General features: G+C 34.9%; 53 protein-coding genes, 1 pseudogene, 1 riboswitch and 2 other annotated features (1 of these 57 only partly in view). Of the genes and pseudogenes, 38 read left to right on the top strand and 16 right to left on the bottom strand.

The window, feature by feature from the left end; translation table 11 throughout:
• A complete protein-coding gene (locus F9279_RS11785) occupies window positions 1-510 on the top strand; it encodes a GNAT family N-acetyltransferase (RefSeq protein WP_152113230.1) in 510 nt (169 codons plus the stop codon).
• 93 nt (window positions 511-603) lie between these two features.
• Here F9279_RS11785 and F9279_RS11780 read toward each other — a convergent pair whose 3' ends face one another.
• A complete protein-coding gene (locus F9279_RS11780; protein ID WP_152113228.1) occupies window positions 604-1,065 on the bottom strand; it encodes a GNAT family N-acetyltransferase in 462 nt (153 codons plus the stop codon).
• A gap of 190 nt (window positions 1,066-1,255) precedes the next feature.
• On the opposite strand from F9279_RS11780, the gene F9279_RS11775 reads away from it, so the two are divergent.
• The 5 genes from F9279_RS11775 (at window position 1,256) to F9279_RS11755 (ending at window position 4,410) form a co-directional block, all read left to right on the top strand.
• A complete protein-coding gene (locus F9279_RS11775) occupies window positions 1,256-1,897 on the top strand; it encodes an FMN-dependent NADH-azoreductase (protein WP_152113227.1) in 642 nt (213 codons plus the stop codon).
• A gap of 166 nt (window positions 1,898-2,063) precedes the next feature.
• Complete coding sequence (locus tag F9279_RS11770; protein ID WP_152113385.1) at window positions 2,064-2,489, top strand: DMT family transporter; 426 nt, start codon at window positions 2,064-2,066, stop codon at window positions 2,487-2,489.
• 15 nt (window positions 2,490-2,504) lie between these two features.
• Entirely contained in the window at window positions 2,505-3,203 is a 699-nt protein-coding gene (locus tag F9279_RS11765; RefSeq protein ID WP_152113225.1) for a Crp/Fnr family transcriptional regulator, read from the top strand.
• A gap of 17 nt (window positions 3,204-3,220) precedes the next feature.
• On the top strand, window positions 3,221-3,697 hold the full coding sequence (locus tag F9279_RS11760) for a DMT family transporter (protein WP_152113223.1): 477 nt from the start codon (window positions 3,221-3,223) through the stop codon (window positions 3,695-3,697).
• An 11-nt stretch (window positions 3,698-3,708) separates the two neighbouring features.
• Entirely contained in the window at window positions 3,709-4,410 is a 702-nt protein-coding gene (locus F9279_RS11755) for a YjjG family noncanonical pyrimidine nucleotidase (RefSeq protein ID WP_152113221.1), read from the top strand.
• A gap of 89 nt (window positions 4,411-4,499) precedes the next feature.
• On the opposite strand, the gene F9279_RS11750 is transcribed toward F9279_RS11755, so the two are convergent.
• Window positions 4,500-5,489: a LacI family DNA-binding transcriptional regulator gene (locus tag F9279_RS11750; RefSeq protein ID WP_152113219.1), complete on the bottom strand. Its 990-nt coding sequence runs from the start codon at window positions 5,487-5,489 to the stop codon at window positions 4,500-4,502.
• Between the two features lie 271 nt (window positions 5,490-5,760).
• Between F9279_RS11750 and F9279_RS11745 the strand changes: the two genes are divergently transcribed.
• From F9279_RS11745 to F9279_RS11725, 5 genes are all read left to right on the top strand, one after another.
• Complete coding sequence (locus F9279_RS11745) at window positions 5,761-7,029, top strand: extracellular solute-binding protein (protein ID WP_152113217.1); 1,269 nt, start codon at window positions 5,761-5,763, stop codon at window positions 7,027-7,029.
• 70 nt (window positions 7,030-7,099) lie between these two features.
• Window positions 7,100-8,389: a carbohydrate ABC transporter permease gene (locus F9279_RS11740; protein ID WP_152113215.1), complete on the top strand. Its 1,290-nt coding sequence runs from the start codon at window positions 7,100-7,102 to the stop codon at window positions 8,387-8,389.
• Window positions 8,390-8,437: 48 nt separating this feature from the next.
• Entirely contained in the window at window positions 8,438-9,253 is an 816-nt protein-coding gene (locus F9279_RS11735; RefSeq protein ID WP_413463209.1) for a sugar ABC transporter permease, read from the top strand.
• 16 nt (window positions 9,254-9,269) lie between these two features.
• Window positions 9,270-11,315, top strand: a complete 2,046-nt coding sequence (locus tag F9279_RS11730; RefSeq protein WP_152113211.1) for a beta-galactosidase — start codon at window positions 9,270-9,272, stop codon at window positions 11,313-11,315.
• Window positions 11,316-11,457: 142 nt separating this feature from the next.
• Complete coding sequence (locus F9279_RS11725; protein ID WP_152113209.1) at window positions 11,458-12,111, top strand: SDR family oxidoreductase; 654 nt, start codon at window positions 11,458-11,460, stop codon at window positions 12,109-12,111.
• 55 nt (window positions 12,112-12,166) lie between these two features.
• On the opposite strand, the pseudogene F9279_RS11720 reads toward F9279_RS11725, so the two are convergent.
• From F9279_RS11720 to F9279_RS11710, 3 genes and pseudogenes are all read right to left on the bottom strand, one after another.
• Window positions 12,167-12,270 (bottom strand): annotated as a pseudogene (locus tag F9279_RS11720) (NAD(P)-dependent oxidoreductase); the annotation flags it as partial.
• Window positions 12,271-12,410: 140 nt separating this feature from the next.
• Window positions 12,411-14,135, bottom strand: a complete 1,725-nt coding sequence (gene cysI, locus F9279_RS11715; RefSeq protein WP_152113207.1) for an assimilatory sulfite reductase (NADPH) hemoprotein subunit — start codon at window positions 14,133-14,135, stop codon at window positions 12,411-12,413.
• Window positions 14,136-14,161: 26 nt separating this feature from the next.
• Window positions 14,162-15,967 carry an assimilatory sulfite reductase (NADPH) flavoprotein subunit gene (locus tag F9279_RS11710; RefSeq protein ID WP_152113205.1) on the bottom strand — a complete coding sequence of 602 codons (1,806 nt, stop codon included), beginning with the start codon at window positions 15,965-15,967 and terminating at the stop codon, window positions 14,162-14,164.
• Window positions 15,968-16,234: 267 nt separating this feature from the next.
• Between F9279_RS11710 and F9279_RS11705 the strand changes: the two genes are divergently transcribed.
• The 12 genes from F9279_RS11705 to F9279_RS11650 all read left to right on the top strand — a co-directional run bounded on the left by F9279_RS11705 (window position 16,235) and on the right by F9279_RS11650 (window position 29,325).
• Window positions 16,235-17,122, top strand: a complete 888-nt coding sequence (locus tag F9279_RS11705; protein ID WP_152113203.1) for a LysR family transcriptional regulator — start codon at window positions 16,235-16,237, stop codon at window positions 17,120-17,122.
• A 164-nt stretch (window positions 17,123-17,286) separates the two neighbouring features.
• Complete coding sequence (locus tag F9279_RS11700) at window positions 17,287-17,874, top strand: ECF transporter S component (RefSeq protein WP_152113201.1); 588 nt, start codon at window positions 17,287-17,289, stop codon at window positions 17,872-17,874.
• A gap of 177 nt (window positions 17,875-18,051) precedes the next feature.
• A riboswitch (SAM riboswitch) is annotated at window positions 18,052-18,160 on the top strand.
• Window positions 18,161-18,266: 106 nt separating this feature from the next.
• Entirely contained in the window at window positions 18,267-18,395 is a 129-nt protein-coding gene (locus F9279_RS11695) for a YezD family protein (protein WP_413463208.1), read from the top strand.
• A gap of 118 nt (window positions 18,396-18,513) precedes the next feature.
• Complete coding sequence (locus F9279_RS11690; protein ID WP_413463207.1) at window positions 18,514-19,230, top strand: phosphoadenylyl-sulfate reductase; 717 nt, start codon at window positions 18,514-18,516, stop codon at window positions 19,228-19,230.
• A 20-nt stretch (window positions 19,231-19,250) separates the two neighbouring features.
• Entirely contained in the window at window positions 19,251-20,327 is a 1,077-nt protein-coding gene (locus F9279_RS11685) for an inorganic phosphate transporter (RefSeq protein WP_319020760.1), read from the top strand.
• A 27-nt stretch (window positions 20,328-20,354) separates the two neighbouring features.
• A complete protein-coding gene (sat, locus tag F9279_RS11680; protein ID WP_152113195.1) occupies window positions 20,355-21,503 on the top strand; it encodes a sulfate adenylyltransferase in 1,149 nt (382 codons plus the stop codon).
• Window positions 21,504-21,517: 14 nt separating this feature from the next.
• Complete coding sequence (cysC, locus tag F9279_RS11675) at window positions 21,518-22,123, top strand: adenylyl-sulfate kinase (RefSeq protein ID WP_152113193.1); 606 nt, start codon at window positions 21,518-21,520, stop codon at window positions 22,121-22,123.
• Window positions 22,124-22,247: 124 nt separating this feature from the next.
• Window positions 22,248-23,021, top strand: coding sequence for a uroporphyrinogen-III C-methyltransferase (gene cobA / locus F9279_RS11670; protein ID WP_152113191.1), 774 nt, complete (start codon window positions 22,248-22,250; stop codon window positions 23,019-23,021).
• Window positions 23,021-23,788 carry a sirohydrochlorin chelatase gene (locus F9279_RS11665; RefSeq protein WP_152113189.1) on the top strand — a complete coding sequence of 256 codons (768 nt, stop codon included), beginning with the start codon at window positions 23,021-23,023 and terminating at the stop codon, window positions 23,786-23,788. The genes cobA and F9279_RS11665 overlap by 1 nt, the downstream gene beginning before the upstream one ends.
• Window positions 23,781-24,380: a bifunctional precorrin-2 dehydrogenase/sirohydrochlorin ferrochelatase gene (locus F9279_RS11660; RefSeq protein ID WP_193224548.1), complete on the top strand. Its 600-nt coding sequence runs from the start codon at window positions 23,781-23,783 to the stop codon at window positions 24,378-24,380. The genes F9279_RS11665 and F9279_RS11660 overlap by 8 nt, the downstream gene beginning before the upstream one ends.
• Before the next feature lie 177 nt (window positions 24,381-24,557).
• Window positions 24,558-27,230, top strand: coding sequence for an ATP-binding protein (locus tag F9279_RS11655; RefSeq protein ID WP_152113185.1), 2,673 nt, complete (start codon window positions 24,558-24,560; stop codon window positions 27,228-27,230).
• 37 nt (window positions 27,231-27,267) lie between these two features.
• The gene (locus F9279_RS11650; protein ID WP_152113183.1) at window positions 27,268-29,325 is read left to right on the top strand and encodes a PAS domain S-box protein; all 2,058 of its coding nucleotides are present in this window, start codon (window positions 27,268-27,270) and stop codon (window positions 29,323-29,325) included.
• A gap of 25 nt (window positions 29,326-29,350) precedes the next feature.
• Here F9279_RS11650 and F9279_RS11645 read toward each other — a convergent pair whose 3' ends face one another.
• Entirely contained in the window at window positions 29,351-30,529 is a 1,179-nt protein-coding gene (locus tag F9279_RS11645) for a DHH family phosphoesterase (protein ID WP_152113181.1), read from the bottom strand.
• A gap of 163 nt (window positions 30,530-30,692) precedes the next feature.
• Entirely contained in the window at window positions 30,693-33,779 is a 3,087-nt protein-coding gene (ileS, locus tag F9279_RS11640; protein ID WP_152113179.1) for an isoleucine--tRNA ligase, read from the bottom strand.
• Between the two features lie 100 nt (window positions 33,780-33,879).
• Window positions 33,880-34,124 (bottom strand) — a binding site (T-box leader).
• A 172-nt stretch (window positions 34,125-34,296) separates the two neighbouring features.
• Here ileS and F9279_RS11635 point away from each other — a divergent pair.
• Window positions 34,297-34,725 (top strand): DUF2871 domain-containing protein, encoded by a 429-nt coding sequence (locus tag F9279_RS11635; protein ID WP_152113177.1) that lies wholly within the window; start codon window positions 34,297-34,299, stop codon window positions 34,723-34,725.
• A gap of 26 nt (window positions 34,726-34,751) precedes the next feature.
• Here F9279_RS11635 and shc read toward each other — a convergent pair whose 3' ends face one another.
• Window positions 34,752-36,641: a squalene--hopene cyclase gene (shc, locus tag F9279_RS11630; protein WP_152113175.1), complete on the bottom strand. Its 1,890-nt coding sequence runs from the start codon at window positions 36,639-36,641 to the stop codon at window positions 34,752-34,754.
• 193 nt (window positions 36,642-36,834) lie between these two features.
• Window positions 36,835-37,049 (top strand) — a binding site (T-box leader).
• A 116-nt stretch (window positions 37,050-37,165) separates the two neighbouring features.
• Here shc and aspS point away from each other — a divergent pair.
• The 3 genes from aspS to F9279_RS11615 all read left to right on the top strand — a co-directional run bounded on the left by aspS (window position 37,166) and on the right by F9279_RS11615 (window position 40,057).
• Window positions 37,166-38,464, top strand: a complete 1,299-nt coding sequence (gene aspS / locus F9279_RS11625; RefSeq protein WP_152113173.1) for an aspartate--tRNA(Asn) ligase — start codon at window positions 37,166-37,168, stop codon at window positions 38,462-38,464.
• A gap of 117 nt (window positions 38,465-38,581) precedes the next feature.
• Window positions 38,582-39,052 carry a flavodoxin gene (locus F9279_RS11620; protein ID WP_193224556.1) on the top strand — a complete coding sequence of 157 codons (471 nt, stop codon included), beginning with the start codon at window positions 38,582-38,584 and terminating at the stop codon, window positions 39,050-39,052.
• A gap of 120 nt (window positions 39,053-39,172) precedes the next feature.
• Window positions 39,173-40,057: an SMP-30/gluconolactonase/LRE family protein gene (locus F9279_RS11615; RefSeq protein WP_152113169.1), complete on the top strand. Its 885-nt coding sequence runs from the start codon at window positions 39,173-39,175 to the stop codon at window positions 40,055-40,057.
• A gap of 168 nt (window positions 40,058-40,225) precedes the next feature.
• Here F9279_RS11615 and F9279_RS11610 read toward each other — a convergent pair whose 3' ends face one another.
• Together F9279_RS11610 and F9279_RS11605 are read right to left on the bottom strand one after the other, a co-directional pair.
• Window positions 40,226-40,639 carry a universal stress protein gene (locus F9279_RS11610; RefSeq protein WP_152113167.1) on the bottom strand — a complete coding sequence of 138 codons (414 nt, stop codon included), beginning with the start codon at window positions 40,637-40,639 and terminating at the stop codon, window positions 40,226-40,228.
• A 20-nt stretch (window positions 40,640-40,659) separates the two neighbouring features.
• Entirely contained in the window at window positions 40,660-42,114 is a 1,455-nt protein-coding gene (locus tag F9279_RS11605) for a SulP family inorganic anion transporter (RefSeq protein ID WP_152113165.1), read from the bottom strand.
• A 145-nt stretch (window positions 42,115-42,259) separates the two neighbouring features.
• On the opposite strand from F9279_RS11605, the gene F9279_RS11600 reads away from it, so the two are divergent.
• Window positions 42,260-42,799 (top strand): recombinase family protein, encoded by a 540-nt coding sequence (locus tag F9279_RS11600; RefSeq protein ID WP_152113164.1) that lies wholly within the window; start codon window positions 42,260-42,262, stop codon window positions 42,797-42,799.
• A gap of 61 nt (window positions 42,800-42,860) precedes the next feature.
• On the opposite strand, the gene F9279_RS11595 is transcribed toward F9279_RS11600, so the two are convergent.
• Window positions 42,861-43,619, bottom strand: a complete 759-nt coding sequence (locus F9279_RS11595; RefSeq protein WP_152113162.1) for a MurR/RpiR family transcriptional regulator — start codon at window positions 43,617-43,619, stop codon at window positions 42,861-42,863.
• Between the two features lie 181 nt (window positions 43,620-43,800).
• Between F9279_RS11595 and F9279_RS11590 the strand changes: the two genes are divergently transcribed.
• The 4 genes from F9279_RS11590 to F9279_RS11575 all read left to right on the top strand — a co-directional run bounded on the left by F9279_RS11590 (window position 43,801) and on the right by F9279_RS11575 (window position 46,962).
• A complete protein-coding gene (locus tag F9279_RS11590; protein ID WP_152113160.1) occupies window positions 43,801-44,103 on the top strand; it encodes a PTS sugar transporter subunit IIB in 303 nt (100 codons plus the stop codon).
• Between the two features lie 79 nt (window positions 44,104-44,182).
• Entirely contained in the window at window positions 44,183-45,529 is a 1,347-nt protein-coding gene (locus F9279_RS11585) for a PTS sugar transporter subunit IIC (protein ID WP_152113158.1), read from the top strand.
• A 15-nt stretch (window positions 45,530-45,544) separates the two neighbouring features.
• Window positions 45,545-45,781, top strand: a complete 237-nt coding sequence (locus tag F9279_RS11580; RefSeq protein ID WP_152113156.1) for a hypothetical protein — start codon at window positions 45,545-45,547, stop codon at window positions 45,779-45,781.
• Between the two features lie 209 nt (window positions 45,782-45,990).
• Window positions 45,991-46,962 (top strand): rhodanese-related sulfurtransferase, encoded by a 972-nt coding sequence (locus tag F9279_RS11575; protein WP_152113154.1) that lies wholly within the window; start codon window positions 45,991-45,993, stop codon window positions 46,960-46,962.
• A 55-nt stretch (window positions 46,963-47,017) separates the two neighbouring features.
• On the opposite strand, the gene F9279_RS11570 is transcribed toward F9279_RS11575, so the two are convergent.
• Window positions 47,018-47,632 (bottom strand): TetR/AcrR family transcriptional regulator, encoded by a 615-nt coding sequence (locus F9279_RS11570; RefSeq protein ID WP_152113152.1) that lies wholly within the window; start codon window positions 47,630-47,632, stop codon window positions 47,018-47,020.
• 232 nt (window positions 47,633-47,864) lie between these two features.
• On the opposite strand from F9279_RS11570, the gene F9279_RS11565 reads away from it, so the two are divergent.
• Entirely contained in the window at window positions 47,865-48,623 is a 759-nt protein-coding gene (locus tag F9279_RS11565) for an SDR family oxidoreductase (RefSeq protein WP_152113150.1), read from the top strand.
• A gap of 47 nt (window positions 48,624-48,670) precedes the next feature.
• On the opposite strand, the gene F9279_RS11560 is transcribed toward F9279_RS11565, so the two are convergent.
• Both F9279_RS11560 and F9279_RS11555 read right to left on the bottom strand, forming a co-directional pair.
• Window positions 48,671-49,360, bottom strand: a complete 690-nt coding sequence (locus F9279_RS11560; RefSeq protein ID WP_152113148.1) for a metal-dependent hydrolase — start codon at window positions 49,358-49,360, stop codon at window positions 48,671-48,673.
• Between the two features lie 153 nt (window positions 49,361-49,513).
• Entirely contained in the window at window positions 49,514-50,407 is an 894-nt protein-coding gene (locus F9279_RS11555; protein ID WP_152113145.1) for a dihydrodipicolinate synthase family protein, read from the bottom strand.
• A 140-nt stretch (window positions 50,408-50,547) separates the two neighbouring features.
• On the opposite strand from F9279_RS11555, the gene F9279_RS11550 reads away from it, so the two are divergent.
• Window positions 50,548-50,994, top strand: coding sequence for a hypothetical protein (locus F9279_RS11550; RefSeq protein ID WP_152113143.1), 447 nt, complete (start codon window positions 50,548-50,550; stop codon window positions 50,992-50,994).
• A gap of 56 nt (window positions 50,995-51,050) precedes the next feature.
• Here F9279_RS11550 and F9279_RS11545 read toward each other — a convergent pair whose 3' ends face one another.
• Window positions 51,051-51,491 (bottom strand): Rrf2 family transcriptional regulator, encoded by a 441-nt coding sequence (locus tag F9279_RS11545; RefSeq protein WP_152113141.1) that lies wholly within the window; start codon window positions 51,489-51,491, stop codon window positions 51,051-51,053.
• Between the two features lie 376 nt (window positions 51,492-51,867).
• Between F9279_RS11545 and F9279_RS11540 the strand changes: the two genes are divergently transcribed.
• The 4 genes from F9279_RS11540 (at window position 51,868) to murB (ending at window position 57,255) form a co-directional block, all read left to right on the top strand.
• On the top strand, window positions 51,868-53,256 hold the full coding sequence (locus F9279_RS11540; RefSeq protein ID WP_152113139.1) for a protoporphyrinogen oxidase: 1,389 nt from the start codon (window positions 51,868-51,870) through the stop codon (window positions 53,254-53,256).
• Between the two features lie 297 nt (window positions 53,257-53,553).
• The gene (locus F9279_RS11535) at window positions 53,554-55,116 is read left to right on the top strand and encodes a histidine kinase N-terminal 7TM domain-containing protein (protein WP_152113137.1); all 1,563 of its coding nucleotides are present in this window, start codon (window positions 53,554-53,556) and stop codon (window positions 55,114-55,116) included.
• A 232-nt stretch (window positions 55,117-55,348) separates the two neighbouring features.
• Window positions 55,349-56,176 (top strand): ABC transporter ATP-binding protein, encoded by an 828-nt coding sequence (locus F9279_RS11530; RefSeq protein ID WP_152113135.1) that lies wholly within the window; start codon window positions 55,349-55,351, stop codon window positions 56,174-56,176.
• A 167-nt stretch (window positions 56,177-56,343) separates the two neighbouring features.
• On the top strand, window positions 56,344-57,255 hold the full coding sequence (gene murB, locus F9279_RS11525) for a UDP-N-acetylmuramate dehydrogenase (RefSeq protein WP_152113134.1): 912 nt from the start codon (window positions 56,344-56,346) through the stop codon (window positions 57,253-57,255).
• 48 nt (window positions 57,256-57,303) lie between these two features.
• Here the strand turns inward: murB and F9279_RS11520 are convergent, their stop codons facing one another.
• Window positions 57,304-57,671, bottom strand: partial view of a VanZ family protein gene (locus tag F9279_RS11520; protein WP_152113132.1) — the end only. 379 nt of this gene lie beyond the right edge of the window; only the last 368 of its 747 coding nucleotides appear in the window; its start codon lies beyond the right edge, outside the window; it ends in the stop codon at window positions 57,304-57,306.

Genomic DNA, 57,671 nt, shown 5'->3' with positions numbered 1-57,671 from the left:
ATGACAACATTACATAAAGCTACCTTAGATATGCTACCTATCATTAACGACATCTATGTAAATAGTCAAAGACGACTATTAGAGCAAGGTATCCTACAGTGGGATGGAAATTATCCAAATATAGACTATTTTACAGCTTGTATCAAGAAGCAACAATTATTTGTCTTTATTCGAAATGAAAGAATAACGGGACATGTGGTACTCAATGAATGGGAATCAGAAGAGTGGGATTCAATCCAATGGCAAGGCAATAAACCAATTATTATTCATTCTCTTATGATAGACCCACGGTTTCAAGGAAAAGGGCTAGCTCGTAAAATGATTGCTGCATGTGAAAATTTTGCGAAAGTGAAGGGATACGGAAGTGTAAGATTAGATGCTTTTTCAGGTAATGAGCAGGCAATGAAGTTATATAGCAAACTAGAGTATGAGAAACGGGGAAGCATCTTTTATAGCTCGAAGCCTAAAGGATATGAGGAGTATGTTTGTATGGAAAAATTATTAGTGTAGATTGTAAACGTGTAAATGGCGAATTTAGGGGCTGGTTTCGCGAACAATTGTATTAAAATCGCTAATTCATGCCCCAAGATCGCGAATACTATGTTACCTCACAACTTTATAAGTCATAAATACACTATTAGGGTCCTCTATATAATCAGCAAATGGCCCACAATAAACAAAACCTAGGCTTTCATACAATTTTTTAGCTGGTAAAAAAGCATCCATTGATCCCGTTTCTAAACTTAACTGCTCGTATCCTCGTTTTTTTGCTTCCTCTAAAATATGTATAAGCAATTTTCGTGCCACACCTTTTCGTAGGTGATCAGGAGATGTTTTCATTGATTTTATTTCCGCATGCTTAGAATCTAATTCCTTTATTGCTCCACATCCAAGCAAATCTTCTCCCTCCCAAGCAGTCCAAAAGGTAATCTCAGGTTTTCTTAACTTCTCTAAATCAAGGGCATGAATACTTTCAGGAGGGGAATGAAGGGTCATACTATGTAAGTGATCCTCTAAAAGACCAATGACTTTAGGAGAAGTAACATCATCTATTCTAATTTCCATTAATATCTTCCTTTCTATTTCATTTACTATTATTCTACCTGTTTATTTAGTATAAATATATTTAAAAAATTTAAAATATTTATACGCAAGAATATTTTTGATTAAAATAGTTTGCGTTCGAGATATTTTTCCTATATGATAGAAACATAGAGTTACAAATATTAGGTAAACGAAAGGAAAATGAGAATAAATGAACGTATTAGTTGTAAAAGCAAATAACCGCCCAGCTACTGAGGCTATTTCAAGTAAAATGTATGAAACTTTTATGGAGTCTATTAAAGGTGCAGAAAACCTTAATATAAACGTATACGATGTATTTGAAGAAGATACTCCATACTTTGGACAAGATCTTTTCAATGCATTCGGTAAATTACAAAATGGTGAGGAACTAACAGATTTAGAAGGTCGTTTACTTGCTGCTAAACAAAAAGCAATGGATGCTGTAACTGCTGCTGATGTAGTAGTATTCGCATTCCCACTTTGGAACTTAACTATTCCAGCTAAATTACAAACTTTCATTGATTATGTTTATGCTGCTGGTTTTGCTTTCAAATATGATGAGCAAGGTAACATGGTTCAATTAATGACAGACAAAAAAGCAATCCTTTTAAATGCTCGTGGTGGAGTTTACTCTACTCCAGAAGCTGCTCCAATGGAAATGGCTGTTAACTACATGCGTGCAGTATTCGGTGGCGTATTCGGAATGGAAATCATTGACGAAGTAATCATCGAAGGTCACAATGCAATGCCTGCTAAAGCTGCTTCAATTATTGAAGAAGGTTTACAAAAAGTTACTGCTGCTGGAAACAAATTAGTAGCTCAAACTGTTTAATTTATAAAGTGGAGAAAGACTCTGTTCAGGAAATTCTGAATGGAGTCTTTTTTTATGGGCAAAATATATTCTTAAAAAACAAATCATTTGGGACATATGTCCTTTTCTTGCTTAGATAATTCCTATATCTTTAAATAAGATAAAAAGATAACAAAGGGGTCACATGATGAAAGGGATAGTTTTTGCGTTTTTAGGAGGAGCATTTATTACACTTCAAGGTGTTGCCAATGCGACCATAAGTCAAGATATTGGTACATGGCAGGCAGCAACGATCACACAGTTTACAGGGTTTGTACTAGCATTTCTTATCTTATTGATAGTTAGGGAAAAGGCATTTGCGCATTATAAAGAAGTAAAGCCATTATATTTAGCAGGAGGATCATTTGCTTCTATCGTTATATTCTGTTCTATTACTGCTATTCATTTAGTTGGAGCAACTCTAACAACTTCTACTGTGCTCATTGCTCAGTTATTCATAACCTTCTTAATAGATAGCAATGGCTGGTTTGGTTTGGAAAAGCAAAAGATGAAAGCTCCACAATTTATAGGAATCGCTTTGATGATTGCAGGAGTCCTTTTATTAAAAATGTAGGAGAGAAAAAGGTAGATGAGAGAGATTCAAAACCAAGGTGAATTGGATAATTATATGGAAAACTTTCAACTAGATCAAGTTTTTCCTAGCCAATTAAAAGCCCATTTCCATTTATATGCTTTTGAACAAGGAGAATCCATCTGTAGACAAGGCGAAAAGGCAGATTATCTTTATGTACTAGTAGAAGGTAAAATTAAAATTTATACGACATCTGCTGAAGGAAAAACGCTCATTCTTTCTTTTAAAACACCCCTAGAAATGATAGGGGATATTGAGTTTGTAAGAGAAACTGAAATACTGAATACGGTCGAGGCTATTACAGATGTTGTTATGATAGGGGTGCATAAAAGCTTTTTACACCAATATGCAGATAAATATCCTCCATTCTTGCAATTTCTATTACAGGTGATCACAAAGAAATTTTATATAAAAAACGCTTCAATGAGCTTTAATCTCTTATATCCAGTGGAAGTGCGTTTAGCTAGTTATCTATTATCGATTTCTTTCGATGAGAAAGATCCCCTATATAATGGAGATAGTAAAACAATGAACTTAAAAGATACAGCGAACTTAATTGGTACCAGTTATCGCCACTTAAATCGAGTAATCCAACAGTTTAGCCTAGATGGTTTGATAGAGCGGCGAAAAGGAGCTATTGTAGTGAAAAATCGGGAGGGTTTAACTAATTTAGCCAGTAGAAATATTTATGAATAAGGGGTTGTGGTTAGATAATGATAACAGGGTTAATCGTTGCTTTTATTAGTGGAAGTCTTGTAGGGATACAGAATATCTTTAATAACCGAGTAAATCAAAAAGCAGGTCTTTGGGCAACAACTACCTTAGTACTCGCATTAGGGTTTGTGGCATCCTTTATTCTGGGTGTTATTACAGAAGGAACAGCTCTCTTCCATTTAGAAAATATGCACACAGGGTATTGGTTTAGTGGAATAATTGGCGTTGGGGTAGTGGTTTGTATGACAACAGGGATTAAAGCATTAGGAGCAACATATGCAGTCTCGATTTCTCTATCAGCGCAATTGATTTTTGCTTTATTATTTGATTCTATTGGATTATTAGGGTTAGAAAAGGTGCCATTTTCTCCAAAGCAATTAATTGGAGTGGTAGTAATTATTGGTGGAATACTAGTGTTTAAAATGGGAGGAAAACAAGAGCAAGCACAACCGATAAAAGAGTTGGCAAGAAAGTAGGAGATTGGAATTTGAAGACTTATCAAACATTACTTTTTGAAGTAGATGATACTTTACTAGATTTTGCTGCGGCAGAAGATGCTGCTTTTCGTAAACTTTTATTAGAGCAGGGTTTTACCTATAATGATGCATGGAAAAAGGACTACCGCTTGATGAACCAAGAGTTATGGAGCGCATATGAACGAGGTAAAATGAGCCGTGATGAGGTAGTAAATACCCGCTTCTCTAAGTTTTTTCAAAAACTTGGGAAAGAAGTAGATGGACGTCTTTTAGAAAATAGCTATCGACTTTATTTAGAAGATGGAAATCAATTATTAGATGGGGCCTTAGCGTTAGTCAAGGAATTATCTCATCACTATGAGATGTATATTGTAACGAATGGATTCTCAAAAACACAGGATAAACGACTAAAAGCTTCCGGATTATTTCCTTTCTTTAAAGGGGTATTTGTGTCAGAGGATACTGGTTTTCAGAAGCCGATGAGGGAATTTTTTGACTGTTGTTTTGCTAGTATTCCGAACCTAGATGTACAGACTGCATTAATTATTGGGGATTCTTTAAGTGCGGATATCCAAGGTGGTATTAATGTTGGAATGGATACTTGCTGGATTAATCCTTCTAGAAAAGAGAATGTATCAGCTATTCAACCTACTTATGAGATCCATCATTTGAATGGATTACTAGAACTACTAAAAATCAATAGCCAGTCTTGATGGAGGAATTATTTCAAAAAAGCATCGTAGTTGTGAACTGCACCCTCCATTGTTAGACACTGTCTAACAATGGAGGGTGCAGTTTCTTTTTAAGTGCTTTTTCTTATTATTAATTCTGAATTAAGAAGTACAGTCTTTGTAATTTTTCGCTGGCCAATAATTTGTTCTAGTAATAAATGGACTCCCGTTTTACATAGCTCAGGGATGTCTATATGAAATGTTGTAAGCGGTGGAGACACGTATTTTGTTACGCTAATATTATTGACACTTATAATGCTTACTCTGTTTGGAATAGAAATATTATTCTCATTAAATGCTTGTAGACTGCCTACTGCAATAGGGTCTGATGCAATGAAAAAAGCCGTTGGAAGGTCATCTTTTAAGGTTGAAATGGCCTTTTTTGCTACTGTATAGCCATCATTAACAGAGAAATGTCTCTCTCCGAATACATATTTCTCCTCTAATATCCCAACCTCTTTCATGTAAGAACGGAAGGTAGTTTCACGAATATCCATTTCGTCTTTATTTGTATCTGGATTATGATAAGTACCACCAATAAAGCCTATTTTCTTATGCCCTTGGTTTATAAAATAATCAATAGCTTTCTTAGTAATTCTTACGGTATCAGGTAAGACAGCATCATATAGCTCGGGAACAGGGTTTGTATCGATAAAAACGCCACGCTTTGTTTTATTACGTAACCTTGATATCTCATCTGATGTAAAAGCCCCTACAGCAATAAAACCCGAGATATCATTTGGGATATTTTTAATTCCATCCTCATGCTTGTATAAATGAAGTTCCATATTTTGATCTAAGGCATTTTTTTCAAGCTCTAGTCGCATTTGCTTAAAATAAACATCTTCTAACTCTTCTTTATCGGTAATCCAATAGAGTAATGCTACCTTCTCAATCAAGGGTTGTATATTTTTCCTTTCATAACCTAACCCAATAGCTGTATCTAAAATCTTCTTCTTTGTATCTGGTGAAACAGAAAGTGTAGTGTCGTTATTTAGTAATCTGGAAACGGTTGAGGCAGAAAAACCAGATTTCTCGGCAATTTCTTTAATGGTGACCATGTAATCCTCCTGAAAAACTGTTTTACTATCTTATTATAAGCGAAATACAATCAAAACAGTAATTTTTTTTAGTAAATTATTTTCCTATGTAGTTGAGAAGGTTAGAAGGATAATCTAACTTTATAGGATTTTTATAAAATAATTCGGTGTTGAATAACACTATATAGATAAATTTTAATACTAAATATATTTACAAAATGAAAACGTTGTAGTATTCTTTATTTTAGAAAACGTTTTCAGTATATTACAAAAAGCAAAGGGTGGAAAAAAGATGAAAAAGAAGCTTACAGCAATACTTTTGAGTAGTTCTTTAGCTTTAGCATTGACAGGATGTGGACCGTCTGATGAGACAACAAATGAAACTTCATCTAAGCAAAATAAAAATGGTTATGATTTATTAGTTTGGGAGGACCAAAGCAAATCAGATGGTATTGCAGAAGCAATCAAGAAATTTGAAGAAGAAAAGAATGTAAAGATTAAAGTAGAAGAAAAAGCATACGCTGACCAATTAGAAGATTTAAGACTAGATGGACCAGCTGGAACTGGCGCAGATGTTATTACGATACCCGCTGATCAAATCGGGACAGCCGTTACAGAGGGAATATTGAAAGAAATAACAATTGATGATGCTGTGAAAAACATGTATACAGAGGCTGCAATAGATTCCCAAATGGTAGAAGGGAAAGTATATGGTCTTCCAAAAGCAGTTGAAACTACTGTCCTATACTATAACAAAGACCTAGTGTCGGAAGAGGAATTACCTAAGACGATAGAGGAGTGGTACGACTTTTCTAAAGAAGTTACAAAGGACGATAATTATGGATTGTTAGCACTATGGGATCAAATTTATTATGCTAACGGTATCTTAAGTGGATATGGTGGCTATGTATTCGGTAAGGATAGTAAAGGCGCCTATAATGCAAAAGATATTGGTTTAGATAATACTGGTGCGATTGAAGGAGCAGAATATATTTCTACCTTCTATAAAGATGGCTTATTCCCATCAGGTATCATCGGAGAACAGGGAATCAATGTGTTGGATTCCTTATTTACAGAAGGTAAAGCAGCAGCAGTAATCTCTGGACCATGGAATTTAGAACCATATGCAGAAGCAGGTATTAATTATGGAGTAATGGAGCTTCCTTTATTGGCAAATGGAGAACATATGGGTTCATTTATTGGTGTAAAGAGCTATAACGTGAGCACTTATAGTAAAAATGCAGAACTTGCAGAAGAATTAGTGGAATTTCTAGCAAATGAAGAGAATTCTAAAGCACGCTATGAAATTACAAAAGAAGTCCCAGCAGTAAAGGCTTTGGCAGAAGACCCGGCAGTGACAGAAAGTGAAAGTGCAACAGCAGTAGCAAATCAATCTCAATACTCTCAGCTTACTCCAGGCATTACAGCAATGGATGCCGTTTGGCAGCCAATTGACTCTGCATTGCAAACTATCGCGACAGGTAAAGCGAATCCAAAAGATGCATTGTCTACTGCAGTAGAAACCATTGAAGGAACTATTGCAGCAAATAGTGGGAATTAAGAGATAAAAGAAGGAGGGGCAGTATAAATATACTTGTCCCTTTTGAAACGAAAGAGGTGTAGTTACATTTATGAGCTTTACAACTAATACAGTTCAAAAGGATACTAATTATGCGAAGAAGGCAGCAATACTTTCTATTATCCCAGGTATCGGACAATTTTATAATAAGCAGCGAGTGAAAGGAGCACTTTTCCTTCTTTTTTCTATCGCATTTATTATTGTTTTTAAGGATTTATTTAATATGGGATTATGGGGAATTGTCACACTTGGAGAGCAAGTTCCAAGAGATAACTCGATCTTTTTGCTTGCAGAAGGAATCATTTCATTAATTGTGATAGCTTTCGGTCTATTATTCTATTATTTAAATATTAAAGATGCTTTTCATAATGGGAAAAAGAGAGATGAAGGGTTTGAAATTGCTTCTATTAGAGAGCAATACCAAGTGCTATTGCAAGAAGGCTATCCGTATCTCATTACCAGCCCAGCCTTTATTCTACTGGTATTCTCTGTGATCTTCCCCATCTTATTCTGTTTTGCTCTTGCTTTTACTAATTATGATTTATATCATTCTGCTCCAGCTAATTTAGTGGATTGGGTCGGATTGGAGACATTCAAGAAGATATTCACTGTAGATATTTGGCGTTCTACTTTCTTTGATGTACTAGGATGGACACTTATCTGGACACTGATAGCATCCACTCTGCAAGTAAGTATAGGTATATTTCTAGCAGTAGTTGTTCACCAAAAAGAATTGCGTTTCAAAAAGTTTTTCCGAACCATTCTTGTATTACCATGGGCAGTACCTGGATTCGTAACGATTCTTGTATTTGCAGGAATGTTTAACGATAGCTTTGGTGCTATTAATAATTCTATTCTTGCATTTTTAGGAATAGATGCTATCCCCTGGTTAACCAATGCCAATTGGACTCGTATAGCACTATTACTTATTCAAGGTTGGTTGGGATTTCCTTATATCTTTATTGTTACAACAGGTGTTTTGCAATCTATATCGGAAGATCTTTATGAAGCAGCAACGATTGATGGAGCATCAGCTCTTCAAAAGTTTAAAAATATTACATTGCCATTGATCTTGTATTCTATGGCACCAATCATTATTACTCAATATACTTTCAACTTTAATAACTTTAATATTATCTATCTTTTTAATGCAGGTGGGCCAGCTGTACCTAGCTCTACTGCAGGTGGTACAGATATCCTTGTTTCATGGATTTATAAATTAACCATGCAGAACAGTCAATATGCCTTAGCAGCAGCTCTTACAATATTATTGAGTATATTTGTTATTACCATTGCGCTTTGGCAGTTTAGAAGAACAAACTCATTTAAGGAGGTAAAGTAAAGCATGGCGAAAAAAACAGTCGGCATAAAAAGACAGCGCACGATACGAATGACGCTTTCTTACCTTCTCTTATTGTTTGTTTGTGTAGCGATCGTTTACCCATTAGTTTGGACAATTGGAGCTAGTTTTAATCCAGGAAATAGCCTTGTCAGTACAAGTATAATTCCTGAAAGTCCAACTATCAGTCACTACAGTGATTTATTTGAACAAGGAGGTACACTTTTCTATGGGAAATGGTATATGAATTCCATGAAAATTAGTATCTTAACAATGGTTTTATCCATGATCTGTGTATCATTCACAGCATACGCCTTTTCTAGATTCCGCTTTAAAGGCAGAAAGAATGGGCTCTTATTATTCTTATTATTACAGATGATTCCCCAGTTCTCGGCTTTGATTGCTATCTTCGTCTTAGCACAAATGCTTGGATTAATTAATAGTCATTGGTTGCTAATCTTGATTTATGTTGGTGGGCAAATTCCAATGAATACGTATTTGATGAAGGGGTATATCGACTCTATTCCACTAGATTTAGATGAAAGTGCAAAGATTGATGGAGCAAGTAATACCCGCATTTTCTGGCAAATACTAATGCCATTATCAAGACCAATGCTTGCAGTAGTTGCAATGAATGGTTTTACGGCACCACTAGGTGATTTTGCCATTTCTTCTGTTATCTTGCGAAATCCAGAGTATTTTACATTACCAATAGGCTTATATAAGTTAGTAAGTGACAAAATGGGAGCAAGCTATACGATGTTTGCTGCAGGGGCTATTCTGATCAGTATTCCTATAGCAATCGTATTTATCGCTCTTCAAAAGCACTTCGTATCTGGATTAACAGCGGGTGGAACAAAAGGATAAAATTGGAGGTATGACAATGACTAAAAAGAAAATGACAGAATCGCGTTTACTGCATGGAGGAGATTATAATCCAGACCAATGGCTTAATTATCCTCATATTTTACAAGATGACTTGCGATTAATGGAATTATCTAAAACAAATACGTTTACACTAGGTGTTTTTGCATGGAGCGCACTAGAACCTAAAGAAGGAGAATTTCATTTTGAATGGCTAGATGAAAGAATGGATGCTATTCATAAAATGGGTGGAAGAGTAATCTTAGCAACCCCTAGTGGAGCAAGACCTGCATGGATGTCAGAAAAGTATCCAGAAGTCTTAAGAACAGCAGAAAATCGAATGAAATTATTGCATGGTGGCAGACACAACCATTGTTTTTCCTCTCCAATTTATAGAGAAAAAGTAGCTATTATTAATAGGAAGCTAGCAGAACGTTATGGAAATCACCCTGCTTTATTAATGTGGCATATTTCTAATGAGTACGGTGGAGATTGTCATTGTAATCTCTGTCAGGCGAACTTTAGAGCATGGTTAAAAGAAAAGTATGAGACACTAAATCATTTAAACCATTCTTGGTGGGGACCATTTTGGAGTCATACTATTACGGAATGGTCACAAATTGAATCACCATCTTCTCTTGGAGAAAATATGGTGCATGGGTTAACACTTGATTGGAAACGTTTCGTGACAGATCAGACCATTAATTTCTATGAGCACGAAATTATTCCATTACGAGAGATGACACCTGATATTCCTATAACAACGAACTTTATGGCAGATACACATGATTTAATTCCATTTCAAAGCTTAAATTATAGCAAGTTTGCTAAACACGTAGATATTCTAAGCTGGGATTGTTATCCTGCTTGGCATAATGATTGGGAAGAAACCAAGGATTTAGCAACAAAGGTTGGTTTCATTAATGATTTATATCGTTCTTTAAAACAACAGCCTTTTTTAATTATGGAATGCACGCCAAGCGGTGTAAATTGGCATGATGTAAATAAGACAAAAAGACCAGGCATGCATTTATTATCTTCTTTACAATTCATTGCACATGGCTCAGATAGTGTGTTGTATTTCCAATGGAGAAAATCAAGAGGATCATCAGAAAAGTTCCATGGAGCTGTTGTAGACCATGATAACAGTGAAAATAACCGAGTATTTAAAGAGGTATCAGCAGTCGGTGATGCATTAGAGAAAATGAAAGAAATTAAAGATACAAATAAAAATGCCAAAATTGCTATTTTGTATGATTGGGAAAGTAATTGGGCAATAAATGATACACAAGGGTTTGCAAAAGCAACAAAGCAATATCCACAAACTTTGCAAAAGCATTACAGTAGTTTTTGGAGTAAGGATGTTAGTGTAGATATTATTACACCAGGCCAAAACCTAGATAAATATGAATTAGTTATTGCTCCTATGCTATATCTAATGTCAGAAGAGACAATAGATAAGTTAGAATTGTATGTTAGTAATGGTGGAACACTAGTTTCTTCGTATATAACAGGATTAGTAAACGAAACAGATTTAGCATACTTATCAGGCTGGCATACTAAACTTCAGAATATATTTGGTATAGATATAAAAGAGACAGATACACTTTATCCTCTTGATCGTAATAGACTTAAATATAATGATAAAGAATATGAAATTATTGATTATTGTACAATAATAGATAATAAAAGTGCTCAAGTGCTAGGGACTTATGGAGATGATTTCTATCAAGGTTGCCCTGCAGTTGTGGTAAATAGTTACGGAAATGGTAAAGCTTATTATCTAGGTGCTAGAACTGAGCAGGCATTTCTAGATGACTTCTATCATGAATTGATTGAGAGCTTAGATCTTCCGCGTAGCAAGGTGATTGTTCATGAGCAAGGGGTTTCCGTACAGTTGAGGGAATCAGAAACGCACCAATATTATTTTGTCATGAATTTTACTGAAAAATTGCAAACCATTGAGGTTAAGGAATCAATGTATGATTTACTATCACAACAAAACGTAAGTGGAATGATAGAGATACCAGTATATGGGGCGATGGTTTTTAAAAGGGAAGTATAAGAAATATAAAAGAAAAGATGATAGTCACTTAAAATTGGCTATCATCTTTTCTTTTATATAATAGGAATATTTTTTAAAAAGGTAATTGTTTGAAACGAACTTTTTATAATGAGAAAATAGATGATAGAAGGGGTGAAGAAACATGAAAGTATTTGTTATTGGGGCAAATGGACAAATTGGTAAACAACTAACTACTTTGCTACATGAAAGTAAGGAACATGCTATTAAGGCAATGGTTCGTACAACAGAACAAGCTTCGTCTCTAGAAGAAAAGGGGATAGAAACAGCACTTATTAGTTTAGAAGAAAGTGTACAAAAGTTAGCAGAAGCCATAGAGGGATGTGATGCTCTTGTATTTGCTGCAGGATCAGGTGGAAGTACTGGGGCAGACAAGACTTTATTAATTGATCTTGATGGTGCTGTTAAAGCGATAGAGGCAGCAGAGAAAGCAAATGTCAGCAGGTTTATTATGGTAAGTGCAATTCAAGCTCATAATCGAGACAATTGGAGTGATGTCATTAGGCCTTATTATGTAGCCAAACATTATGCTGATAGACTGTTAGAACATAGCTCTTTGAATTATACTATTATTCGCCCTGGGGGATTAACGAATGAAGCTGGTACTGGTAAAATTCATGCAGCAGAAAATATAACAAGTGGGAATCGAATGATACCAAGGGAAGATGTGGCAAAGACTATCATGGCTTCTTTAGAAGCGGAGAAAGTATATAGGAAAGCTTTTGATCTTGTATCAGGAGAACATAGCATCCAAGAGGTTTTACAGAATATTATTTAAGGGAAGGGTGCTGTCTAATTAATATGGACAGTACCTTTCTCATTAGGAAGATACACTAGCATCCACCATTAACATGAATGACTTGCGAATATATGAACCATCATCTGATGCCAGTAAAACATAGGCAGGTGTAATTTCGTACGGCTGACCAGCTCTTTTCTGGCCAAGTAAGTTATTGCTGCTCATCTCAAATGAAACAAAGTTTTCCAAGTTTCCACAATGAAGAGCAACTATCAGAAATTACGGAGTATATAATCTTTATAAATGCTAAAAAGCAGCCTGCAGGCTGCTTTTTATGATCAATCATGAAAATTGGTACCGTCTGTTACTGCTTTAATAACGCCAATGCGAACGACAAAGTCGCCAAAATGTTCGCCTTCTAAACGCTCTTTTGCATAACGCGGAAGTAAGTCACCAAGCTCTGCGAGGATTTCTGCTTCGCCCACATTTTCTCTATATAGCTTACTTAAGCGGCTACCATCAAAGGCTGCACCTAGATACATATTGTATTTTCCTGGACCTTTACCGATAAAAGCAATTTCTCCTAGCGCATGTCTAGCACAACCATTAGGACATCCAGTCATACGAATGGTAATTTCTTCATCACGTAATCCATTTTCATCGACAATTTCTTCAATCTTATCGATTAAAACAGGTAAATAGCGCTCAGCTTCTGCCATTGCTAATCCACAGGTTGGAAGAGATACGCAGGCTAGGGAATTTCTACGAAGTGCTGAGAAACGCTTGCCATCCATTAATCCATACTGCTCAATTAGCTCGCTAATCTTTTTCTTATTGCGACTGGAAATGTTAGCAATAATTAAATTTTGGTTGGCAGTTAAGCGGAAGTCACCTGTATGGATTTTTGCAATTTCTCTTAAGCCTGTCATTAATGAGTAGTTTTGGAAATCTTTAATCCGTCCGCCTTCTACAAATAAAGTGAAATGCCATTTTCCTTTTACTCCTTTTTCCCAGCCATAACGATCTCCGTTATGATCAAAGTGAAAGGATTTAGCTTCTTGTAAGTTCCATCCTAAGCGCTTCTCTATTTCTGCCTTCACATTCTGCAATCCCAGTCGATCAACTGTATACTTAAAACGAGCATTTTTCCGAACGGAGCGGTTGCCATAATCACGTTGAATGGTAATTATTTTTTCTGCTACTTCCAATATTTGTTCTGGAGCACAGGAGCCAATCACCTTGGCAAGCTGAGGATAGGTTTCTTTGTCACCATGTGACATTCCCATACCGCCACCTATGGCAATATTAAATCCAACTAGCTTCTCATCCTCCATAATGGCGATAAAGCCAAGATCTTGGGAATAGATGTCCACATCATTAGAAGGAGGAACAGCAATACCTATTTTAAATTTTCTAGGTAAATAAAGTCTCCCATACATAGGCTCCACTTCTTCTTCATCTACTGTTGGAGAAAAGGCCACTTTTTCCTCATCTAACCAAAGTTCATGATAAGCACGTGTACGAGGTAACAAGTAGTCACTTAGTTTTTTCGACCATTCAAATACTTCGCTATGAATAGCTGATTGATATGGATTTGGATTACACATAACATTACGGTTTACATCTCCACAAGCAGCAATGGTATCAAGCAAGGAGTGATGAATATCCTGAATGGTCTGTTTCATGTTCCATTTGAGGATACCGTGCATTTGGAATGCTTGACGTGTTGTTAATTTTAATGTCTTATTTCCATAATTCTGTGCTAACTCATCCATTGTTAGCCATTGTTCAGGTGTTGCTACACCACCTGGAGTGCGAACACGAAGCATAAATTGGTAAGCTGGCTCTAATTTCTGCTTTGCACGTTCATTACGGATATCTCGGTCATCCTGCAGATAGCTACCGTGGAATTTCATTAAGCGGTTATCATCTTCTGAAATACCTGAGCTTAACTCCTCAATCATGGATTCCTTTAAAGTTCCGCGTAAAAAATTGCTTTCATCCTTGATACGCTCCACATCACTAGGTGGGCCTTCTGGTGCCTTCAGGATTTCTTTTGCCATTAAAAAGACTCCTTTCTGTCCTATTATTAGTAAACATCACGCTGGTAGCGTTTATTTTGCAGCATTTCACCTACATACGCCTCAGCACTATCTAATGACCGATTTCCTTCCTTCTGTATAATAGTAAGAAGCGTTTGATGTACATCATGAGCCATATGTTTCTCATCTCCACATACGTAAAAAACCGCACCATCTTCTAGCCATTCATATAATTCTTTGCTGTGCTCAAGCATACGGTGTTGTACATATACTTTTTCTGACGAATCACGAGAGAAGGCGATATTCATTTTTGTGAGAATTCCATCCTTTAGCCAGTTTTGCCATTCTGTTTGATATAGGAAGTCTGTAACAAAGTGTTGATCGCCAAAGAATAACCATGATTTTCCGCTATCTCCTCTTTCTTCTCTTTCTTGCATAAAGGATCGGAATGGAGCTACACCCGTTCCAGGGCCAACCATAATAATCGGTGTTTCAGGATTTTCCGGAAGTTTAAAGTTTTGGTTGTTCTGAATATAGATTGGTAGTTTATCTCCTGGTTGGATTCGTTCTGCTATTTGAATCGAGCAAACTCCTTTTCTCTCTCTAGCATTAGATTCATAACGAACCGCACCGATGGTTAAATGAGCTTCATCAGGGTTTGCTGTGTAGCTGCTAGCAATGGAATAAAGTCGAGCAGGCAACTTACGAAGCAAAGAAACAAAGGTTTGGGCATCTAGTTTAACAGATGGGAAATCTGTTACTAAATCTAATAAGTCGCGCCCTTCGATATAATCCTTTATCTTCTCGTCAGATAATAATTGATTTAATTCCATACTTTCTGCAAAGGAAGCATATTTTTCTACAAAAGGTTTCGTTAAAACCGTAATTTCAAATTGAGCTAATAAAGCTTCACGTAATTCAAGTGTTTCTCCCTGTTTGTTAATTGTAATGTTTTCTTCAGGAGAAAAACCTAGCTGATTAATTAGTTCATCTACTAATTTTGGATCATTAGTTGGATAAATTCCTAAACTATCTCCTGGTTGATAAGAAATTCCTGAATTCTCAAGTGAAAGCTCTACATGGAATGTTTGTTTATTAGAGCCACGCCCGTTTAGATTAATTACATCTAATACCTCTGCATAAAAAGGATTTGTACGGGAATAGGTAGTTTCTTCAACAAAAGTAGAAGTTGCCAGAGTAGTAGTAGCTTTTGTATGAGCATTTAATTGTGGACTAGCCAATACACCTTCCAACCACTCATTTGCTGGTTCATCATAATCTAAATCGCAATCTATACGTGGATATAGCCTTGTTCCACCTAATTCTTCCAATCGTTTATCAAATTCTTTACCAGTTTGACAGAAGAATTCATAAGAACTATCCCCAAGAGAAAGGACAGAATACTGGAAATTCTCTAGCTTTGGAGCTCTTTTTCCATGGAGGAATTCGTGAAAAGCAAGAGCTGTATCTGGTGGCTCCCCTTCACCATGTGTGCTGACAATAATTAATAGATTAGTAATCTTTTTTAAGTTATTTGGCTTAAAGTCACTCATGGATTGAACAATTGTTTCAAACCCACTTTCTTTTAATCGCTTACCAAATGTTTTAGCTAGACTATGAGCATTTCCTGTTTGAGATCCATAAAGAATAGTTATTTCCTTTACGGTTTCTATCAATGTTTGTTCTAGTAAACTAGTTTGTGTTGATGGAGTTTCAGATACATTAGAAGGTGTAATAGCAGATAAATAGCCACTTAACCAAATTTTCTGCGATTCTGTTAAAGTTGGTACAAGCCGGTTTAATAAGTCTGTTTGTTCTTGATTAAAAGGACTGTTGTTCACTTGAAGCTGCAACACGTTCACCTCACAAAGATAATAACTGCATAATTCCATTAGATTGATTTTTCTTAAAATTCATTTTATAACGGAGACGGGTACTTGTCACTTAAATTTATTATACCTATAAGATAAATCGGATTTCAAAGTGAAGTATAACCCAATTATTCTACCGTTCCCATTTATACCTATACTAAAATTACTTTACTGGAATCATATGAATTAGTAAAATACATATAAATTATGGTAGCTATTAGAATTTTTAATAATAGGGAGGAGTTAATCATGCAATATGATGCTCTCAAAACATTTGTTACCTTGGTTGAGGTGAAAAATTTTACGAAGACGGCAGAGCTACTGCTTATGTCGCAGCCTAGTGTTAGTTTACATATAAAAAATCTAGAAAAAGAATTTCAAACGAAATTAGTGGAAAGGTCCCCTAAATATCTGAAAATTACTCCAACAGGAGAAATGCTCTATGATTGTGCTGTCCAAATGATCAGCTTGTATGAGCAAGCAAGGCAAGCAATTGTGGAACACCATCATGCTGTTAAGGGGGAGCTAAAGATTGGAGCCAGTTTTACTATTGGGGAGTATATTCTTCCAAGCTTACTGCTAGACTTACAGAAAGAACACCCAGAATTGCAGATTCAGGTAACAATTGGGAACACAGAGGAAATTGTACAAGCTGTCCGACTGTTTCAAGTAGAAATCGGATTTATTGAAGGACAAACAAATGAAAAAGATATTATAGTAGTCCCATTTTTAGAAGATGAACTATATTTTGTTGCTTCTTCTTCACACCCTTTAACTAGCAAGCAGGTGATAGTTCTTTCGGATTTGCAAAATCAAGATTGGATAACGAGGGAGGTAGGTTCTGGAACAAGAGAATATTTGAATCATGTTATTCGTTCAAATGGATTAAAAGCAAGATCCTTTATCACTATCAGTAGTAATCAAGGAATTAAGGAAACACTAATAAACGGAAATGGGATATCCCTTTTGTCTAGGAGTGTAGTAGAAAGAGAGGTACAGTATGGTGATTTGCATATGATCCCAGTTGCTAAAACCAGTTTTACTCGGATGCTGTCCTATATCTATTCCCCTGTTATGAAAGAAAAGCAAGTAGTGAAAACATTTATAGATACATTAAAAAAGCACACCTCTTTATAAAGGTTGGAATAACTTATGGTGATAAGCATCAATCTAAACAAGAAAAGTTTCTAGATGAATAAATTTACTATCTCGATTTTCTTCTCTTTTTTTAGTATGATAACTATGATTTTGATTATAAGGAAGGGTAGACCTTTCAACCATATAAGGAGAACACTTTGATTATGCAAAAACAGAATAAAACCTATCGTTTAGCCCTATTAGGGATGCTGACCGCCATTATTATTATTCAAACTTTTATCCCATTTTTAGGATATATACCAATTGGACTACTTAGTATTACGATTATACAAATTACCGTTATTATTGCAGCCATTGTTTTAGGACCACGAGATGGTGCAATTATAGGGGGAGTTTGGGGAATGATTACATTTATTAGAGCATTTACATTCCCAACTAGTGCACTCGCACCAATTATATTTACAAATCCACTTATATCTGTCTTTCCAAGAGTGATGATTGGAATTGTCGCAGGGTTGCTTTTCTACAAAGTGCTGCGAAATAAAGTAAGTGATACAGTAGCAATGAGTATATCTGGTGTGTTAGGTTCCCTAACAAACACGATACTTGTACTTGGATTCGTTTACTTATTTGTACGTGAGCCCTACGCAAATTTTATTAATATCAATGTAGAAGAATTGTTGCCAGCATTATTAGCAATAGTTGGAACAAACGGAGTACCAGAAGCCATCCTTTCCGGTATCATTACCCCAATCATAGCAAAGCCTTTAATGAAAATAAGAAAAAGATAATGGTTATAGAACTGGTTAGTAGAAAACTAACCAGTTTTTTCTATAAACAACAAAAAAGTAGGAACAAATAGGAAATAAACACTGTAATATATAGAAAGTATGACTCACTATAATTCCGACTAAACAACTAGAAAAACTTATTGACAATAATAACAATTATGATAAAATTTAGAAAAATACTTATCAAGAGTGACTGAGGGATCTGGCCCGAAGAAGTCCAGCAACCTGCTAAAGAAAGCAAGGTGCTAAATCCTACAAAGTGGATGGCCATTTTGAAAGATAAGGTAACATAATTGCCTTGTATCTTTCCAGAATGGGAAGATTTTTTAATAGTTAGAGTCAAAGCTTGACCTTTTTATAAGGAGGGATTTGTGGTGGGGGAAGCAAATCAGCTGGACAAAGTAAAGAAACAACTAGAGGAAATTCTACAAACGATGAAATTTGGTTCTGTTACATTAGTGATACAGGATGGGAAAATTATTCAAATTGAACGAAACGAAAAAATACGCTTAAGTAAATAATTAGCTGACTAGATAAACTAGAGGCACTTTAACGAAGAAACATTGGTTAAAGGTGCCTCTTTTTGTATGGCTTGGAAACTTAAGCTTATATGACTGAAAAAGAATGGGGGATTTATTGGTGAGCTTAGCTTTAACCTATGAAAACATAGACACAAACCCGCCTGTTAATTTTTCTAGTGACACAGATACAAAGGGTGCTTTAGAAGTTCTAACATGGGCCTATGATATGTACAAAGAAGAAATAGTCTATGCATGTAGCTTTGGAATTGAGGGAATAGTCCTCATTGATTTAATCTCAAAAGTGAAACCAGATGCCAAAATAGTCTTTTTAGATACAGATGTTCACTTTAAAGAAACATATGAATTAATAGAAAAAGTGAAAAAAAGATATCCAGACTTACGAATAGAAATGAAAAAGCCCAAGCTGACTTTAGAAGAACAAGCAAAGGAATATGGAGAAGAGCTTTGGTTAACAAAGCCAAACAAGTGTTGTGAAATCCGTAAGGTCATTCCATTACATGAAGTTCTGACAAATCCAACTGCTTGGATATCAGGCTTAAGAAGGGAGCAGTCGGAAACTAGAAAGCATACTCAATATCTAAATAAGGATAATAAGTTTAAATCCATAAAGGTTTGTCCATTAATTCATTGGACATGGAAAGATGTCTGGAGGTATGCACATAAGAATTCATTGGATTATAACATTCTACATGACCAAGGCTATCCAAGTATTGGTTGCAAGACCTGTACGCAACCAGCAATAAATATGGATGACTTACGTTCTGGAAGATGGTCAGGTAAAGGAAAAACAGAATGTGGGCTTCACTTACAATAACAAGTTAGAGGTATAAATGGATGATTGTTATTTTAGCAGGTATTATGTCTTTGTTTTTCGCCATGAATATTGGCGCAAGTGGAGCAGCAGCAAGTCTTGGAGTGGCTTATGGCTCTGGAGCCATCCCTAAAAAAAGAAATGCCTTACTAATTTGTGCAGTTGCGATTTTTTTAGGTGCTTTTGTTGGGGGAAGTGAAGTAGTTAAAACAATAGGAGAAGATATCATTCCAAGTGCTTTACTTGATGCCAAAATTGTACTTATTATCCTATCATCTGCAGCTCTATCCCTCTTTTTAGCAAATGTTATGGGAATTCCACTTTCGACAAGTGAGATTACTGTTGGAAGTGTAGTAGGAGTAGGAGTTGCATTTAAGAGCTTATTTATTAGTAATATTTTGTGGATTGTTTTCTTTTGGTTGCTTGTTCCTTTTATCGCTTTTTTAATAGCAGTGCTAGCAGGGAACTATATAAAGAAAGTGGAAAAACAAAGTAAGTGGTTACAAAATCCAGCAAACGAAAAGTATTTATCTCTGTTTGTCATTATAGTTGGTTGCTTTGAAGCTTTCTCAGCAGGAATGAATAATGTGGCAAACTCTATTGGACCATTAGTTGGTGCTGGTTTAATTTCTATGAATGTAGGAACAATAATTGGTGGTCTTTTTATTGCTTTAGGTGCTTTTCTTCTAGGTGGAAGGGTACTACAGACAAATGGAAAGAAAATTGTTCGATTTTCTAAGCTTGAAGGCGGGCTTATTTCAGGAACAGGGGCAACCCTTGTCACAATAGCCTCAATATTCGGTTTACCAGTCCCTCTTACACAAGTAACTAGCTCAGCTATTATTGGGATAGGTGTAGCCAAAAATGGTTATGGCATTCTAAAGAAAAAGATGGTAACAAGGATTTTAAAAGTATGGATTGTATCCCCAATACTATCACTTGTTCTTTCATACAGTCTCGTTCAATTATTTATAAAATTTGATTATTATATGGTACTTATTATATTGAGTGTTTGTATAGCAACATTAGGGATTATTAATATGTTGAAAACAATTAGAGAAGATAACAACACCATCTATGAAGATGGTGGAGGAATATAAAATGGAAAAGGGAAAGGTGTGCCTAATATGTCATTAAGTCAACCACATGGTGGTAATCTAATTAATTTATATGAACCAGATTTTAATATAGCTGCTTTAACAAAAGAGATAGAAATCGATACCATTGCACTTAGTGATTTAGAGTTAATTGGAAACGGAGCATACAGCCCGTTAACTGGATTCCTAAAACAAAGAGATTATGAATCAGTTGTAGAAAATATGCACCTTTCAACTGGAGAAGTTTGGAGTATTCCTATTACATTACCTATTACAGAAGAACAAGCGAGAACGGTTGAATTGAATGACTCTGTCAAGCTAGTGTATCAAGGGGAAGTATATGGAGTATTAACAGTCGAAGATATATATATTCCTAATAAACAGGTGGAGGCTTCATCTGTTTATCGCACAGAAGATTTAGCTCATCCTGGTGTAAAGAAAATGCTTGATAGAGGAAATGTATATATTGGTGGAGCTATTAAATTACTAAAAAAGTTAAAAAGAACAGATTTTAGCAGTTTTTACTTAGAACCTTCTGAAACAAGAGCAGTTTTTGCAGGAAAAGGTTGGAAATCAGTTGTTGGATTCCAAACTAGAAATCCTGTTCACCGTGCACACGAATATATTCAAAAGGCTGCACTAGAAATTGTAGATGGTCTATTCTTAAATCCATTAGTGGGAGAAACAAAATCAGACGATATTCCAGCAGATGTTCGAATGGAAAGCTATCAAGTGCTATTGAAGAATTATTATCCTGAAGATCGAGTGTTTCTAGCCGTTTTTCCAGCAGCAATGCGTTATGCTGGTCCAAGAGAAGCAGTGTTTCATGCAATGGTAAGAAAGAATTATGGTTGTACCCATTTTATCGTTGGTCGAGATCATGCAGGGGTTGGTAATTACTATGGAACGTATGACGCTCAGAAAATTTTTAGTGCATTTACAGAAGAGGAGCTTGGGATAAATCTATTATTTTTTGAGCATAGTTTCTATTGTAAGAAATGTGAGAATATGGCTTCGACAAAAACATGCCCACATGGAAGTGAACATCATGAGATTCTTTCAGGTACAAAGGTTCGCGAACTTTTAAGAAATGGAGAAATCCCTCCAAGTACATTCAGTCGCAAAGAAGTTGTAGAAGTACTAATAAGAGGATTACAGAAGCAAGAAATCCAAGCTTAAAGGAGAGAGAACCCTTGAATCAAAGTACAAATATAACATGGCATGACCAAACTGTAACAAAACAGAATCGAAGAGAAAATAATAAGCATCACAGCTATGTATTATGGTTTACTGGTCTATCTGGTTCAGGTAAATCTACCGTAGCAAATGCTGTAGCAAAAAGGCTATTTAAGGACCAGACAAACACATATGTTTTAGATGGAGACAACATACGCTTTGGCATTAATAATGACTTAGGGTTCTCTGATGAAGATCGTAAAGAAAATATTAGAAGAATTGGTGAAGTAAGCAAGCTTTTTGTAGATAGTGGTCAAGTGGTTATCACAGCATTTATTTCCCCTTTTCGTGAAGACAGAGATAGGGTAAGAGAAATCCTAGAAGAAGATGAATTTATAGAAGTATATATCAAGTGTTCCTTAGAAGCTTGTGAATCTCGTGATCCGAAAGGCTTATATGAGAAAGCAAGAAAAGGAATTATTAAGGAATTCACTGGTATTAGCTCCCCATATGAGGAACCTGTTCAACCTGAAATAATGGTTGACACGGAGAATCAATCAGTGGAAGAATGTGTAGAACAGATAGTTCAATTCTTAAAACAAAAAAACTATTATATAGCTTAAAAAATGCTAGAATTATAGAGTCTAATAGGAATTATATGCCTTTCGTGAGAGTGAATGGAAGGGCGTATAATTCCTTTATCTACATGAATCATTAATGAGACTGCTGGGGAGAAGGGTGAAAGCAATGGGGAAGGTTTTTTTAGTAGGTGCAGGGCCAGGTGACCCAGATTTAATTACAGTCAAAGGATTAAAATCCATACAAATGGCAGATGTTATTTTATATGATCGTTTAGTAAATCCAGAATTGCTGCAATTTGCTAAGCACAAGGCAGAACTCATTTATTGTGGGAAGCTCCCTCATCATCATGCGATGAAACAGGAACTTATTAACCAAACCTTAGTAAAGCATGCCAAGAAGGGAAAAGTAGTTACCCGATTAAAGGGAGGAGACCCTTTTGTGTTTGGAAGAGGAGGAGAGGAAGCGGAGGAATTAGCGAAAAATCAAATCCCTTTTGAAATTGTGCCTGGTATTACAGCGGGAATAGCAGCTCCAAGCTATGCTGGTATACCTGTTACACATCGTGATTATGGATCTTCCTTTGCTTTTGTAACAGGACATATGAAAAATGGGACTGAAGACCATATTAAATGGGAGGCTCTGTGTCATATAGACACATTAGCTATTTATATGGGTGTAAAGAACTTGCCGAGCATTCAATCTAAGCTGTTATCTTATGGGAAAAATCGTGCTACACCAGTTGCCTTGATTAATTGGGGTACAACAGAGAAGCAAAAAACCATCGTAACAGATTTAGAGCATGTCCTATTAGATGCCGAAAATGGTGGTATGGAAAATCCTTGTATGATTGTGATTGGGGAAGTAGTTAGAATGAGGGAGAAAATCCAATGGTTTGAGAGTAACTTTACCGAAACAAATTCTAAGGAAGTGGTTTCGTAATGGAAGCGATTCTTTATGTTTGTCATGGTAGTAGAATAGTTGAAGCTAGTAATCAAGCTATTGCCTTTATAAAAAAATTAATGCAAATCAATGAATTTGAAGGTATTCAAGAATACTCCTTTCTAGAATTATCCGAACCTTCCATAGAAGAAGGATTTCGTAAATGTGTGGAGCAAGGGGCAACTACTATTCATGTATTACCTGTCTTGCTTCTAACAGCTGCTCATGCTAAAAAGGATATTCCCGAAGTGTTAGCGCGACTCCAATTAGAATACCCTTCTATTTCTTTAAATTATGGAAAACCGATTGGTGTTCATCCCAAAATGATAGAGATACTAGCAGAAAAAATGAAAGAGGCAGAATTGTATCAAAATCTTGAGAAAGAAACGCTTGTACTTCTTGTGGGAAGAGGAAGTAGTGACCCGGACGTCAAGGATGATTTAGGTAAAATAGCTTTCTTAATGGAAGAATATGTACCAAACGTGAAGGTTTGGGATTGTTATTTAACAGCTGCTCAACCGAGCTTTGAAGAGGCACTTTTCCTTGCTAATGAATCCTCTTATCAAAAGATAGTAGTCATTCCCTATCTATTATTCACAGGCATACTAATGAAATCGATGGAAAAGACAATAAAGGAATGGCAATCAGATGATAAAAAGTTTGAGTTGTTACCTTATCTAGGATATCATCCGAATATAGCAGAAATTCTAAAAGAAAGAATACAAGAAATGCGGATGGGTGATATAAATGCTGTCCTTAATGGTTGATTTAAAAGGGAAACAATGTGTAGTTATGGGAGCAGGCTCTATAGCTTTAAGGAAGATCAAGGAACTTTTAAAAGAAAAAGCAATAGTAACCGTTATTAGTCCTTCGGCATGTCAGGAAATAGTAGAGCTTTATACAAACAACAAGATTACCTATATCCAAAGAAAAGCAGCAATTGGCGATGGAAGTGGAGCTTTTTTGGTTGTTATTGCAACAAACGATTTCACGGAGAATCAAGAATTAGCAAGACACCTAAGGTCGACAATCTTGGTGAATGTTGCATCAGATGCAGTAGCAGGAAACTTCCATATTCCGTCCACTTATAAAAAAGGCAAATTACAATTAAGTGTGTCTACCAATGGTGCAAGCCCAAAGCTAGCAAAAAAGATAAAGGAAGAATGGCAAAGTCAATTTGATGATTCCTATATCGAATATGTAGATTTCTTATATCAAGTTAGAAGTATCGTAAAGCAGTTTAACATGTCAGTAACAGAGAAGAACGCAATATTAGAAGAAATATTGGATAACCAGTATAGAGAATCTGCAAACACAAGAGAGATATATTATGAAGAACTCCTGAAGAAGCTAACATAGTTGTGATTCAGGAGTTTTTGATCTGTTTCTATTTGTAGAATTATTCCAATAGTATATTGTGTCATTTCCAAATTTAAACTATAATTTCTATAAATACTAAGTTGTTAAAAATATTTTTACTGAATCTAAAAAGTAATCGTTTTCAAAAAAGTATTGGTAGATTAGTAGGGGGATTTCATGAGATTTAGTACAAAGCTTTATAGCGGATTAGGAATCATTTTCGTTCTAGTAAGTATACTAATCATTTTATTAATGAGTATGCTAAAACAACAAAATAATAACATGCATATATTAGTTCATGATTTAACCCAAAGAATGGATGCTTCCTATACGATAAAAAATGAAATCAATGAGATGAGTAATAACCTAAAAGGCTTATCAACGCCATTATCTGCTACACTATTGGAAATGAGTAAAGAAGAGATGGAAGCTTCTAGAGAAAGTATTAATGCTGCATATACATTGATAGAAGAAGGAAATGAAAAGGAAGAAATTAAAGGCTTATTAATTGAATTTTCAACTCTATATGATACCTATGAGGATCAAGGTCAAAGGTTGTATGAGGAAGGAAATAGTAATATAAACGCTAACTTCTGGATAAGTGAGAATGAGCAAAAAGATCGTTTATTACAAATAGCTGATTCTATGTATGTTATTCATAAACAAGAAATAGAAAAGGATCTAAATCAAACAAAAAATACATATAGTATGGTTGTTAAGATGACCTATGTTTATATTTTAATGGCTGTTATTGCCAGTATCATTGTTGCCATTTACTTAATAAGGAATTTAACAAAAAACTTAAATAAAATAGTAACGGTAATGTCTAGTGTATCCTATAAGAAAGGAATTAAAATACCTCGATTAACCATTACTACAAAGGATGAAATGGGGGAAATTTCCACCGCCTTTAATGAAATGGTCAGTGCTTTAGAAAGTTATTCTCATAAAGAGCTAGAAACATTAGGGAAATTAGAAGAACAGGCATGGTTAGATTCTAAACTTGCAGAAATAACAGGCTGTATCTCTTTAGTAGAGAATATTAGATCTTTAGCTGATTTTTGTGTTTCCCAGCTTACATCTATAGTTGGTGGCCAATATAGTGCTTTCTATATTTTAAAGCAAGAGAATGACACTGTATTTTTAGAAGAAGTATCTAGTTATGCCTACTATGATAAAGAAAAAAAGAAAATTCCTTTAGGTCATGGTCTTGTTGGACAAGTAGCAAAAGAGAATAAGAGCATAATTATTAGTGAGATACCTAGCGGATATCTTAAAATCCACTCCTCAATTGGAGCAGTAGAGCCAAAAGAAATAATAATCCAGCCAATTGCATTTGAAGGAAAGGTTTTGGCAGTTATGGAGCTTGCTTCCCTACAGTATTTTAGATTTATTGAACAAAAGCTATTAAGCAAAGTAGCTCAACAAATTGGCATATCTATACATAGCCTAAATAATCGGTTAGAGGTTAAGCGACTACTAGAGGATGAGCAACGTTTGACAGAGGAGCTACAAAGTCAATCAGAGGAATTACAAGCGCAGCAACAAGAACTTTTGGCTATAAATGAAGAACTTCAATCACAGTATAGAGTTTCGGAACAAAAAAATGCAGAACTTAAACATATTGGGAAACAATTAGAAGAAAAGGCGAAGCAACTAGAAAGTAGTTCTCAATACAAATCAGAGTTTCTTGCTAATATGTCTCACGAGCTAAGAACCCCATTAAACAGTATGTTAATCTTGTCTCAAGTGCTCGTCGAGAAAGAAAATGAACAGCTGACCCCAAAGCAAATACAATACTTACAGACCATTTATTACTCAGGAAATGATTTATTGCGACTTATTAACGAAATATTAGACTTAGAAAAAATTGAAACAGGAAAAATGGAAATTATAAAGACAGAAGTGATACTTGAAAATATTCAAAGAAGTCTTCTACATCAGTTCACACCTATAGCTAACCAGAAAAAACTAGATTTCTTTATTACTATTGCTAAAGATGTTCCGGAAAGTATAGATACAGATGAATATCGTTTAAATCAAATACTGAAGAATTTATTATCAAATGCTTTTAAATTTACGGATAAAGGAAGAGTGGACTTATCCATAGAAGTATCTTTGGAATCTTTTATCGTGTTTACAGTAAAGGATTCAGGTATTGGCATTCCAGAAGATAAAGTAGAAATTATCTTTGAACCATTTCAACAAGCAGATGGCACAATTAGTAGAAAATACGGAGGAACTGGATTAGGATTATCGATTTGTAAGGAAATTACGCAGCTACTTGATGGTCAATTACATCTTTCTAGTATAGAAGGAATAGGAAGTTCCTTTGTACTTTCCATCCCGTTTAATAAGAGGAAAAGAAAAGAGATGAACAATAAGGAAGCACTGTTCCAGTTAGAGACTAGCAATCAACAAGCAGCAGCTAGCGTAGAGGAGGGATTAGGCCATGATCCTAAAGAATTCACTTTCGCTGGGAAGAAAATCCTTATCATAGATGATGATATTCGTAATATCTTCTCTCTTTCTGCAGCTTTAGAGGAATATCAAATGGAGGTTTTATTTTCAGAGAATGGAAAAGATGGCATAAAAACCTTGGAGGATACTCCAGATATTGATCTAGTTCTTATGGATATTATGATGCCAGGAATGGATGGTTTTGAAGCCATTTCCCTTATAAGAAAGAATAGTCGTTTTAAGTCACTGCCCATTATTGCACTAACTGCAAAAGCAATGAAGCATAATCGGGAACAATGTTTAGCTGCAGGAGCATCTGATTATATTAGCAAGCCAGTAAATTTAGATCAATTATTTTCACTCATCCAAGTTTGGCTTTATAAAGAGTAGCGTAAGTGGCTAAGTAGAGAGGAGGCGCTAGTATATTATGCAGCATTTGACTAATTCAGTAGAAAGAAAGATAGAAATAACAGATGTAGTTATTCATCCCATTCCAATCCTAATGGTAGATGATTTACAAGAGAATCTTCTAGCGTTAGAAGCAGTGTTAAGCTCAAAGAAATATCATTTAATTACTGCTAAGTCTGGAGAAGAGGCGCTAAAGTATATTTTGAAATATGATTTTGCCGTGATATTATTGGATGTCCAAATGCCAGGTATGAATGGTTTTGAGACAGCAAAGCTAATTAAAGAAAGAAAACGTTCAAGACATATTCCCATTATTTTTATTACAGCAATTAGTCAAGATATGCAGCATATACTACAGGGGTATAAAGTAGGAGCAATTGATTATATTGTGAAGCCTTTTAATCCAGAAGCCTTAAAAAGTAAAGTGGAGCAATTTGTTTACATTCATGAAGCCCATCGCCATCATTTAACGGAAATAAACAATAAGACAACTACAGAAATCCAAAAAATGAATAAAGAGTTAGCTATAGCAAAAATGGATGTCATGAAAAAGGAAGTATTTTCTTCCCTTTTACAGGAGACTTTACAGGATACAATTATTACTTTGGATGAATCAGGCATTATTTTAAGTGCGAACCAAAGTATAAAAGTAATGTTTGGATACATAGAGGACGAAGTAATTGGTCAGTCTATTGAATTACTTCTATATTCTATGGAAACAGAACCAAGTACGGAGACTCCTTTAACCTTTGAACTGCTTAATCAACAGTATATAGGAAGAATTATAGAAGCAAAGGCTAAAAGGAAAAACGGTGATTATTTCCCTATTGAAATTTATATAGGGTTGGCACTGTTAGATGAGCATAAGCTTTTCATATGTAGCATACGTAATATATCAGAACGTAAAGAGGTAGAGCTTTTAAGAAGAAAACAAGTAGATCAGCTAGAGCATGCAGTGGAAGAAAGGACCTTAGAGCTATTGGCTATGAATCAGCAGCTCAACAGAGAAAGAGAAGAACGATATAAAGTAACAGATGACCTTATGTTATCAGAGGGTCGATTCAGACAAATTTTTGAGGCGAGTCCTAGTTTAATGGCTATCTATTCCTTGCAGAATCCATTATTTATTGCCATTAATGATAATTGGAGAAACAATACTGGCTACACGGTAGAAGATTTAAATAATCCTGCATATCACTGGGAGTTGTTTAAAGATGTAAATGGTCAAGAGGAACGAATAGATGAAAGAGAATGGGAGAATCCCTTTCATAATCAGAAGGTCTTTTACCAAACAAAAGAAGGCAAACAAAGGCAAGGCTTATTATCTACAGAAATTATTAGGATTAATCATAATAATTGTGTGTTAATTTCCTTAAATGATGTTACGGAACAGATGGTGCTAGAAAAAGAAATGGCTAGATTAGACCAATTGAATCTTGTAGGTGAAATGGCGGCTGGAATTGCCCATGAAATAAGAAATCCAATGACGACAGTTCATGGTTTTCTTCAAATTGGGAAGTCAGACCCTGCTTCTTTATCTACAGAACATATGGAATTAATGATTGATGAATTAGATAGAGCCAATAAAATAATAAAAGAATTTCTGAGTTTAGCTAAAAATAAAACGAGTGATAAAAGACAAAGGTCACTTAATGAAATTATTGATATTATTTATCCTTTAATAAATGCAGAAGCTCTCTTAACTGGTAAGAAGGTAAATCTTCAGTTAGGAAAGTGTCCACTTTTAAATTTAGATGAGAAAGAAATACGGCAGTTGTTGCTCAATTTAGCATTAAATGGTTTAGAAGCAATGGATGAAGAAGGAATCTTGACTATAAAGACATACTGTGTTGGAGATTATCTGGTATTGGATATAAGTGATAATGGTATTGGGATGGATGAAGAAACGGTAAATAGATTAGGAACTCCATTTTTCACAACAAAAGAAAACGGAACAGGGCTAGGGCTTGCTGTGTGTTATCGAATAGCGGATCGTCATCATGCGAGAATTAAGGTTACGACAAGTGAAAAAGGGACAACCTTTTCCGTGTATTTTAGCCTAACAAATGAATATTGAAAAAAAGCAGTCAAAAGACTGCTTTTTATTTATGATGCTTTACATAATCCATTACATATCGAACATATTTATCATCTCTTGCTAACCAAACACCATGGTTTCTTCGTAGGAAAATTTCTCCTTGTAAGAAGGTAGAGAAGGTTTGAGATAATTTTGTTTTTCTTTGGTTAATGGCCCACTGATTTCTACTTACTTGATATAGGAAGAAGATTTCATCCTGTTTATTCTCGTAAAGTGTACCTAGTGGGGATTCTTTTTTATTATATTCATTTTTCCTTGGATCTTCTCGTAAAGGCTCTAGATTAAAGGTATCTAAGCAGTAATTTTGATAGGCCTCTTGTGTTAAATTACAACCTGATGCTTTTACGTGGCCACCACCACCATAAGTACCAGCGACTTTAGATACATCCACATGATCATGTATCGTTCTAAAACCTAGTTTTTTTCCACCAATATTAACAATAGCTATGTAATCTAGATGAGGATATTCTTTCCCTAGTTCATTTCCTAGCTCAGAGTGGTATTGTTCTGCATAAACAACTCCAGCCATTAATCCATCTATCTCTTTCTGTACCAATTCTCTTCGCTTACGGCGAATATAACGCTCAATTTTCTTTTCTTCCATGTCTAGAATTTGAGCTTCTAATTCATCAAAGTAAAAGTTCTCACTAGTTTGAAGTCGTAGTACCATTTTTTCTACAAACTCATCAAAAGAAATAAGGTAGAAAAGGGAATTTAATCTCTGTGCTTCGAAATTATTATTTTTTTCCCAATCCCACGTATCATATTGTCTTACAAGTTCCACAAATTGAGCTATGGAATTAGAAGGAGTTAAGTAATGATGCTTCACAAGGTAGTCATATAGAAGAGAAGTGGCGCATGTTAAGGTACCTTCTTCTTCAACAGATACATAACCCCATTCAAAGTCATTTAAATGTAGGGCTGTTTTATGGTGGTCAATTAACTGCACCTTGCCCCCTTTTTTATAATAGTCATCTAAACGTATCGTATTCTCTTCATTAACAGATAGGTCTGTTATGAATAGAAAGGTGTTTTCTATCTTTTGGTCAAGGAACTTTTCAACTTCTTGGTTAAGGAAAGAAACAGAATTATATCGAACTTCAACAGCATCTCCGAAAGCAAGCTTAGCAATAATTCCGCATCCTACTCCATCTAAATCATTATGTGATAATAGTTTGTACATTTTTTTCACCCCTGCCCAATAGTATAATCTAATATGGAAAAAATAGAACCAGTTATGCACTATTTTCTCCATAAAAGAAGAGTTAATAACAGAAGAACACAATAGAAAAAGAAACTGTCTCAAGAAAGACATAGTGCCTAAAATCCTGAGACAGCAAATAATGTTATTCTTTTAATCCAATATATATATCATTCCCATTAATTTGAACATGTTGCATATTTTCTATTTCCTCAAAATGAAGCTTGCGGAGAAGAACCCCTTTTTCCAGTAAAAACATATATTCCTTCACAGCATCTAAGAAGAAAGAAGATCCGTGTATATATAAATCAATACGAGCTTCAACAGGCAATTTTTTTTGTTTTCGCCAATCTTGGATCGTACGAATAAAGTCTCGTACCATACCTTCTTGTTTTAGTGCTTCTGTTAGGGAGATATCAAGCAATACGGTGAAGTTCTTGCTCGTAGCCTCACTAAACCCTGGAATCGTCGTTTCCTTTTGAAGCATAATATCAGCCTCTGTCAAAGTAACACTCTCTTTATCTTCTAGTAAAAGAGTTAAATATCCTTTATTTAAGTAAGAGTTTATTTCATCCTGACTTACAGCCTGTATTTTCTTATTTACTTCATTAACATGTTTTCCGAGTTTTGGTCCAGCATTCTTAAAATGAAGCTTTAAGGAATGTTGGACAAATTCATTGGAGGAATTTGCCCACGTAATCTCTTTTACATTTAACTCGTCTTTTATGACGGAATCAAAGCTGTTTAAGTCTACAGGAAGGTTAGAAACAATAATCATCTTAGAGAGAGGTTGCTTAGTCTTCCGTTGATGCGTGTGGCGAATGCTTCTTCCTAACTCTACCACTTCTCTTACCATTTTCATTTTATCTTCCAGTTTTTGATCTATCATTTGCTTATTAGTTTTTGGCAAATCGGATAAGTGAACACTCTTTCCTGTTAACGTTAAATAGATATCCTCAGAAGTATATGGGATAAAAGATGCAAACATTTTTGCTAAGTCAATTAATAGCTCGTAAAGTGTTTGAAAGGCAGAGATTTTATCTTCAGACATGCCTTCACTCCAAAAGCGTTCGCGGTTTCGTCTAATATACCAATTGCTAACCTCTTCTAGTAACTCCCCTAGATGTCTTGCAGCATTTGTTAGCTGATATTTTTCCATCTCTAACTTACTTTTTTCGATGGTAGAATGAAGTCTAGAAAGAATCCATTGATCCATTATGTGTAAGCTCTTGCTGTTGTGATCATTAGGCTTGAATCCATCAATTTCAGCATACATGGTATAAAAGTTAAATAAACTATTTAACGTATCCACTATTTTGGATTTTGCTTCCTGTACATTCTTAGCGGAAAATCTTTTTTGGTTCCATGGAGCACTATCTGCTATGAGAGCCCATCTAAGAGAATCAGCTCCATATATTTGAATTAGCTCTACAGGATCTAAGGCATTGCCTTTACTTTTAGACATCTTTTGGCCATGCTCATCTAATACATGTCCTGTAGCTAATACGTTTTTATAGGGTGCTTTGCCTGTATAAAGAATGGAAACAGCAAGTAGGGAATAAAACCAACCACGAGTTTGGTCAATACCCTCAACAACTACATCTGCAGGGAACTGTTGTTTAAACATCTCCTCATTTTCAAAAGGGGTATGATATTGAGCAAATGGCATAGAACCACTGTCAAACCATACATCAATAACTTCTGGTGTACGATGCATTTTGCCATTGCATGATGGGCAATCAAACGTTAATTCATCTACATATGGCTTATGAAGTTCTATTTCTTCCAAGCTTGAATTCGCATATTGCTTTAATTCTGCCATGCTTTTTGGTACCAATTCTTTCTTACAAGATGTACATTGCCAAACATTAAGTGGAGTTCCCCAGTAGCGATTACGGCTAATATTCCAATCTACTAATCCCTCTAAGAAGTTTCCAAAACGACCATTTTTAATATGATCTGGATACCAATTTACTTCTTGATTACGCGCTATAAAATCATCTTTTGCAGCTGTTGTTTTAATAAACCAGCTTTCTGTAGCATAGTAAAGGAGTGGAGTATCGCAACGCCAACAATGTGGATAGGAATGTTCGTATTTTTCCTTATGAAATAACAAACCTTTTTGGTGTAGCATTTTAATAATCTGTACATCCACATCACTATCTTTTACAAATTGTCCTGCTAAAGGGGTAACTGTTTCTTTATAACGCCCGCCTTCATCAACTACATGTACAAAAGAAAAACCATTATCCTGAATTAAGCGATAATCATCTTCTCCATAAGCAGGGGCAATATGAACAATTCCTGTTCCGCTGTCATTTGTTACAAATTCACCATGAAGAATACTATGTCCTTTCTCCACCTCAACAAAAGAGAAAGGAGGTTGGTAGGAAAGACCAACTAAAGCCGATCCTTTTACTGTTTCTATTACTTCATAGTCTCCTTTAATTACTTCATGCAGTAGTTCTTTCGCCACAATATATGTTTCCAATCCTACTTTTACGCGAGCATAATCAAGATCTTGATGAACAGCTAATGCTACATTTGCTGGTAATGTCCATGGAGTTGTTGTCCAGCCGAGTACATATTCATTTTCTTTATCTGTTAGCTTAAATTTTACGGTAGCACTTAAATCCTTCACATCTTTATAGCCTTGTGCCACTTCGTGTGAGCTTAAACTTGTTTGACAGCTAGGGCAATAGGGAGAAACACGGTGCCCTTTATATAGCCATCCTTTATCATGTATAGTGCCAAGGATATTCCAGACGGATTCTATATAATCATTGCTCATCGTCATATATGGATGGTCCATATCTACCCAGTAGCCTAGCTCTTTCGTGAATTCACGCCATTGTTTTTCATAGGAAAAGACGCTTTCTTTACATTTTTCAATAAAGGGTACAACACCATATTCTTCAATTTCTTGTTTTCCTGAAATTCCAAGTGCTTTTTCTACACCTAATTCAACAGGAAGTCCATGAGTATCCCATCCAGCCTTTCTAATAACTTGCTTCCCATTCATCGTCTGAAAGCGAGCAATAACGTCTTTTATTGTTCTTCCAAGTGCATGCCCTACATGGGGAAGGCCATTAGCAGTTGGGGGACCTTCGTAGAAAACAAATGACTCCCGATTTTTTCTCTGTTCTACTGACTTTTGAAAAACTCTTTCTTTTTCCCAATACTGGAGAATCTTTGTTTCTTTTTCTCTATGTGTTTCTTTTTGTTTTTCCATCTTTTCATACCTCCATAAAGTTAGGGTACATTCCTTTATAAACAGATGGAGTATGACAGTAGTAACAGTTTAAGGAAAACAAAAAACACCCGTCCCTATATAAAGGGACGAGTGTATATTCATAACCCGCGTTACCACCCAAATTCTGCAAGATAGACTTACAGCGCTTAGTCAACGTACCATCATACGTGTTCCAATTAACGGTGGACATCCGTCAAGACTTACTGCCTTTTCAGTCTTGCATCTCAGAGATGATGTTTCCGAAAAGCTTTCCTTACTGGCTTCCACCGTACCCAGCTCGCTAAAAGGGAATCAAGTCGTACTTATTCTCTTCATTGATTTCTATTTTGCTATTGGAATGTTTTGTATACTATAACATCTTATTTCCAGAAGTTCAAGTGACATGCACCTATATCAGTGTATGAAAAGAAAGGGAAATACATAAATCAGACATAGTAGGAGGTATGCTGTTTTGATAGAATAATAGTAAATAGTTCGGTTGAAAGGGTGGATAAGCATGAAGAAAGTACTTAATATAGCATTCTTCTATGCACTGCTTGGGTTAGTAAGTGGTGTTTATTATCGTGAGTTTACAAAAATGCAGCATTTCACTGGAGAAACGCAATTATCTGTCGTACATACTCACTCATTTGCTTTAGGAATGATTATTATGCTCATTGTGTATCTATACTGTTACACAATGAAGATACACACGGTGGGGAATTTTAATGCTTTTTTCTATTTCTATAATAGCGGTGTTATTTCAACTATCTGCCTAATGTTAACAAGAGGTACCCTACAGGTATTAGAATACGATTTATCAAGTGGGTTGGATTCTATGATTTCAGGTATTGCTGGTCTTGGGCATATTGCTGTTACAATAGGTATTGTTTTATTCTTTTTAGTTCTAAGGAAGAATCATGCAGAAAATGTGAAGATAAAGTGAGAATAGGGAATTCCCTTTCTCATTTTCTATTTACTCCATTTCTTTACATAATGAGAAAGAGCTATTAATGGAAATATTTTATTGTAGCTATGGTAGTAAATATAAAATTGCCCGGGCAATCCAATCCCTGTAGGATAACGAATAGAAGCATCCTTTTTGTTAGCAGCTATTAAATAGTTAACGCCTTTTTCTACTTGTTTACTTTTCCATTCTCCTCCTGCAAGTAATGCGTCTATTGCCCAAGCTGTTTGAGAGTCTGTGCTAAAGGTTAAGGGGATATAGATTAATTTTTCACAGCTTTGACAGGATTCTCCCCATCCTCCGTCTTTTAGTTGAATGCTCTTTAGCCAGGTTAAAGCTTTTTGAATAGCTGGATGAGTTTTTGCTACTCCGACTGCTATCAATCCTGTTATAGCAGCCCATGTTCCGTAAATATAACAAACTCCCCATCTTCCATACCAGGAGCCGTCCTCTTCCTGATGATCTAGCAACCAATCGACACCTTGCTTAATATGAGGATGATCCTTTTTTAAATTAGCAAAGTTCCCTAAATACTCTAAAACTCTTCCCGTTAAATCGGCAGTAGAAGGATCAATAGCCGCATCCTTTGCATTTTCAATAGGAACATAGTTTAGTATCTCCCAGTTTGTATTTTTTTCAAAAGCCCCCCACCCTCCATCTTTATTTTGCATAGAAAGAAGGTAATTCGTTCCTTTTTGCCATGCCTCTTGAACAGTAGAAGAGATAGTAGCTGATTTTGTTAATGCACGCAGAGTAGCAGAGGTATCATCATTGTCAGGGTTATTTGTATTGATATGAGAAAAACCCCACCCTCCAGGGCTTGTGTTCGGATTATGAATATGCCAGTCTCCTAATCTTGTATGTTGTTTACTCAAAAGGTAGGTAGTAGCTTTTTTTACCGTTTCATTTTGAGGAGAAAGATCAGCTTGTTGAAGAGTATAGCTAATTAAGGCAGTATCCCAAACGGTGCTAGTTGAGTTTTCTAAATGAGCATGTGTTCCTTTTTTATCAATAAGGCCACTTAGACCTGTTAATGCATTCTGTATAGTAGGGGATTCTTTTTTGTAGCCAAGTGCAAGTAAGGCATAAATCATAAAGAAGGTAGAGCTTGCATAGCTGTAAAGTGTTCCATCTTCTTCTAATCTTTCTAGCATATATTTCTCTGCATATTGAAAGCCTAGGTGATGCAGGTAGGATGGGAATTTTCCAATACGTTTCATTTCTTTCCATAGAAAGGAGATGGGTGATCGTTCATTCTCAAGCTGTGCATAGGAAGGATACAGTTCCTCATTTCTACTATAAAGATGGTCTACATTTGGTCGGTTTTGACTGTTTAAAGAAAATTTTTTGTTAGCAGCTATTAATATAGGAATAAAATGAATTCTTGCGTATGCACTAAATTGATAGAAGTTAATTGGTTGGAAGGTAGGTAAAAGTAAGAATGTCATAGGTATATAAATCATGTGTGACCAAGGATAGAGCCCATTTACGGAAAGCATCCACTTAATCATAAAGTGAGCTTTGGCAATTCCTCCATTTTTCTGTATAAACGATGCCGCCTTTTTCATTAGCGCATCTTCTTTTTGATAATAACCAGAATACAACAAGGCAGTATAAGCTATGACAGTTGCAGAAAGATGTCCATTAGGTTCATCGGAGTATGCCTTCCAGTAGCCTTCTTTATGCTGAGTGGATCGTAAGGATTTAGCTAGTGCTTGCACATTCGGTTCTTCTGTATGAATGTCTAATGCTCTGATGGTGATAATAAAGAAAGCATCGGTCATTAAACTACCTTGAAAACGAAAACGAAATGAACCGTCTGTATGTTGAAGCTTCTGTAGCTGAGTTATCCTGCTATCTAATTCCTTTCTTACTAACTTTACAGTATCATCCATTTCCATCACCTCTACCAAATATTTTCTATATAAAATAAATATGCGACTTACAAGATGAGTATTGATAATTAGAGAAAATGAGACCATAAAAAAGTAGACTGAAATTTATTATGTGGAATCTTTACATTAATGCCAAAATTACGGTTGTTTTCTAAAAGAGAAAAGCATATAATATGACATAACTTAATGGAACGAAAAAGCGTTGATCAAAAAGAGTATCGTGAGAAGTAGATCAAAAGAGAGCAAACAGTAGCTGAAAAGTTTGTGTTCTTGCCTTACGAGAAAGACATTTGTAAGTGTTACCTTGAACTAGAATGATGTAGAGGTAGCCGGTTATCTCCGTTAAAAGATACAAGTGGTTCTTTGTTAGAACAATTTGGGTGGTACCGCGGATAATCCGTCCCTTTTTTAGGGGCGGATTTTTTGTATTTTAATTATTCATTTAAGGAGGTGAGTACCATGGATGGTGATGATGATGATAATAACGATAAAAATTTCATTAAATTAATAGGAGGAAGAGAACAATGGAGCAATCAAAGGAAAGGGTGCTCATCTCTGAAGCTCAGGTACATGTTGGAGAAACTATTGTACTAAAAGGGTGGATAAAGAAAATACGACAGCTTGGTAATATTGGATTTTTAGTGCTAAGGGATCGAACAGGCACGATTCAGTGCGTGTTAGAGAATGAGCAGAATAAGATAAAATTAGAGAAGGAAAGTGTAGTGGAGATAACAGGGGAAGTAGTAGAAACAGATAAGACCGAGGTGGGTGTAGAGGTATTAGTCTCAAAGGTAGCCATCTTTTCGAACGCAAAGGTAGTCCCTTTTGAAGTAAATAAAAAACACTTAAACGTTGGATTAGACCACCAGTTAAACCATCGAGTACTCTCATTAAGGCATGAACAGATACAGGCCATTTTTACGATACAAGCCATGTTTGTAAAGAGCTTTACTGATTTTATGAATAGGCAAGGCTTTCAACAAATCTTTACACCAAAAATTGTTTCTCAAGGCGCAGAAGGAGGAGCAAATGTGTTTACTTTTCCTTACTTTAAGAAACAGGCATATTTAGCACAATCTCCTCAATTTTATAAGCAGATGATGGTAGGAGCAGGTTTTGAACGTGTTTTTGAAGTTGCACCTGTATTTAGAGCGGAAGAGCATAATTCATCTAGACATTTGAATGAATATACTTCATTAGATGTAGAGGTTGGTTTTATTGAGAATGTTGATGAGGTAATGGAGTTAGAGAGAAGGGCTTTAGAATATATCTTCGAGAAAATAGGAGAATATTGTAAAAAAGAACTAGCTTATTTTAAAGTAGAAATACCCAATGTGAAGGAAATACCGAAGTTAACCTTAGAAGAAGCACAAGTAATTCTAAAGGATAGGTTTCACAAGGATTCTCCTTCAGGTGATTTAAATACAGAAGGAGAAAAGGTAATAGGACAGTATGTGAAAGAAAAGTATAAGAGTGATTTTGTTTTTATTACTCATTATCCAAAAGAGACAAGACCAATGTATACCATGCCAAGTAGACAACATCCTGGTCTAACAGAATCTTATGATCTTTTATATAATGGTACGGAAATTACATCTGGAGGTCAAAGAATACATGACCAAGCAATGCTGCTAAAGTCTTTTAAAGAAAAAGGACTAGATCCATTAGAATTTAGCTCCTATATTCAAGCATTTGCATACGGCTTCCCTCCCCATGGTGGATTTGCTATTGGTTTAGAGAGAATGATTATGAAATTTTTACGTTTAGGCAATATCCGTGAAGCAAGCGCCTTTCCTAGAGATTGTGAGCGATTAATACCATAGTAGGCTAATAAAAGAGAATGTGTAGCACATTCTCTTTTATTATAATTGACAATGATAATCGTTATCATTTAAAGTTAATAGTATAAAATTAATTCATAATCATCGAGAGGTGTTTAAATAATGAATGTATTAATAGGTTTTGCAAGTATGTCAGGAAACACGGAAGAAATAATGGATATTATAAAAAATCAATTAGAAAAGAAAGGCTGTCAAATCAAGCTGGAAGAAATAGAGACGTTAAATGTACAGGACATTCCCAATTATGATTTGGTCTTAATAGGAAGCTATACTTGGGGTGATGGCGATTTACCTTATGAAGCAGAAGAATTTTATGAGGACTTAGATAATGTTGATTTAAAAGGAAGCATATGTGGATGCTTTGGTTCAGGAGACACTGTATATCCTGCTTATTGTCAAGCAGTGAACTTATTCTCTGAAAAGCTACAAGAGCGTGGGGCTAATGTTTTTGAAACATTGTTAAAAATTGAATTCAGCCCAGATACTAGAGAAGAGGTGGAGGAATGTGAAAACTACGCAAATTCCCTTTACCAGTGGGCGGAACAAGAACTGATTATAAGTCGAAGGTAAACCTTGTTCATACTAATTCCATCATTTTGTATCTCTTTTTCCAATGAAAATATGTTTTTCTTCTCTTTGTTCAGGGTAAATAGATAGATAAAAAGAAGAATCATCATTGGAGGGGATAGCATGAGTAATGAAATCGAACTAGTTATAGATGCTAAAATGCAGCTAGGGGAAGGGCCATGCTGGGATTGGAGAAACAATATGCTTTACTATGTAGATATTGAAGGGAAAAAAATACATATGTACAATCCGAGCATAGATAAAGAACGAGTTCTTCAATTAAAACATCAAGTATCTGCTATTGTGCCTTCTATTAAGCAAGATACTAGATTTGTGATTACATTAGAAAATGGCTTTCATACCATTAATATTGAGAAAAATGAATTACGATACATAGCTGATCCAGAGCAAGGAATAGAGGATAATCGTTTTAATGACGGTAAATGTGATGCATTTGGTCGTTTTTGGTGTGGAACAATGAACAGAAAAAACAAATCTAAACATGCTGCTTTATATTGCCTAGATAAGGAAGGAAATCTAACAAAAAAAGTGGAAGACTTGACTATCTCCAATGGTCTTACCTGGTCCTGCAAAAATGATTATTTATTTTTAATTGATACACCATCTCAAAAGGTAACGAGATATGAGTTTGATTTAGAGACAGCTAAATTAGGTAAAGCAAAAGATGTTATTGATTTTTCTAAGGAACTCGGGTCTCCAGATGGAATGACGATCGATAAAGAAGGTATGCTATGGATTGCTCATTTTGGTGGTGGGAGAGTATCTCGGTGGAATCCTAATAATGGAGAGAAGCTTAGCGAGATTGTAGTACCTGCTCCAAATGTAACTTCTTGCACGTTTGGTGGGAAATTATTAGATGAACTGTATATAACAACAGCAAGGAATGGATTGGATGAGAAGCAACTAGAAAAATATCCTCTGTCCGGAGGCTTATTTAAAGTAAAGCTAGATGTACAAGGATTGAAGGCCCATCTATACCATTTGTAATGAACTGGTTTCTTACTAGTTTATGCATGATATACACTCATTCATTCGATTTACCAGATTTGAACAGTAGACATACCAACTAATTATTTTTATTATAAAATACACCATGTGAATACAGCTTTTAACATAAAGAAGTCTGTATCACCCATTGATACAGACCAAATTTTTTTATTTTACGACTAGTACCGGGCATTTAGCTCCCTTTACTACTTTATGACTAACACTTCCTAAAACCATTTCTTGAAAAGCATTTAGACCACGACTCCCAATTATAAGGATGTCAAAAAGGTTATTATTTGCAAATTCTACAATAGTTGGTCCAGGGTCACCATGAACAACCTGTACCTTATAGGAAATATTTTCTGTTTGCAGAAACTCTTCTGCTGATAGAATTTTTTGCCGTCTTGCTAACTCTATTTCTGACTTTCCTTGTGCATGAAGTACATCATTCTTCGATTGAGCATAATCAACTACATAAATAATGGTCACCATAGCAGTTTCGGATGCAATTTTACAAGCTTCTTCTGTTGCCCTTAAAGAGTTTTTGGATCCATCAATAGCTAATAGAATAGAAGAGTACATGGTGTAATGCTCCTTTCAAATTAGTGGTTGGTAAACTTAGCCTTAGCATTTTCAAAAACAGCAAGCTTATCTACAAGCTTTTTACTTGCGGAATTTAAGCCAGTAATATTTACGGTATTTTGATTTTCTTTTAACTTTAGAACAATTTTATCAATAGCACCTACTGCAGAGTCATCCCATACATGGGCTTTTTGAAAATCTATCGATATATGCTGATTTGTAATGCTGGTATCAAATGCTTGCACAAAGCTATCAACAGAAGCGAAAAATAATTGACCTTCAATTTCATATTTGTTGTTAGCTTGTTTTTTAACCGTAACGTTTGAAATCTTAGAAGCAAAGAATACTGCACTCAGTATAACCCCAGCAATAACACCGATAGACAGATTGTCAGTTGCAACGACAATTATAACCGTGACAAGCATTACAAGCGCATCTGTTCGTGGAGCTGTTACAATATATTTGAAAGAAGACCAATCAAATGTCCCAATACAAACCATTATCATAATTCCTACCAGCACGGGCATTGGTATTTGGACAACTAAATTACCTAATACTATAATGAGGAACATTAAGAAAGCACCTGCTATAAAAGTGGAGAGTCTACCTCGGCCACCAGATTTCACATTAATAACAGATTGACCAATCATGGCACATCCAGCCATTCCTCCGAAAAATCCTGTCACAATATTCGCGATACCTTGCCCTCTTGCTTCACGATTCTTGTTACTTTCCGTATCTGTTGCATCATCCACAATAGAAGCTGTTAATAAGGATTCAAGAAGTCCAACAACCGCTAGAGCGATAGAGTAAGGAAAGATTATGGAAAGTGTTTCAAAAGAAAAAGGAATATCTGGAATAAAGAAGGAAGGCAATGACTGTGTGATTTTTCCTAGATCTCCGACTGTTGCTACTTGCACATTTCCAAAAATAGTTACTGCTGTTAAAATAATGATAGCAATCAATGGTGCAGGAACTACTTTAATAAATCTTGGTAATATATAGACAATTAATAAAGTGATAATGACAAATAGATAAGTCATATAATTGACACCAATTAAGTGTGGGACTTGTGCCATAAAGATTAGGATAGCTAAAGCATTGACAAATCCAATCATAACGGCTCTTGGAATAAATTTCATTAACTTAGCTATTTTGAATACACCAAATAGTATCTGAATGATACCAGTAAGAATGGTTGCGGCAAATAAATATTCTAGGCCATGATCTCTAACTAAAGGTCCCATTAAGAGAGCCATTGCTCCAGTAGCAGCTGAAATCATTGCTGGCCTTCCACCTGTAAAAGAAATAACAACCGCCATTGTAAAGGAAGCATATAATCCTATCATTGGATCCACACCTGCAATAATAGAGAAAGCAATTGCTTCTGGTATAAGGGCTAATGCAACGACCATTCCAGATAAAATATCTCCTCTTACATTACAAAACCATTCACGTTTTATTTTTTCAATCAAAATTTTCACCTCTAGTTTATTATGACTAATAAAAAGAAGTCTATCATGAGTTTTCCTAAAAGGGAATACTTTTGGGAAGTTTTTTACAAAGAATATATTTCAATTTATAATAAAGGAATATATATGGAAAGTTGGGGGCTTGAAAATGATTATCGGTTATATGAGGCCTACAAATGAAGACGTTAGCTGTGAGAAACAAAGAGAAATGATAGATCCTTTATGTGAGAAAATAGTTCAAGAGGAACATGATTCTGCTAAAAATCGAAATGCTTTAGCAAATATCCTTACAAGTATCTCAAAGGGAGATAAAATTGTTGTACATCGATTATTTACATTGGCTGATTCAAGCAGGCATTTATTGGAAATATTGAATGAGTTGGACCAAAAAGAGGTATATATAAAGGTGCTTAATGAGGAGATAGATACAGAGCAAAAAGCCGATTATCCCTTATCTAGAATGCTTCAATACTTAGTAGAATTTCAAAATGAAATCATTCGAGAAAGAACAAAAAAAGGAATGGAATACGCAAAGAAACATGGTAAGACAACAGGAAGACCTAGAAAAACAGATGAAAATGTGAAAAAAGCTATTGAGATGTATCAGTCAAAGAAGTACTCTTTAAAAGACATTAAAGAAGAAACAGGAATAAGTAAGTCTACTTTGTATAGGTATTTGGAAAACTAATTACTATTTTTATCATACTTATGTAACTAAAACACGAGGGCTTTCCCCTCGTGTTCTTTATTCAAATGGAATAATCGGAATTCATTTTTGTGTTTTCTAGTTGCTTCTTTTTTATTTTGTGAGCGCTTTCTTCTAATATGTACATAACTGGCATTTGAGAAGTTATATTGGATTCTCCGATAAATACTTCTGTAATGTAGTAGGCAATATTAATGTCAGAAATTTTGGCAAGCATACAATTTTTACTATTTGTAATACTGATAATATTACAGCCTTCCATCTTCAGCTGATTCGTAAGGTTTAAAGTGTGATCTGTTTCACCTGACACAGAAAGAACGATTGCTGTACTTTTCTTTAACTCCTTGCTATTTATAGGATAAAAAGGGTCCTTAATATAGGTGGAAAATGTTCCAAGGCTTGAAAAGTATCTTGCGCCATATTCCGCTAATATTCCTGAACTTCCTATACCTACAAAAATCACTTTGTCAGATTGAAGAATCATATCAGCTGTTTGTTGGATATACTTTTCGAAGTTTCCTTTCATGGTTCTCTCTAAAAACTCTGATAAGTAATACTTAGTTGATTTTAAATCCTCTTGATCATTCCTGTCTAAGAGCATTTTTAGCTTGATTTTAAATTCGGAAAATCCTTCACAGTTCAATTTTCTACAAAATCGCAAAATACTAGATGTAGAGACGTGCGTAGCATCTGATAATTCTCTAATACGCATGTAAATAACTTTATCCATATTCTTGGTGATGTAATTATAGAGTAGCATCTCTAGATCATTAAAGGATTGAATCATTTCGTTTGTGAACAAATTTTCTCCTCCCAATCTACTAAGCTTCCTATTTTATTATAGAACATCCTGTTCCTTATTTGGAACAATTTCCAACTTTAGAAAAAAGATTCTAAGTATGTATAATCTGTTGTAAAAATTTTGAAAGCGTATACAATTTAATGGAGAAGAGGTTACTCTTCCATCAAAGGAGGGATTGTACGTGAAGAAGTTATTATTAGTTTGTGCTGCAGGTATGTCTACCAGTTTACTTGTTAATAAGATGAATGATGCCGCTAAAGAAAAAGGGATTGAAGTAGAGATATTTGCATTGCCAGTATCGGAATGTCAGAAAGTGGCACATGAAGTGGATGTGGTTTTATTGGGGCCGCAAGTAAGATACCAAAAGCCGCAAGTAGAAGAGATAATTGCTGGAAGAGTGCCTGTAGAAGTAATTGAAATGAGAGCTTATGGCACAATGAATGGTAAAGCAGTATTGGATCGGGCTTTAGAGCTAATGGCTTAAGTGGAAAAATTGACATCATAGATGAACCTTTATTATAAAAATTGCGTTGCTTAAGAAATATGACTTAGGGGGATTATTTATGGGATTTATGGCAACTTTTGAAAAGTTTGCAGAGAAATCATTAGTGCCGGTTGCAGCAAAATTGAATTCACAGAGACATATAGTTGCTATCCGTGACGCCTTTATTTTATCTTTTCCAATTACGCTTGCAGGTTCTTTAATTGTCCTTTTAAATTTTGCTGTTTTAGCGGAGGATGGTTTTATAGCCAAGATTTTATTTTTGCATAAACTATTTCCTAATTTAGCAGATTTACAATCTGTTTTTTCTCCTGTTTTAAATGGCTCAGCAAATATACTGTCTATGTTTATTGTATTTTTAGTCGCCCGTAATATGGCCATTTCGATGAAGGCAGATGAGTTATTATGTGGATTGACTGGATTATCCGTTTTCTTCATTATTTATCCTCCATATACAGCAGTAGAGGGAACGAACTTTTTAACCACACAGTGGGTAGGAGCTCAAGGGCTGTTTGTTGCCTTACTCGTAGGGCTTTTAGTAGGAGAGCTTTTTAGCCGTTTGTCTAAATCAAAAAAATTACAGCTGAATATGCCAGACTCCGTACCACCAGCTGTTTCTCGTTCGTTTAAGGTATTATTTCCTATTATTATAATTACTGTGTTGTTTGCTATTGTAAACGCTTTAATTAATGCGGTTTATCCTGAGGGACTTCATGCATTAATCTATTCTGCTATTCAAACTCCTTTAAAGCATTTAGGAACAAATATTGTCTCTTTAGTTATATTAGCTATTGTATCAAATCTACTCTGGGTATTTGGTATTCATGGACCTAATACAATTGCTGCAATTCGCGAGGCCATGTTCGCAGAGGCAGGTTTAGAAAATCTTAACTTTGTTGCAGAGCATGGTACAGCTTGGGGTGCACCATATCCTGTTACATGGGCAATTAATGATGCCTTTGCTAACTATGGGGGCTCTGGAATGACACTAGGCTTATTGATTGCCATATTTATTGTGGCCAAACGTCAAGATTATAAAGATATTGGAAAGTTATCTCTTGCACCAGGGATATTTAATATAAATGAACCGATTATTTTCGGGTTACCTGTTGTATTAAATCCGATCTTAATTATTCCGTTTATTTTTGTACCTGCTATTAACATTATTATTGGGTATGTAGCTATTACGACCGGTCTGATTCCGCCAATTGCTTACTCTGTGCCATGGACAACACCAGGACCACTTATTGCCTTCTTAGGAACTGGAGGAAATTATGTAGCCTTACTGCTTGGTTTTGTCTGTTTGGCTGTATCAACACTTGTTTATTTACCATTTGTTTTGGCAGCAAACAAGGCGAATACAGCAAGCTATGGAGGGAAAAAGAGCGATTCAGATATCTCTGCTTAAACTTTGGGGGTAAGAATGAATCAGTATACTATTCAATTTTCTTGTGGGCAAATTAATTATATTCAAAAATTTTTTGCGGATTACCAAGATGCCTTTGTGACAACAAATAGTGAAATGATAAGTAAACTAAGAGCGAACATCTTAGTGAAAACCAAACTTCAGAAAGAGGAAGCACAAAAGTATCTAGAGAAAATATTTAAACAATCCAAATATGGTTGTGCTCTGCACTTTAGCACAGAGATAGTTGATTGAGCTTAACCTTACAGGTAAAATATACTTCTTTCTTTTTAATCTATAGTACTTTATAATTAATATTGTTTAAGCACAAAAGAGATTTCATCTATTTGAAGTCTCTTTTTGTATTTGTTCGTAATTGGATTGAGCAAATGGATTTTTACTATAAGCAAGTTTGTTGTATAGTTAACTATAGAATAAATTGAAAAGAATAGGATGTTGAGTATATGAGCAATAAACCATATAGAGTATTACTATATTATAAATATGTAACGATTGAAAACCCAGAAGAGTTTACAATGGAGCATTTGGCTTTTTGTAAAGAGCTAGGGTTATTAGGAAGAATATTAGTTTCCTCTGAAGGAATAAATGGTACGGTATCTGGAACAGTAGAACAAACAGATAAATATATGGAATTCTTTAAACAAGATCCACGATTTGCAGATACAATCTTCAAAATTGATGAAGAAGATGGACATGCCTTCAAGAAAATGCATGTACGTACTAAAAAAGAATTAGTTAATTTAAACTTAGAAAATGATGTAAATCCTCTTGAAACAACAGGTAAGCATCTAAAGCCAGATGAGTGGCTAGAGCAAATGCAATCTCCTGATACCGTTATTATAGATGCTCGAAATGACTACGAATTTGATCTAGGTCATTTTAGAGGAGCAATTAAACCTGACATTGAAACATTTAGAGAACTGCCAGAATGGATTAAAGAAAACAAAGAGATGCTGGAAGGAAAAAAAATCCTTACTTATTGTACAGGCGGCGTACGTTGTGAAAAATTCTCTGGTTGGTTATTAAAAGAGGGCTTTGAGGATGTATCTCAATTAGATGGCGGTATTGTTACTTATGGAAAAGATCCAGAGGTGCAAGGAGAACTTTGGGATGGTCAATGTTATGTTTTTGATCAAAGAATAAGTGTACCAGTTAACCGCAAAGAACATGTAGTTGTAGGACGTGACCTTTTCTCAGGGGAACCTTGTGAAAGATATGTTAACTGTGCAAATCCAGAGTGTAATCGTAAAATGCTTTGCAGTGAAGAAAATGAAGAGAAATATATGAGAAGCTGTAGTCACGAGTGTCGCACACATCCAAGAAACTTATATGCAAAAAAACATAATCTAACACCAGAAGAAGTAGAAGTAAGAGCAAACGAGATTTTGAGCTGGGAAGAGAATAAAGCTATATAATACAAAAAGGACTTATTTGGGGATTAACCATCAAATAAGTCCTTTATCTATTTTGCTAAGGGTGTAGTGCTTTATTCAAGATTCTTATACTAGCTGGGTGGGAATGCATAGTATGAATTATGGTAAGTAGTTGTTCAGCCATATATTCAGTAGGATAGCTAAAGTCTTCTTTTATCCATTCTTCTAACATACCTATAATAGCATTTGTTTGATAACTGACATATAAATTTCTATTAATTTTAACATCCTCTATAGTATTTTCAAGATCTTGAGTAGCTATTTCTTTTAATGTTTGATATATACGTAATTTATAATCCTTTAAGGAATCCAATGTGAAAACAAGTTTATAGAAAGTAGCGTATTTTAATACATGATCAAATATTTTAATAGATGAAGAAGGGAGACTATCAATATGAAATGTACGTAGATGTAAATAAGGAAAACGATAAGCAAAGATAAGGTCCTCTAGTACATCATTTGCTAGATCCTCCAACAAATCTTCCTTCCATTGATAATGTCTGTAAAAGGTGCCTCTATTAACATCAGCAAGTTCCACAATATTAATAATGGTTATGTCTTTCAATTCCTTTTGGTCCATAAGAGTTATTAAGGCATTTTTCAATGCTTTCTTTGACCTTCTTACTCGTCGATCTGCATGAGATTCCTTCATTCTCCATGTAACCTCCCTTTTTTCCTTGATTAGGTGAAGAAGTTGCTGAAAATTAGAATAAGAAAAAAGTAGTTATTGAACAAATATTATCTACATTGTACTTTAAGAAACATAATGCAGTATATTGCTGATTGAATAGACTCTATAAATAAAATTATACTATAAATGTGAAAGTCATACTATTTTGGAAGAAAAAATGGTAGCGATTGCAAAAAAAGAAGGGGGTAAAAGCATGAAGTTACAAGATAAAATTGCTGTAGTTACAGGTGCTGCTTCTGGGATGGGGAAAGCTATTGCTCTTACATTTGCTAAAGAAGGAGCTTGTGTTGTAGTTTCCGATTTAAACGAAGATGGTGCAAAAACAACTGTTACAGAGATAGAGGCAATTGGCGGGAAGGCTATTGCTCTAAAAACAAATGTAGCATTAGAAGAGGATATTCAGCATTTAATAGACACTACTGTTAAAACATATGGAAGAGTAGATATTCTGGTGAATAATGCAGGAATAATGGATGGAATGGAGCCTGCAGCCGATATTGTAGATGAGAAATGGGATAGAGTATTCGCTATTAATACTACAAGTGTTATGCGCTCGACACGCAAAGTGTTGCCGTTATTTTTAGAGCAACAAAGTGGTGTGATTGTAAACATTGCTTCAGCAGGTGGATTATATGGAGCCCGTGCAGGTGCGGCTTATACAGCTTCTAAACATGCAGTTGTTGGATTTACAAAGAATACTGGGTTCATGTATGCAGATAAAGGGATTAGATGTAATGCAATTGCACCAGGAGCCGTCATTACAAATATTAGTAGCACAATGACGAATATAAACGAATACGGAGCAGCGAAGCAACAACTTGGTTTAGCGCTTAATCCAAGAGCGGGAAGTGCAGATGAAATTGCTAAAGTAGCACTATTCTTAGCATCAGAGGATTCTAGTTTCTTAAATGGAACGGTTGTTACAGCAGATGGAGGCTGGACAGCTTATTAATAGATAAAAAAGGAGGAGTACCTAGCATAGGTATCCTCCTTTCCTTATTATAGCTCTATTGATTCCCCTATTTCTAATACTTTTCCTTTAAATCCTAGCTGCTCTAATTTCTGTACAAAGGCATGTGCATCTTGCTCAATTGCAGGAAATGTATTGTAATGGATAGGAATAATTAATTTTGCTTGGTACCATTCAGCTGCTTGAAGAGCATCCTCTGGTCCCATTGTATAATGATCGCCAATAGGTAAGAAGGCGATATCTATGTTATGTCTGTCCCCAATGAGTTTCATATCACCAAATAGCCCAGTATCTCCAGCATGGTGTATCGTTTTTCCTTCTGCTTCAATGATATATCCTGCGGGCATTCCACCATACAAAATGTTTTTATTTTCTTCATCTATAATCCCAGAGCTATGAAAGGCATGAGTCATTTTTGCCCTAGCATACCCTAAATCAAGCGTTCCACCAATATTGATTCCAATGGTTTCTGCCCCTTTCCAAGACATGTAGGCAGCTAGCTCTGGATTAGCTACAACAGGGGCTTTATTTGCTATAGCAATAGGAGCTGCATCAAGAATATGATCCATATGAGCATGTGTTAGGAGAACAGCATCTACTTTTATTTCGTCTACTTTAACTTTAGCGGCAGGATTACCGCTAATAAATGGATCAATAATAAGAGATTTTCCATTTGTATTGATTTCAATAGTTGATTGACCATGATAAGTGATTTTCATAAGATCAGCTCCTTATTCTCATTAATCAGTATGCTTACCTAAATTTTAGCTTATCGTAATCAGATTGGTACTGCCAATTATATGCTTATTCTAGTTTTCCCTATTAACAGAAATGAATAACATATATGCTCATTTTTTGTTAAGTACAGGAAATCATTTATTAATATCAGTCAAAGTATCCATGAAAGCATGAATCTCTATTTTCTCTTCTTGGTTTAAAGAAGATAAAGGAGAGCGGCATACCTCCAAACATATTTGTTTTTCTTTCAGTAAATATTTAATAGTGCGTAACATTCCCCTTTCTATGATGAATTTTATTTTGGGATGGATGTTAGAGAATGCTGATTCTGCTAGCTCCCATTCTTGTTTTTTTAAATAGTTTACGAATTGTTGCATTTCTAGTGGAAAAACGTTCCCGATAATACTAGTAATGCCATCATAGCCATTCTTCATATTATCTTGTATATGTAAATCAAATCCAGTTAAAATCGTAAAAGAGGGGCCAAGCTTTTGCTTAACTAACAGAGCATTATCGGGATCACCGGCCTCTTTTAACGCAATAATTTGTGGGAAATCATCCACTAGCTTAAACAAAGTTTCTAATTCTAAATTAAACCCAGTGCGAGCAGGATTATTATAGAGCATAATGGGTAGTTCGGTTACATTACATATTTGTTGAACATAGGAATAAGCTTCTTTTTGACTGATATGTAAATAAGGAGGAAAGCCAAGCATCATACCATTCAGTTTTGCTGCTTGAGTAGCTTTTGCTAGTTTTAGAACATCACCTGTCCTTACAGCAGCAACACCTCCTATAATAATTATGTCATCTCCTGAAGCTTTTCTTACTTCTTGATACAATGTTATACGCTCTTCAATAGACATAGAATGTTGTTCTCCTGTTGATCCACTTACTAATAGAGCTGGAACATGGTTTTTCTTATAGTAATCTACTAAAGTATGGATGCTTTGTACTGCTAACCCTTCCTGCTGATCAAAAGGCGTTATCATTGCAACACAATAAGATACAAAAGGATTTCTAAACATTATTAAACCAACTCCTCCAAAAAAAGATTATAATGGAAATATTCAAATTTATTACACTACATACGTATCAATGTAACTTCTACCATGTTAAATATCAATAGAATAAAAAATCATATATACAGGAGAGGGGATAAATCGTAATGGTTAGAGTAGCGTTAAATTATGCAATTATGATAGAACAGGTGAAACAAAAGGGGTATAAAGAGTCAGAAATCATAAACGCTTTAAAAACTCAGGATATGGAATTTTTTGAAGAATGCGGAAATGGGTTGCCGAATTGGGAAACACTTCATTCCTATTACGTAAAGAATGAAGAAGCTGTGAGAAGCCTTATAGCAGGAGATTATGAAATTACTTTTCTAACAAAAGGAACTTTAAAAAGATTGTTACATATAAAATATGGATTGACGGAGGGAAAGGATTTTGAAGATAAAGGAGAAGTTTTAGTAAATCTCACTTTAAAAAAATCGAAATTTTCCTCTCTATCTTCTGTACTTGCAAAGAATTGGTCTATTATCATAGTAAAAGAAGACTCAGTTCATGTGACATTTAATATAGAACTAGCGATAAAATCAGGTAAAAGATAAGGAAGTATTCAGCTTGTCGATAAACACCTAAATGGAGGAAGAACTAGCAAAACATATCATTTTGCTAGTTTTTCGTTAACCATTGGAAGAATGTGCATATCCTCTATAACATCACTTAATGTAATGGTGGCCAAATCTTTTTCTAACCCTTCTTGTATATGTGAAAAGTTCTTCACTAACACATCTTGTATTTTGCTTCCAATAGGGCAATTTGGATTTGGATGCTCATGTAAAGCAAAGAGATTATGGTTAGATTTCACAGCTAAATAGATATCTAGTAGAGATAATTGAGAAGGAGAAATAAGTAAAGATGCTCCTGAAATTCCTGCTCTGCTTGATATGATCCCCTTTTTCTTTAAAAGACCGCAAATCCTTCTTATGACTACAGGATTTGTATTGACACTTTCAGCAATAGATTCTGATGAGAACGGTTCAGATGGATTAGAGGCAATTAGGGAAAGAATATGGATAGAAACGGAAAATTTACTGTTAACCATATTAGTTGAACACCACCAATCAAGTTTTTTGTTATTTAGTTCTATTACGTTATAATAATTTCGTTAGACAGACACACATACTTTGTATATTTTTCTTTAAGTTAAGCTATAAGAAGAAAATCCTCCCGATATACGTCACCAATCTGTTTCTAACATATCTTAGAAGGTGTATGACAGCAGCTATTTTTATTGATTAGTATAAGAAGCGCTTACATTAGTAGGATAATTTTATTATACATTGAAAAAACTGGATTCTGACCTTAACTTCTTTACTATATTGTGAACAAATAGACACAAAAAAGCGCTATATGGTATTGCATAGTCATGTCATAATAATTATTGATGAGTTAAGGTAGCATAAATATGAGGTGGTTGAATGAAAACAATAGTAGTCATTGGTGGTGGAATTACTGGTTTATCCACTATGTATTATTTACAGAAAATGAAACAAGAACATAAACTAGATCTAGAACTCCTTTTAGTAGAGGCTAATGAGTATCTAGGTGGAAAAATACATACAATTGAGAAAGATGGATTTATGATGGAGAAAGGAGCAGATTCTATTGTTGCACGTAACCAGAATGTTCTTCCTTTTATCCAAGACTTACAATTAGAAGATGAGCTTGTATATAATGCCACTGGAACTTCTTATATCCATACTAAAGATCGTTTGTTAGAAATACCAAAGGATTCTATATTCGGAATTCCCATGACAATAGAGGCATTATTTAAAAGTGAGCTAATTTCTACAAGAGGGAAACTAGAGGCTTTAAAGGATGTTTTAACAAAAACAGCATCATTTACAAAAGAATCATCTATCGGAGATTTTTTAGAATATTATTTAGGAAAGGAAATAGTAGAAAAGCAAATAGCTCCCGTACTAGCAGGTGTTTATTCTGGAAATATCTATTCTCTTACAATGGCTTCTACTTTACCTTACTTAATTGAATATAAAGAGAAGTACGGTAGTATTATTCGTGGATTAGGAAAAAACAAAGAAACGTTTCAGTCTGCTGCTGATAAGAAATTTATCTCCTTTAAGAATGGCTTATCCACTATTATTAATAGACTAGAAGAAGTACTAACAGATGTGACCATTATAAAAGGTGTAGGTGTTACTTCTATTGAAAAAGAAAAGGAGAAATACACGCTTAAGCTCTCTAATCAAGAGGAAAGATTGGTTGATTCTATCATAGTAACAACTCCACATGATGTTACCCAAAGAATACTAAAAAATAAGGAACTAGACGAAGAATTTCAACAACTAAAGAACTCTTCTAATATCACTATGTACTTATCCTATGATATTTCCGATCAGCAACTTCCTAAAGATGGGACAGGCTTTATCGTAGCGAAAGATAGTAATCTTGTATGCAATGCTTGTACATGGACAAGTAGAAAGTGGAAGCATACGTCAAATAATGGACAGTTATTATTAAGGCTCTTCTATAAGAAAACAAATCCCAGATATGAAAAGTTAAATGCTTATTCGGAGGAAGAGTTACTAGAAGTAGCAAAGAAAGATATTGAGAAAGGTTTAGGAATCACGTCAGAACCCATAAGCTATGAAGTAACAAAGTGGAATAATTTGATGCCAGTGTATTCCTTAAACCATAAGACTGCTGTAGACTCTTTAACGAAAAAAATTGCAGAACATTACCCCCGTGTTCTATTAGCAGGGAGCTCCTACTATGGTGTGGGGATTGCAGCTTGTATGGCTAATGGAGAAGCAACTGCAAAGAAAGTAGCCTCCTTGTTAAATTAAACAGTAATAGAGTTGTCAGTAAGAGTGGATGTTAAGCTCTTACAACAGCTCTATTTCTATATCTAAATAAAGGAATCTCTTACATATTAGATAAATTATTATAAAGTATGCTTTAAGGAATATTTACCTATGTAAATTTAAGCTAATGTGCCGATTTAAACCATATAGTGGTACAAAAAAAGTTGTAAAAAATGGAAGTGCCCTTTTAGAGTAGTTTATGTAATTAGAAGGAAATATAATAAATATTGTACCAGCTTACGGAAAGTCAAATGTTTTGAATTAAGGATAAGTAAAAAAGTGGATCAAACAGTTATGATATATATTGTTTTAATAACAATGTCTGGTGCATTGCATGTAATTTTAGCTATTATTTCTTTTATGAATAGAAAGGCATTTGAAGGAACTAAGGCATTTTTATGGTTCTCCTCCTTTACAGCTATCTATGCATTTGGTTATGCATTAAGCCTTGCAAGTACAGACATAGGTAGTATGAAATTCTGGACTGCTGTGCAATATTTAGGTATGCCGTTTTCGGCACCTGCTACATTAATCCTTGTTTTCCATTTTATAGGGTTGGGGAAACACTTAAATAAAAAAACGTATTTTTTATATTATTTAATTCCATCTATCTCTTTCTTGCTTGTTGCAACAAATGATTTTCATCATTTGTTTTATCAATCTGTTTATCTAGATTACTTGAATCAAACACCTGTTTTGCAAATAACAGTAGGGCAGTGGTATTTAATACATGGAGCATATACTTTCAGAACGCTTGCAATAGCTTTTGTATTACTTATTATTCATTGGGTTAAGAGTAAAACCAAACAGACGGTACAAATGATTATATTATTAATTGGAGTAACTGTGCCCATTTCGACTGCATTAGTTTATTTGTTAGGTTTAACGCCTGCAGGGTTAGATCCAGTGCCTATTACGATGTTATTTACAAGTTCGTTGTACTTATATGCTATTATTACAACGAAATTTCTCTTAGTACCACCGATTGAAAAGGATTATATATTAGAAAGTATGGGAGATGCTGTTTTAGTTCTTGATCAGACTTATCATGTAAAGGATTATAACCATTCTGCATCCTTATTATTTTCCCATGTAAAAATAGGAACACATATTGCTTCGCTAATAGGGATAGATAATCCGATTCTACCTCTGTTTAAAAAGGTGACAAAGAAAGCGGTAGTAACAGAAGTGAATTTAGGAGAAGAATATTATCAAGTGAAGCTATCTTCTCTAAAAAACAAGGACTTCAATATCCTTGGCATTACAATGGTTTTCACCAATATTACAGAACAAAAAAAAGAACAATTAAACTTAACAAAATTAGCATATACAGATGCACTAACACAAATCTATAATCGAGCCTATGCTTTAGAAGCAGCACAAAAGATGTTTGCTCAATACCCAAAGATAGCAGCAATTCTTTTTGATATAGATCACTTTAAGAATATTAATGACACATACGGACATTTTGCTGGGGATGAAGCATTAAAGCATGTCACGAAGGTTTGTAAAAGGAATATAAGAAAAGAAATTGTAATAGGAAGATATGGAGGAGAGGAATTTATACTCTTTCTACCGATTGAAGAATTAGAAGAAGCTTTAAATGTGGCAAGTAGGCTAAGAAGTAAAATAGAGCAATCTAACTTTATCTATAATGACACAGTTATTAGAATAACAGCTAGTTTTGGAGTAGCCATGAAACGAAACCAGTTAACACTAGATCAATTAATTGGTGATGCAGATCGTGCTTTATACGGTGCAAAAAGAGAAGGTAGAAATACCGTCTGTTTAGCTGTTGAAGGAGATTATATGAACATTGCTTCTACGCAATCATATTCTTAAAATCTAGTGAAAATAAAAGAACGGAAGCCCTTCATGGTTCTGTTCTTTTATTTTTGGGAATAAATCCATCTAAAAAAGATAATATGACTACCACTATTGAAGGAAAGTTTATTATTAACTATAATAGTAAATGAAAATCATTATCATTTATAGGTTGTTATTTTAGTATAAACATATATTTCAATAAGTATGAAGAAGAATATTGCTTTCTATAACGAAGGAGTGAGTTTAATTGGATATCCTTTCTACAGAGCATTTGAAAATTGGGTATGAAGATAAAATAATTGTGCATGACTTAGATTTACATATAAAAGAAGGGGAAATCACCACCATCATAGGTCCAAATGGCTGTGGAAAATCGACCATATTAAAAACTCTTGCAAGAATACATAAAGCAAAAGAGGGTTTTGTTTATTTAGATGGTGAAATGATACATAAGATTCCAACAAAGAAAATAGCAAAAAGAATGGCAGTCCTACCCCAATCTCCTGAAGCACCAAATGGATTAACCGTATTTGATTTAGTCTCATATGGACGATCTCCCCATCAAAGTGGCTTTGGCCGTCTTACTGACAAAGATAGAGAAGTTATAAACTGGGCAATAGAAGTAACAGGGCTTATCGAATTAAAAAATCAAGAAGTAGATACACTTTCTGGTGGTCAGCGTCAAAGAGCTTGGATAGCTATGGCAATTGCACAGGAAACTAATTTACTACTGTTAGATGAACCAACTACCTATTTAGATATGGCCCATCAGTTAGAAGTATTACAGTTATTGAAAAAGTTAAATGAAGAAGAGAACCGAACCATTGTAATGGTAATACATGACCTCAATCACGCTGCAAGGTTCTCCCATCATATGGTTGCCATGAAGGGCGGAGAGCTAATAAAAGAAGGACAACCAGAAGTAGTAATGACAGAAGAAGTATTAAAAACAGTTTTTCAAATTGATGCAGTTATAGTAAAAGACCCTCGGACAAGCAAACCAGCATGCTTATCATACGATTTAGTGCGGAATCAAAAAGTAATAAAAGAAAAACAATTAGTAGTGGCTAAGTAGCTATTTAAGTTACTTAGCTTTTCTGTGCATGAACCTCTTATGTTGTTAATATATTATTACAAAGATTAAGCTTTCACATAAATTTGCTTATCCAAGACGTACCTCTTTATAATAATGGTATACAATAGGAATTGTGTAGTTAGATTACAGATAGAAGGTTGAGATATATGGATAAATTAATGATTGAAAATAGATTAAAAGAAATATTGCCACATGATAATGTGAAAATCGATGAAGAGTTAAATAAATATACGTATACAAAAATTGGTGGAAAAGCAGACTTTTTGTTATTTCCTACAGATTATAAACAAGTACAAGACGCCTATCAATTCGCACTTGAAGTGGACCTACCAGTTACTATATTGGGAAATGGCTCGAATGTATTAATTAGAGACGGTGGAATAAGAGGTGTAGTCATCAATTTAACTAAATTGGTAGACATTACATTAGAAAATAATAAAGTGATAGCAAAATGTGGTGCAGCAATTATTGATACATCGCGTTTTGCTCTAAAGCACTCATTAACTGGCTTGGAATTTGCTTGTGGTATTCCAGGATCTGTTGGTGGCGCACTATATATGAATGCTGGTGCATATGGAGGAGAAGTTTCCAACGTTTTAGAAAGTGCCAAGGTATTAACGAAACAAGGTGAAATAATTACGGTGAGTAAAGAAGAATTAGAGTTAGGGTATCGTACTAGTAGTATTGATAAAAATGGTTGGGTAGCATTAGAAGGAACCTTTTCTTTGAGTGAAGGAAATCATGACTTAATAAAAGAAAAAATGGATGAACTAACTTTTTTAAGAGAGTCTAAGCAGCCACTGGAATTTCCATCTTGTGGAAGTGTTTTCAAAAGACCACCTAATCATTTTGCGGGAAAACTGATTCAAGATAGTGGATTACAAGGCACTCAGATTGGTGGCGCCCAAGTATCTACCAAACATGCAGGATTCATTGTGAATGTTGATAAGGCAACAGCAAATGACTACTTGTCTTTGATTCATCATGTTCAAAAAACGGTGAAGCAAAACTATAATGTTGATTTAGAAACAGAAGTAAGAATCATTGGGGAAGAATAAGGAAAACCAAGTAATATAAAAAATAGCCTATGCTGTTTAGAAGCTAGGCTATTTTCTATGTTGGAAAAATAACAATTCATATGATGAAGGAAACTTTGTTTTTCTCATAAAGAGAAAAAGAAAATATCCAATAATGGCACCAATAATGTTAAGCAGTAAATCATCAATATCTGCTGCACGATCAATAGTGAAGAAATATTGAGTTATCTCAATGAGTAGGGAACATAAAGCTGCAATACTAATTGTAACAAGCATTTTAAAGCGCTTTTGGTATATTTTTGGAAAAAGATAACCAAATGGAATAAACATCATAATATTACCTAAAGTATACAATATCCAAAAAATCGGGGGTTTATATGTATATTGGTAGTGTAGTTGTACATAAGGTACAAGATTAATATTCCCCTTTATACTTG

The organism is Bacillus sp. B1-b2 (assembly GCF_009183415.1).
Lineage (GTDB): Bacteria > Bacillota > Bacilli > Bacillales > Cytobacillaceae > Niallia.
The sequence above is the reverse complement of the archived record's forward strand: the minus strand, read 5'-3'. Positions and strand labels throughout refer to the sequence as shown.

Coding starts and splice junctions, on each gene's coding strand:
- F9279_RS11660 (WP_193224548.1), top strand. CDS start 23,781: ATGGTTGATTTAAAAGGGAAACAATGTGTAGTTATGGGAGCAGGCTCT.
- F9279_RS11555 (WP_152113145.1), bottom strand. CDS start 50,407: ATGTTTAGAAATCCTTTTGTATCTTATTGTGTTGCAATGATAACGCCT.
- F9279_RS11730 (WP_152113211.1), top strand. CDS start 9,270: ATGACTAAAAAGAAAATGACAGAATCGCGTTTACTGCATGGAGGAGAT.
- F9279_RS11565 (WP_152113150.1), top strand. CDS start 47,865: ATGAAGTTACAAGATAAAATTGCTGTAGTTACAGGTGCTGCTTCTGGG.
- F9279_RS11610 (WP_152113167.1), bottom strand. CDS start 40,639: ATGTACTCTTCTATTCTATTAGCTATTGATGGATCCAAAAACTCTTTA.
- F9279_RS11745 (WP_152113217.1), top strand. CDS start 5,761: ATGAAAAAGAAGCTTACAGCAATACTTTTGAGTAGTTCTTTAGCTTTA.
- F9279_RS11585 (WP_152113158.1), top strand. CDS start 44,183: ATGGGATTTATGGCAACTTTTGAAAAGTTTGCAGAGAAATCATTAGTG.
- F9279_RS11725 (WP_152113209.1), top strand. CDS start 11,458: ATGAAAGTATTTGTTATTGGGGCAAATGGACAAATTGGTAAACAACTA.
- ileS (WP_152113179.1), bottom strand. CDS start 33,779: ATGGAAAAACAAAAAGAAACACATAGAGAAAAAGAAACAAAGATTCTC.
- F9279_RS11760 (WP_152113223.1), top strand. CDS start 3,221: ATGATAACAGGGTTAATCGTTGCTTTTATTAGTGGAAGTCTTGTAGGG.
- cysI (WP_152113207.1), bottom strand. CDS start 14,135: ATGGCAAAAGAAATCCTGAAGGCACCAGAAGGCCCACCTAGTGATGTG.
- F9279_RS11665 (WP_152113189.1), top strand. CDS start 23,021: ATGGAAGCGATTCTTTATGTTTGTCATGGTAGTAGAATAGTTGAAGCT.
- F9279_RS11645 (WP_152113181.1), bottom strand. CDS start 30,529: ATGTACAAACTATTATCACATAATGATTTAGATGGAGTAGGATGCGGA.
- F9279_RS11780 (WP_152113228.1), bottom strand. CDS start 1,065: ATGGAAATTAGAATAGATGATGTTACTTCTCCTAAAGTCATTGGTCTT.
- F9279_RS11540 (WP_152113139.1), top strand. CDS start 51,868: ATGAAAACAATAGTAGTCATTGGTGGTGGAATTACTGGTTTATCCACT.
- F9279_RS11775 (WP_152113227.1), top strand. CDS start 1,256: ATGAACGTATTAGTTGTAAAAGCAAATAACCGCCCAGCTACTGAGGCT.
- F9279_RS11650 (WP_152113183.1), top strand. CDS start 27,268: ATGCAGCATTTGACTAATTCAGTAGAAAGAAAGATAGAAATAACAGAT.
- F9279_RS11740 (WP_152113215.1), top strand. CDS start 7,100: ATGAGCTTTACAACTAATACAGTTCAAAAGGATACTAATTATGCGAAG.
- sat (WP_152113195.1), top strand. CDS start 20,355: ATGTCATTAAGTCAACCACATGGTGGTAATCTAATTAATTTATATGAA.
- F9279_RS11765 (WP_152113225.1), top strand. CDS start 2,505: ATGAGAGAGATTCAAAACCAAGGTGAATTGGATAATTATATGGAAAAC.
- F9279_RS11560 (WP_152113148.1), bottom strand. CDS start 49,360: ATGAAAATCACTTATCATGGTCAATCAACTATTGAAATCAATACAAAT.
- cobA (WP_152113191.1), top strand. CDS start 22,248: ATGGGGAAGGTTTTTTTAGTAGGTGCAGGGCCAGGTGACCCAGATTTA.
- F9279_RS11570 (WP_152113152.1), bottom strand. CDS start 47,632: ATGAAGGAATCTCATGCAGATCGACGAGTAAGAAGGTCAAAGAAAGCA.
- murB (WP_152113134.1), top strand. CDS start 56,344: ATGGATAAATTAATGATTGAAAATAGATTAAAAGAAATATTGCCACAT.
- F9279_RS11550 (WP_152113143.1), top strand. CDS start 50,548: ATGGTTAGAGTAGCGTTAAATTATGCAATTATGATAGAACAGGTGAAA.
- F9279_RS11685 (WP_319020760.1), top strand. CDS start 19,251: ATGATTGTTATTTTAGCAGGTATTATGTCTTTGTTTTTCGCCATGAAT.
- F9279_RS11575 (WP_152113154.1), top strand. CDS start 45,991: ATGAGCAATAAACCATATAGAGTATTACTATATTATAAATATGTAACG.
- F9279_RS11545 (WP_152113141.1), bottom strand. CDS start 51,491: ATGGTTAACAGTAAATTTTCCGTTTCTATCCATATTCTTTCCCTAATT.
- F9279_RS11770 (WP_152113385.1), top strand. CDS start 2,064: ATGAAAGGGATAGTTTTTGCGTTTTTAGGAGGAGCATTTATTACACTT.
- F9279_RS11615 (WP_152113169.1), top strand. CDS start 39,173: ATGAGTAATGAAATCGAACTAGTTATAGATGCTAAAATGCAGCTAGGG.
- F9279_RS11635 (WP_152113177.1), top strand. CDS start 34,297: ATGAAGAAAGTACTTAATATAGCATTCTTCTATGCACTGCTTGGGTTA.
- F9279_RS11735 (WP_413463209.1), top strand. CDS start 8,438: ATGACGCTTTCTTACCTTCTCTTATTGTTTGTTTGTGTAGCGATCGTT.
- F9279_RS11785 (WP_152113230.1), top strand. CDS start 1: ATGACAACATTACATAAAGCTACCTTAGATATGCTACCTATCATTAAC.
- F9279_RS11580 (WP_152113156.1), top strand. CDS start 45,545: ATGAATCAGTATACTATTCAATTTTCTTGTGGGCAAATTAATTATATT.
- F9279_RS11700 (WP_152113201.1), top strand. CDS start 17,287: ATGCAAAAACAGAATAAAACCTATCGTTTAGCCCTATTAGGGATGCTG.
- shc (WP_152113175.1), bottom strand. CDS start 36,641: ATGGATGATACTGTAAAGTTAGTAAGAAAGGAATTAGATAGCAGGATA.
- F9279_RS11705 (WP_152113203.1), top strand. CDS start 16,235: ATGCAATATGATGCTCTCAAAACATTTGTTACCTTGGTTGAGGTGAAA.
- F9279_RS11655 (WP_152113185.1), top strand. CDS start 24,558: ATGAGATTTAGTACAAAGCTTTATAGCGGATTAGGAATCATTTTCGTT.
- F9279_RS11750 (WP_152113219.1), bottom strand. CDS start 5,489: ATGGTCACCATTAAAGAAATTGCCGAGAAATCTGGTTTTTCTGCCTCA.
- F9279_RS11600 (WP_152113164.1), top strand. CDS start 42,260: ATGATTATCGGTTATATGAGGCCTACAAATGAAGACGTTAGCTGTGAG.
- aspS (WP_152113173.1), top strand. CDS start 37,166: ATGGAGCAATCAAAGGAAAGGGTGCTCATCTCTGAAGCTCAGGTACAT.